The 51,448-nt window shown below is 54.2% G+C and carries 47 protein-coding genes and 1 pseudogene (1 of these 48 cut by a window edge); 42 read left to right on the top strand and 6 right to left on the bottom strand.

Features of this window, described 5'->3' with window-relative positions:
• The 13 genes from AC6ROY_RS10780 to AC6ROY_RS10840 all read left to right on the top strand — a co-directional run.
• Window positions 1–1,080, top strand: the 3' portion of a protein-coding gene (locus AC6ROY_RS10780) for a hypothetical protein (protein WP_500100370.1). It extends 1,065 nt beyond the left edge of the window; the window shows 1,080 of its 2,145 coding nt (coding positions 1,066–2,145); its start codon lies beyond the left edge, outside the window; it ends in the stop codon at window positions 1,078–1,080.
• 243 nt (window positions 1,081–1,323) lie between these two features.
• Window positions 1,324–1,719, top strand: a complete 396-nt coding sequence (locus AC6ROY_RS10785) for a hypothetical protein (protein ID WP_500100372.1) — start codon at window positions 1,324–1,326, stop codon at window positions 1,717–1,719.
• Window positions 1,720–1,852: 133 nt separating this feature from the next.
• A complete protein-coding gene (locus tag AC6ROY_RS10790) occupies window positions 1,853–2,587 on the top strand; it encodes an Rpn family recombination-promoting nuclease/putative transposase (protein ID WP_500100373.1) in 735 nt (244 codons plus the stop codon).
• A gap of 115 nt (window positions 2,588–2,702) precedes the next feature.
• The gene (locus AC6ROY_RS10795) at window positions 2,703–3,872 is read left to right on the top strand and encodes an iron-containing alcohol dehydrogenase (RefSeq protein ID WP_500100374.1); all 1,170 of its coding nucleotides are present in this window, start codon (window positions 2,703–2,705) and stop codon (window positions 3,870–3,872) included.
• A gap of 14 nt (window positions 3,873–3,886) precedes the next feature.
• Window positions 3,887–5,113 (top strand): MFS transporter, encoded by a 1,227-nt coding sequence (locus AC6ROY_RS10800; RefSeq protein ID WP_500100376.1) that lies wholly within the window; start codon window positions 3,887–3,889, stop codon window positions 5,111–5,113.
• 93 nt (window positions 5,114–5,206) lie between these two features.
• Window positions 5,207–5,506: a hypothetical protein gene (locus AC6ROY_RS10805; RefSeq protein ID WP_500100438.1), complete on the top strand. Its 300-nt coding sequence runs from the start codon at window positions 5,207–5,209 to the stop codon at window positions 5,504–5,506.
• Between the two features lie 254 nt (window positions 5,507–5,760).
• Entirely contained in the window at window positions 5,761–6,816 is a 1,056-nt protein-coding gene (locus tag AC6ROY_RS10810; protein WP_500100377.1) for a flavin-containing monooxygenase, read from the top strand.
• A 341-nt stretch (window positions 6,817–7,157) separates the two neighbouring features.
• Entirely contained in the window at window positions 7,158–8,162 is a 1,005-nt protein-coding gene (locus AC6ROY_RS10815) for a 2-oxoacid:acceptor oxidoreductase family protein (protein WP_500100378.1), read from the top strand.
• A 36-nt stretch (window positions 8,163–8,198) separates the two neighbouring features.
• The gene (locus AC6ROY_RS10820; RefSeq protein ID WP_500100380.1) at window positions 8,199–10,502 is read left to right on the top strand and encodes a thiamine pyrophosphate-dependent enzyme; all 2,304 of its coding nucleotides are present in this window, start codon (window positions 8,199–8,201) and stop codon (window positions 10,500–10,502) included.
• 69 nt (window positions 10,503–10,571) lie between these two features.
• On the top strand, window positions 10,572–10,856 hold the full coding sequence (locus AC6ROY_RS10825; RefSeq protein WP_500100382.1) for a hypothetical protein: 285 nt from the start codon (window positions 10,572–10,574) through the stop codon (window positions 10,854–10,856).
• Between the two features lie 208 nt (window positions 10,857–11,064).
• A complete protein-coding gene (locus tag AC6ROY_RS10830; RefSeq protein WP_500100385.1) occupies window positions 11,065–11,385 on the top strand; it encodes a Y-family DNA polymerase in 321 nt (106 codons plus the stop codon).
• A 257-nt stretch (window positions 11,386–11,642) separates the two neighbouring features.
• Window positions 11,643–12,560, top strand: a complete 918-nt coding sequence (locus AC6ROY_RS10835) for a hypothetical protein (protein ID WP_500100387.1) — start codon at window positions 11,643–11,645, stop codon at window positions 12,558–12,560.
• 640 nt (window positions 12,561–13,200) lie between these two features.
• Window positions 13,201–13,455 (top strand): hypothetical protein, encoded by a 255-nt coding sequence (locus tag AC6ROY_RS10840; protein WP_500100389.1) that lies wholly within the window; start codon window positions 13,201–13,203, stop codon window positions 13,453–13,455.
• On the opposite strand, the gene AC6ROY_RS10845 is transcribed toward AC6ROY_RS10840, so the two are convergent.
• On the bottom strand, window positions 13,436–13,789 hold the full coding sequence (locus tag AC6ROY_RS10845; RefSeq protein WP_500100391.1) for a hypothetical protein: 354 nt from the start codon (window positions 13,787–13,789) through the stop codon (window positions 13,436–13,438). The genes AC6ROY_RS10840 and AC6ROY_RS10845 overlap by 20 nt on opposite strands.
• Window positions 13,790–14,592: 803 nt before the next feature.
• On the opposite strand from AC6ROY_RS10845, the gene AC6ROY_RS10850 reads away from it, so the two are divergent.
• From AC6ROY_RS10850 to AC6ROY_RS10880, 7 genes are all read left to right on the top strand, one after another.
• Complete coding sequence (locus AC6ROY_RS10850) at window positions 14,593–15,105, top strand: hypothetical protein (protein ID WP_500100392.1); 513 nt, start codon at window positions 14,593–14,595, stop codon at window positions 15,103–15,105.
• Window positions 15,106–15,244: 139 nt separating this feature from the next.
• Complete coding sequence (locus AC6ROY_RS10855; RefSeq protein ID WP_500100394.1) at window positions 15,245–15,952, top strand: response regulator transcription factor; 708 nt, start codon at window positions 15,245–15,247, stop codon at window positions 15,950–15,952.
• A 50-nt stretch (window positions 15,953–16,002) separates the two neighbouring features.
• Complete coding sequence (locus AC6ROY_RS10860) at window positions 16,003–17,310, top strand: sensor histidine kinase (RefSeq protein WP_500100396.1); 1,308 nt, start codon at window positions 16,003–16,005, stop codon at window positions 17,308–17,310.
• A 136-nt stretch (window positions 17,311–17,446) separates the two neighbouring features.
• Window positions 17,447–17,929 (top strand): C40 family peptidase, encoded by a 483-nt coding sequence (locus AC6ROY_RS10865; protein ID WP_500100398.1) that lies wholly within the window; start codon window positions 17,447–17,449, stop codon window positions 17,927–17,929.
• 391 nt (window positions 17,930–18,320) lie between these two features.
• Complete coding sequence (locus tag AC6ROY_RS10870) at window positions 18,321–18,845, top strand: ADP-heptose synthase (protein WP_500100399.1); 525 nt, start codon at window positions 18,321–18,323, stop codon at window positions 18,843–18,845.
• A 61-nt stretch (window positions 18,846–18,906) separates the two neighbouring features.
• Window positions 18,907–19,674, top strand: coding sequence for an SDR family NAD(P)-dependent oxidoreductase (locus AC6ROY_RS10875; RefSeq protein ID WP_500100400.1), 768 nt, complete (start codon window positions 18,907–18,909; stop codon window positions 19,672–19,674).
• A 122-nt stretch (window positions 19,675–19,796) separates the two neighbouring features.
• Window positions 19,797–20,354: a hypothetical protein gene (locus tag AC6ROY_RS10880; protein ID WP_500100401.1), complete on the top strand. Its 558-nt coding sequence runs from the start codon at window positions 19,797–19,799 to the stop codon at window positions 20,352–20,354.
• 293 nt (window positions 20,355–20,647) lie between these two features.
• Here AC6ROY_RS10880 and AC6ROY_RS10885 read toward each other — a convergent pair whose 3' ends face one another.
• Window positions 20,648–20,902: a DUF2533 family protein gene (locus AC6ROY_RS10885; RefSeq protein WP_500100402.1), complete on the bottom strand. Its 255-nt coding sequence runs from the start codon at window positions 20,900–20,902 to the stop codon at window positions 20,648–20,650.
• A 90-nt stretch (window positions 20,903–20,992) separates the two neighbouring features.
• On the opposite strand from AC6ROY_RS10885, the gene AC6ROY_RS10890 reads away from it, so the two are divergent.
• On the top strand, window positions 20,993–21,928 hold the full coding sequence (locus AC6ROY_RS10890) for a D-2-hydroxyacid dehydrogenase (protein WP_500100403.1): 936 nt from the start codon (window positions 20,993–20,995) through the stop codon (window positions 21,926–21,928).
• Window positions 21,929–21,955: 27 nt separating this feature from the next.
• Window positions 21,956–22,612 (top strand): NUDIX hydrolase, encoded by a 657-nt coding sequence (locus AC6ROY_RS10895; RefSeq protein WP_500100404.1) that lies wholly within the window; start codon window positions 21,956–21,958, stop codon window positions 22,610–22,612.
• 169 nt (window positions 22,613–22,781) lie between these two features.
• On the opposite strand, the gene AC6ROY_RS10900 is transcribed toward AC6ROY_RS10895, so the two are convergent.
• Window positions 22,782–23,654, bottom strand: a complete 873-nt coding sequence (locus tag AC6ROY_RS10900) for an aldose epimerase family protein (RefSeq protein WP_500100406.1) — start codon at window positions 23,652–23,654, stop codon at window positions 22,782–22,784.
• Window positions 23,655–23,737: 83 nt separating this feature from the next.
• On the bottom strand, window positions 23,738–24,139 hold the full coding sequence (locus AC6ROY_RS10905) for a VOC family protein (protein ID WP_500100407.1): 402 nt from the start codon (window positions 24,137–24,139) through the stop codon (window positions 23,738–23,740).
• A gap of 420 nt (window positions 24,140–24,559) precedes the next feature.
• Here AC6ROY_RS10905 and AC6ROY_RS10910 point away from each other — a divergent pair, with 420 nt between their 5' ends.
• A complete protein-coding gene (locus AC6ROY_RS10910; RefSeq protein ID WP_500100408.1) occupies window positions 24,560–25,975 on the top strand; it encodes a PASTA domain-containing protein in 1,416 nt (471 codons plus the stop codon).
• An 81-nt stretch (window positions 25,976–26,056) separates the two neighbouring features.
• Here AC6ROY_RS10910 and xerS read toward each other — a convergent pair whose 3' ends face one another.
• Window positions 26,057–27,139, bottom strand: a complete 1,083-nt coding sequence (xerS, locus tag AC6ROY_RS10915; protein WP_500100409.1) for a tyrosine recombinase XerS — start codon at window positions 27,137–27,139, stop codon at window positions 26,057–26,059.
• Window positions 27,140–27,414: 275 nt separating this feature from the next.
• Here xerS and AC6ROY_RS10920 point away from each other — a divergent pair, with 275 nt between their 5' ends.
• From AC6ROY_RS10920 to AC6ROY_RS10970, 11 genes are all read left to right on the top strand, one after another.
• The gene (locus AC6ROY_RS10920; RefSeq protein ID WP_500100410.1) at window positions 27,415–29,232 is read left to right on the top strand and encodes a sensor histidine kinase; all 1,818 of its coding nucleotides are present in this window, start codon (window positions 27,415–27,417) and stop codon (window positions 29,230–29,232) included.
• Window positions 29,233–29,234: 2 nt separating this feature from the next.
• The gene (locus tag AC6ROY_RS10925; RefSeq protein WP_500100411.1) at window positions 29,235–30,833 is read left to right on the top strand and encodes a response regulator; all 1,599 of its coding nucleotides are present in this window, start codon (window positions 29,235–29,237) and stop codon (window positions 30,831–30,833) included.
• 107 nt (window positions 30,834–30,940) lie between these two features.
• Window positions 30,941–32,242, top strand: coding sequence for an ABC transporter substrate-binding protein (locus tag AC6ROY_RS10930; RefSeq protein ID WP_500100412.1), 1,302 nt, complete (start codon window positions 30,941–30,943; stop codon window positions 32,240–32,242).
• Between the two features lie 72 nt (window positions 32,243–32,314).
• Entirely contained in the window at window positions 32,315–33,196 is an 882-nt protein-coding gene (locus tag AC6ROY_RS10935; protein ID WP_500100413.1) for a carbohydrate ABC transporter permease, read from the top strand.
• Window positions 33,197–33,211: 15 nt separating this feature from the next.
• Window positions 33,212–34,054, top strand: coding sequence for a carbohydrate ABC transporter permease (locus AC6ROY_RS10940; protein WP_500100414.1), 843 nt, complete (start codon window positions 33,212–33,214; stop codon window positions 34,052–34,054).
• A gap of 229 nt (window positions 34,055–34,283) precedes the next feature.
• Entirely contained in the window at window positions 34,284–36,317 is a 2,034-nt protein-coding gene (locus tag AC6ROY_RS10945) for a beta-galactosidase (protein WP_500100415.1), read from the top strand.
• Window positions 36,308–38,440, top strand: coding sequence for an alpha-galactosidase (locus AC6ROY_RS10950; protein ID WP_500100416.1), 2,133 nt, complete (start codon window positions 36,308–36,310; stop codon window positions 38,438–38,440). Before AC6ROY_RS10945 ends, AC6ROY_RS10950 begins: the two co-directional genes overlap by 10 nt.
• 132 nt (window positions 38,441–38,572) lie before the next feature.
• Window positions 38,573–39,325, top strand: a complete 753-nt coding sequence (locus tag AC6ROY_RS10955) for a DUF2087 domain-containing protein (RefSeq protein ID WP_500100417.1) — start codon at window positions 38,573–38,575, stop codon at window positions 39,323–39,325.
• A 58-nt stretch (window positions 39,326–39,383) separates the two neighbouring features.
• Window positions 39,384–39,743 carry a GIY-YIG nuclease family protein gene (locus AC6ROY_RS10960; protein WP_500100418.1) on the top strand — a complete coding sequence of 120 codons (360 nt, stop codon included), beginning with the start codon at window positions 39,384–39,386 and terminating at the stop codon, window positions 39,741–39,743.
• Window positions 39,744–39,802: 59 nt separating this feature from the next.
• Window positions 39,803–40,366, top strand: coding sequence for a GNAT family N-acetyltransferase (locus AC6ROY_RS10965; protein ID WP_500100419.1), 564 nt, complete (start codon window positions 39,803–39,805; stop codon window positions 40,364–40,366).
• A gap of 106 nt (window positions 40,367–40,472) precedes the next feature.
• On the top strand, window positions 40,473–40,853 hold the full coding sequence (locus AC6ROY_RS10970; RefSeq protein WP_500100421.1) for a FixH family protein: 381 nt from the start codon (window positions 40,473–40,475) through the stop codon (window positions 40,851–40,853).
• Between the two features lie 442 nt (window positions 40,854–41,295).
• Here AC6ROY_RS10970 and AC6ROY_RS10975 read toward each other — a convergent pair whose 3' ends face one another.
• Entirely contained in the window at window positions 41,296–42,141 is an 846-nt protein-coding gene (locus AC6ROY_RS10975) for a helix-turn-helix transcriptional regulator (RefSeq protein ID WP_500100422.1), read from the bottom strand.
• A gap of 115 nt (window positions 42,142–42,256) precedes the next feature.
• Here AC6ROY_RS10975 and AC6ROY_RS10980 point away from each other — a divergent pair, with 115 nt between their 5' ends.
• The 8 genes and pseudogenes from AC6ROY_RS10980 to AC6ROY_RS11015 all read left to right on the top strand — a co-directional run.
• The gene (locus AC6ROY_RS10980) at window positions 42,257–43,303 is read left to right on the top strand and encodes an alpha/beta hydrolase family protein (protein ID WP_500100424.1); all 1,047 of its coding nucleotides are present in this window, start codon (window positions 42,257–42,259) and stop codon (window positions 43,301–43,303) included.
• Window positions 43,303–44,238, top strand: coding sequence for a pectinesterase family protein (locus tag AC6ROY_RS10985; RefSeq protein ID WP_500100425.1), 936 nt, complete (start codon window positions 43,303–43,305; stop codon window positions 44,236–44,238). The genes AC6ROY_RS10980 and AC6ROY_RS10985 overlap by 1 nt, the downstream gene beginning before the upstream one ends.
• Before the next feature lie 525 nt (window positions 44,239–44,763).
• Window positions 44,764–45,754 (top strand): annotated as a pseudogene (locus tag AC6ROY_RS10990) (tyrosine-type recombinase/integrase).
• 132 nt (window positions 45,755–45,886) lie between these two features.
• Window positions 45,887–46,525: a hypothetical protein gene (locus AC6ROY_RS10995; RefSeq protein WP_500100427.1), complete on the top strand. Its 639-nt coding sequence runs from the start codon at window positions 45,887–45,889 to the stop codon at window positions 46,523–46,525.
• 333 nt (window positions 46,526–46,858) lie between these two features.
• Window positions 46,859–46,996 (top strand): IS3 family transposase, encoded by a 138-nt coding sequence (locus tag AC6ROY_RS11000; protein ID WP_500100439.1) that lies wholly within the window; start codon window positions 46,859–46,861, stop codon window positions 46,994–46,996.
• A gap of 287 nt (window positions 46,997–47,283) precedes the next feature.
• The gene (locus AC6ROY_RS11005) at window positions 47,284–48,069 is read left to right on the top strand and encodes a thioesterase II family protein (RefSeq protein WP_500100428.1); all 786 of its coding nucleotides are present in this window, start codon (window positions 47,284–47,286) and stop codon (window positions 48,067–48,069) included.
• A gap of 124 nt (window positions 48,070–48,193) precedes the next feature.
• Window positions 48,194–49,480, top strand: coding sequence for a diaminobutyrate--2-oxoglutarate transaminase (gene ectB, locus AC6ROY_RS11010; RefSeq protein ID WP_500100429.1), 1,287 nt, complete (start codon window positions 48,194–48,196; stop codon window positions 49,478–49,480).
• 182 nt (window positions 49,481–49,662) lie between these two features.
• The coding region (locus AC6ROY_RS11015) for a condensation domain-containing protein (protein WP_500100430.1) at window positions 49,663–51,448 on the top strand (1,786 nt) is incomplete at its 3' end.

Here is a 51,448-nt window from a genome sequence, read left to right on the forward strand (position 1 = left end):
CAAAGCTCGCTAACGATGGAGACGATTACCGGTACCGAGAAATATACATCGGCGGGCAAGGATGCGGGCTACCAGTTTGTCGTGGAAATTCCGGACGAGCTGGTGTCAAGCGGCTACGAGGTTTATGTGATGGAAAAAGCGGAGGCGACAGGAGCTACCGGCAGCAGCACGGCATCCGGCTCGACGGGCAACGCAAGCAGCTCCGCGACGGCATCGGCCAGCCTGCCGCTGGTCGCGTGGGATTTAAGCGGCGGACTGCAGGAGGGCGAAGCCGGGGCGCCGGTATCGGAAGCCGGGCTGGGCGTACCGTTTGTCTTCAAAACGGATAACCAGACGGTGGATAAGCATCTGGAAGTAGCGCTTGTTGAGCTGAACGCGCATTCGAATCCGGATACAGGCTATCAATCGGTGATCGCCAAGTACAGCTTCACCAACAAAGGCCAGGAAACGATCAAGCTGCCCGAGCTGGCTACCGAGCTGCAGGACGTATTCGGCAAAACGTATGCCGGCACGAAGCAAACTACGGTGCTGAAGGAGCTGGTGCCAGGCGCAGCCTATGCTTACAGCTACTCCTACCTGCTGCCTCCAGGCGTGACGGGCGGGTTCAAGCTCAGCATTTTGGAGGGAAGCGGCGCCTCGACTGTGAAGCTGCCGATTGCGGTCAAGCAAGTGGCTGTGCAATCCGTTGACGGGGACAAGCCGGTCATTAACGGCACAGTGCTTCGTCTGTACCCTTATGAAGTGAAAATTAACAACTGGCAGCTCAGCGGCAGCTACAGCAACAGTACATGGGCGTACAAGCTTGGTCTGGACTTGAACATTACGAAGAAATCGGAGGTCATGGTCGACGATGCGACCGGCTCGCTGGAATTTGAGCTGGTAGACCCGACTGGCCGCAGCCTTGGCAGCAGCACCTATACGCTGCAAGGCACGAACAAGCTGGTCAACGACTTCCAGACGGTTACGCTGACGAATGTCAACAATAATCAGTTCCAGTATCCGCTCAGTGTTCGCATTTATGAAACGGTTCAGACGTCAAACGGCGCTGCGAAACGGCTGCTTACGACGCTGAAGCAGTAATGGACTGAGGCCGCCTCGTATCGAAGGAGCGCGGCCCACGCCGTCCGATTTCAACGGGACGAGCTGCAACGAAATACCGAAGGCCGTCTGCCGCTGACGCGAGGCAGGCGGCCTTTGTCGCTTGGTCGGAGTCAAGCTCTGGCGAAACCTGGGCGCTTATGATATGCTGAACGGATAAACCTCGGCTGGACGAGAGGGATGGACTGTCCGTCAACCCGTTCGCCGGTTGAAGGAGGAACGCCCTTGAACGAATCGTTTATCCGGATTAAAACGCTGGAGGGCGAGCTGAAGCTGTCCCATAAAAAACGGGATTTCGGCTTGACCGTATCTACCAAGGAATTGGTCTACCAGAAGCCGCATGCCAACTATCATATCCGGCTGGCTGATATTATCAGCATCACGCCGTTCGAGCTGCCGATCGGGGCGAAGCCTATGCGGATTCGCCGCGAGGGCGCCGGTGCAAGCGAGCTGGTCAGCGTCGAGACGGGGATGCAGCATTACCGCATTTACGCGAGGGAGGCCATGCTGCACAATCGCAGCGGAATGTTCAAGCTGACGACGGTGCAATTTATTTTGCCGGTGCTGCACGATCTGCTGCTGGCCATTTCACGGTACGGCGGATTGGATGCGGTGAATTGATTTGTTCGAAGCAGCACGAAGAGGGAGTCTGCAAGTGGAGGAGATCATGTGAAAAATCTGGATAAGTTTAGCATGGATTTCTTTGATCGATTGTTTATACCACCCAAGACGGACATAGCTTTCAATCAGCTATTTGAATTCCTTCATCGGCCATAAGGTGGTTGACTTGGAGTATGCGAATGTTGAGCTAACCAGCGAGAGGCTGGAGGACAAATTAAGTCGATTGGACCTTGTCGTTCGTACGGATACGGGTGTTGTGATCAATATTGTAATTCAGGTGGCTAATGTTCAAACTTACCCGGAACGATCCGTTTATTACGGCTCCAAGCTGTTTTCCTCCCAGTTGGTCAAGGGAGCATCCTATAGCAAGCTTCAACCGATCATTTGTGTCAACATTTTAGACTTCCCCTTGGAGTTAAATGTGGGAGTGAAGCACCCTCACTCCATTTATAAGTTCAGAAGGTCCGGGTCTGATCTGTCCTTAACGGATAAGTTTCAAATCCATTTTATTGAGCTGCCGAAAATTTCTGAAAAAATTTCTCTGGAATTGGACGCTGACTTTTATCGGTGGTCATCCTTTATAAAAGCAGTCAGGGTGGAGGAGCTCGATGAGCTGCGTGGACATAATGACGTCATTGACGAGGCTGTCTCTGCGTACAAGTCACTCCTTTCCAGCGCCCAGTATGACGAATTGTTTCAACGACTGAAGGATTTAAGTGATATCGCCACACTGACCGAGGAAAAGTTTCGGCAAGGGATTGAGGATTCGATTAGAAAGATGCATAACAGCGGTATCGATTCAGTTAAAATTTCCGAAATTCTTTTGCTTGAGCATGAGGATGTCCTGCGGGCTTTGCGCAAGCTCTGAAAGCCAGAACTGCTGCTCTGCTTGAATGTACGTGCTTTGCACATGGGCGTAAATGAACGTCTGCGACTATTGAACGTATCCAACAAATTTTTTTAAAATAAGGGAGGAATTTTCAATGAATTCATTTGCCTTTCAAAACCCGACTCGCATTTTGTTTGGGGAAGGTATGGTCGATAAACTGGGCGAGCAGCTTGCTGCTGCCGGCTATAAAAATGTGCTGCTTGTCTACGGCGGCGGCAGCATCAAGCAAAGCGGGCTGTATGACCGCATCGTGAAGCAGCTGGAGCAGGCGGCTGTGACGTTCGTCGAGCTGTCAGGCATCGAGCCGAACCCGCGGCTTACGACGGTTCGCAAGGGCATCGAGCTGTGCCGCAGCCATCAGGTTGACTTTATTTTGGCCGTCGGCGGCGGCAGCGTCATCGACGCGGCCAAAGCGGTTGCCGTCGGCGTCCCTTATGAAGGCGATGTGTGGGACTTCCTGATGCGCAAAGCGGAAATTAAAGCCGCGCTGCCGCTCGGAACGGTGCTAACGTTGTCCGCGACCGGCTCCGAGATGAATGGCAATTCGGTCATTACGAATTGGGAAGAAAATCTGAAAAAAGGGTTCGGCAGTCTGCATGCATATCCGAGATTTTCGATTTTGGACCCGACGCTGACCTACACGGTGCCCTCCAATCAGACGGTGAACGGGATTGTCGATACGATGTCCCATGTATTTGAGCAATATTTTAGCCTGACGCAGCATACGCCTCTGCAGGAGCGGCTGTGCGAATCTATTTTGCAGACGGTGATCGAAAATGGCGAGAAGGCGCTGGCTGAGCCGGATAACTACGAAGCGCGCGCCAATCTGATGCTGTGCAGCACCTATGCGCTTAATGGCGGCATGATCAGCGTTGGCATGCAGCAGGATTGGGCTACCCACATGATCGAGCATGAAGTGAGTGCGATTTATGATATCGCCCACGGAGCCGGACTGGCGATTTTGTTCCCGAACTGGATGACTTATGTGCATAACGAGCGTCTGGACCGGTTTGTGCAATATGCCGTGCGGGTCTGGAACGTTGATCCGGCTGGAAAGTCCGATGAAGAAGTGGCGCTTGCCGGGATTGAGGCGACCCGCAGCTACTTTACGCGGATCGGCGCTCCGGCGCGGCTTGGCGACCTGAACATCAGCGACGATCAACTGGAGACGATGGCGCAGGAGACGGTCCGCTTCGGCCCTGTCGGCTCGTTCCGCAGGCTGGAGTCCGCCGATGTGCGTGAAATTCTCCGCTCCAGCCTGTAGCAGAGCGCTGTTTGATGAGCAAGAGCGGTGTTGAACCAAACCGGCTGAACCGGATTGTATTTATGATCGTCACCATCTTGTTCTGGTGCTCGCTTTATGTGTACGTGCCTGTGCTGTCGCCTTATCTGGAGCATCTCGGGTTGTCCTACACGATGATGGGCATCGTGCTGGGCGCATACGGGCTGATGCAGATCGTGCTGCGGCTGCCGATAGGCGTCGCTTCCGACCGGATGAAGCAGCGCAAGCCTTACGTCGTGCTGGGCATGCTCAGTGTGGCGTTGAGCTGCGCTTGCTTTGCGATGGGGGAGCGCCTGGAATGGGCGCTGGCGGGACGGATTATGGCCGGGATCGCCGCTTCGGCGTGGGTGGCGTTTACCGTCATGTACGCAGGGATGTATGCTAAAGAGCGGGTCACACAGGCGATGGGCATGATCAGCCTGCTGACGGCGGCAGGCCAGCTGATCGGGATGAGCGTCAGCGGGCTGCTGGTGGAAACAGGCGGCTACACGCTTGCCTTCCAGACAGGCGCTGCGCTCGGGCTGCTCGGCTTTGCCTTGTCCTTTCTGCTTAAGGAGCCAAAGGCCGAGCTGGGAAGACCCGCCATGAGCTATGGCGATCTGTGGCCGGTGATGAAGGATCGGATGCTGTGGAAGGTGTCCACGCTGTCCATCGTGGCGCACGGCATTTTGTTTATTACGATGTTTGGCTTTACGCCGTCTTATGCGCTTGCCTTGGGCGCGGATGAGCGGATGCTGACGCTGCTCGTGCTGGCTTTCATGGTGCCGCATGCGGCGACCGCTTATTTATCCGGGCGGCTGCTCGCTCCGCGCTTCGGTGCATGGCGGGTTGCGCTGGTTGGCTTCGCGGTCAGCGCTGTCTGCTCCGCAGCAACTTCGGTTGTGCCGGGGCTCGGCTTGCTGATCGTAACCCAGGCGCTCAACGGCGCTGCGCAAGGGCTGCATTTGCCGCTGCTGCTTGGGCTGGCGATTCAGCATATCGAGGAGGAGCGGCGGGCGACCGCGATGGGCTTCTACCAGGCGACGTATGCGGTCGGCATGTTTGCCGGGCCGTTCGCAGCAGGCGCGCTGAATGAGTGGGGCGGTCTGAGCAGCGGCTTTTATTTGGCCGGAGGTCTCGGCGTTCTGGCGGCGCTATTGACCTGGCGCTGGTTTCTGCGCAATACAGGCGGAAGCAGGACTCGTCCGCCAGCCGTTCCGGGAGTCGGAGAGGCGAGGCTTTAAACGTATGCTGTGCTGCCGGTCGACAGATTCGGACGCAGCATGTATAGCCGGCTCGCTTTTGCCCGACACTAGGGAGTGAAGGAGTTGGTTGTCGTGCTAGCGCTGCTGATTGCCGGATCGTTGATCGTGCCGCTGCTGCTGTTTGCTTTCCGTTTTTTTTCTCCGACGCTGGCGCTGCTCTTTGATCTGGCCGCGCTGCTGGCGCTGTATAGCTTTGGCTGGATATCGACCAGCATGATCAACCGCATTTTGCGGGACGACATGGTGATGATGACCGAGGTTCACCGGTTATTTTACGATCCGGTCTTCCTTGCAAGCGGAGCGTATTTGGGCGTGTATGCCATCTATAAGGTAGGGTGGTCCAGTTTCCGCGGCTGGCGGGAGCGCTCCTGAAACCGCCCAGATTCGCCCGCCGGACATCGTTCAATAACGAATTACCTCCGTACAAGAAACAGCGGCAGCTATGGACGAGAAAAAAGTCCGGAGCTGCCGCTGTTGCTATGCAGCGGAAGGATTGACTCCGAGCGGACGAAGGCAGGTCGGTTTTTCTCAGGATTGCCAAACAAATGGCTGTCGATTATAATCTAATATATGAATGATTGCTCATATGTTTGTGTTTAAATATTCTGCTACAAGGGTGATGACGGATGTATGACGTCGTGGTTGTTGGAGCTGGGCAAGCGGGCCTAGCGACAGGGTACTATTTAAAGCAAACCGGACTGCGCTTTTTAATGATTGATGCTGCCGCTGCAATCGGTGATTCCTGGCGTAACCGATATGATTCTCTGCAGCTTTTTACTCCAAGGATGTATGATGGGTTGCCGGGGATGCCGCTTGACGGTGATCCGCAGGCTCTGCCGAGTAAAGATGAAATAGCGGACTACCTTGAAGCCTATGCCGAGCGTTGGGAGCTCCCTGTACAAATGGAATGCCTGACCCTACGTCTATGGAAGGAAGGGGAGCTGTTTTATCTGGAAACAACAAAAGGCATCCTTCAAGCGCGTCAGATTATCGTTGCGACAGGACCTTTCCAGATGAAGCATATCCCTGAATTCTCGAAATCCCTTTCGGAGAATGTTCTTCAGCTTCATTCTTCGGCGTATAAAAACCCTTCGCAGCTTGCTGATGGAACGACAATCGTTGTTGGAGGGGGTAATTCGGGGGCGCAAATTGCATCTGAATTAGCATTGGCGCATAAGCAAGCCGTGCACCTGTCCGTAGCTCAGCCGATCACGTTCAAGCCTTTATTTATCTGGAAACGAAGTATATTTTGGTTTTTTGACAAGCTTGGTATGCTCCGGGCAAGGAAAGAAAGTCGGATTGGGAAATGGTTGCGCAAGCAGCCTGAATACGTATATGGGTACGAATTAAGAGAATTAATAAAAAACGGAAAAGTCAATGTCGGTCCTCGCGCTCTAAACGCAATAAATAACCGGATTATTTATGAGGACGGGAGAGAGTTGGAAGTAAGCAACGTTATTTGGGCTACCGGATTTCGGCGAGATGACAGCTGGATTGATATAGCCGGCGCGCTTGATTCAAAAGGCGCAATGTTACACAGCGAAGGGGAATCGCCCGTTAACGGATTATATGCTGTAGGATTGCCTTGGCAAACTTCACGAGGCTCCGCACTGTTGGGCTGGGTCAAATCCGATGCTGAGCGAATCGTAAGTAGTATTATGCGTAATAAGGACATCCGTTAAGGGCATGAGGAACATGAGTTGAAAACAGTTGCAGCGAGGGACTAGATTTTTTGTCCGCCACTGCAGCTGTTTTTTTATTTTCAAGAACAGTCCGCTGCTTGATTTTCTCCCGATGGAAGTGATTTTTGTCACACAATTTATACATTTCTGTATTAGTAGTATTCATTAAAACTACTAAACAGAATGAAGATAGCAGCTAAAATTTGACTAAAAATGGTTCATTTCTGTGATTTTAAGGTGAATTTATGGAAAAAACACTATACGCGTTTCTTATATACTGTTATACTGATGCCAAGGAATTGAACTTCCATTCCATCTTGTTCAGAGGGGGCGTTACTAGCATGACGGTTCTACCGAAAATGAACGAGCTCGGCTTTTTCGAAATCCGGCTTGAGTCGATCGGCGGTCTCGGCGCTAACCTGGCAGGCAAAATGCTTGCTGAAGCCGGCGTTGTCGGAAGCGGTTTCAACGGAGTCAGCTTTTCTTCTTATGGTTCAGAGAAAAAGGGCTCCCCGGTGAAGGCACATATTCGTTTCTGTGATCTGGATACGAACATTCGGGATACGACGCCTGTAGAGCGGCCGCATGTGGTCGGCGTGTTTCATGAGAATTTGTCGAAGACGGTCAATGTGGTCAGTGGAATTTACGAAGACAGTGTGGTATTGGTCAATTCTACCAAAAACCCCGAACAATTGAAAGAGAAAATGAAGCTTACCGGCGGCATTGTGGCCGTTGTTGATGCGACCGGCATTGCACTGGAGGAGAAAAACCGCGCGAATATGGCGATGCTCGGCGGATTGTTCCGGTTGTGTGAATTTCTGGACTTCGAGCATATGAAGGGCATTATCCGCAAAAGCCTGGAGAAAAAATATCCCGGCGCGGTCGAGCCGGCGCTGCGTACGTTTCAGCGCGGTTATGATGAGGTGAGCTTCCAGACGTTTACGCTGCCGGAAGGGATGTCAATGCCTGAGCCCAAGCGCTGGGATATTCCGGTATATGGTTATCTTACGCAGCCGATCGGCGGCATGGTTGTCAATCCGGGCAATAACATCCTGAAGGATCTGAGCATTTCCCGCAACGGGATGATGCCGCATTTCGATGATGAGAAGTGCATTCACTGCGCAGCCTGTGACACCGCTTGTCCCGACTTTTGCTTCGTGTGGGATGAGCAGCCGGATAAGAAGGGCCGTCCGCAGATGTTTCTGCAGGGCATTGATTACCAGTATTGCAAAGGCTGTCTGAAGTGCGTGGTCGCCTGTCCGACGGAGGCGTTGTCCGAGAGCCGCGAGACAGACGGGTACGCCGAGTCGCATCGTGTAGCACACCGCTTTCAACTGGCCGAGTAGGCCGTCACATATACCGGGAGAGGTGAACATTAACTTATGGCTATCGAAATCAACAAAGAAGTCAGCATTGGCACGGTGGAGCAGCGGATGGTGTATGAGTCCGGCAACGAGATGGCCGCTTATGCGGCGCACCAGATCAACTACCATGTGATGGGCTATTTCCCGATTTCCCCTTCAACGGAGGTCGCGCAATTTCTCGATCTGATGAAGGCGAACGGCCAGCATGACATCAAGCTTATTCCTGCGGACGGCGAGCACGGCTCGGCCGGAATTTGCTACGGCGCATCGACGGCTGGCGGACGCGTATTTAACGCGACAAGCGCCAACGGCTACCTGTACATGCTGGAGCAGATGCCGGTGCAATCGGGGACCCGTTTCCCGATGGTGCTGAATCTCGTTTGCCGTTCTGTTTCCGGCCCGTTGAACATTCACGGCGATCACTCCGATTTGTATTACGCGCTGAATACGGGCTGGCCGATCTTGATGAGCCGCGACCCGCAGGCGGTTTATGATATGAATATTATGGCGATCAAGCTGGCGGAGGACCCTGAGGTTCGCTTGCCGGTAATCGTGGCGTCGGACGGTTACTTTACTTCCCATCAGAAGCGCCGCGTGCAGACGTTTGCCCATAAATCGGACGTTCACGCGTTTGTCGGCGAGCAGCCGCAGCAGTTCCCGCACGTGCTGGATCGGAACAATCCGATTACGGTCGGTCCGTACATGAATGAGCCGGATTACATCAACAACTGCTATCAGCAGTCGGAAGCGATGTACCGTGCAGGCGAAGTGTTCGACCGCATACGCCAGGAGTACAAGACGCTGACGGGACGCGACTACCCGGTGCTTGATCTGTACCGGATGGACGATGCCGAGGTGGCGGTGTTCCTGATGAACTCCTCCTCCGAAATTATTAAGGACGTCGTTGACCAGCTCCGCTCGCAAGGGATCAAGGCAGGCTCCATCGCTCCGAACATGATTCGTCCGTTCCCGGCCAAGGAAATTGCGGAGGCGCTGAAAAACGTCAAAGCGGTGACGATCGGCGACCGGGCTGATTCATACGGTGCGCACGGCGGCAACATGTCGCTGGAAATCAAGGCGGCGCTGTTTACGGCGGGCTACACCGATACGCTCGTTGTCAGCCGTGTATACGGTCTGGGCGGTAAAGATTTTTACGCCGAGGACGGCCATGCATTTTTCCAAATGGCGCTTGACGCCGTGCAGGCGGGTAAAGTCGAGAAGCCGTTTGATTACTACGGCCATACGGCAGGCGACCCGAACAAAAAGCCGGAGCGCGTGCTGGAGCCAATGAAATACGAGGACTTGAACTCGGGATTGATCTCGGTCAATAAGGACGAGGCAACCGGCCAGCTCAAGGTGAAGGTGCCGCCGATCCGGCAGCTGACCAAGAAGCCGAAGCGGCTGTCGCCGGGTCATGGCGCCTGTCCGGGGTGCGGGATTTTCTCCGGTCTGGAGCTGTTCTTCAAAGGCATCGAAGGCGATATCGTCGCGCTGTTCCATACCGGCTGCGCAATGGTCGTCACGACCGGCTACCCGTATTCCTCGCACAAGGCGACGTACATTCATAATTTGTTCCAGAGCGGAGCTGCGACCTTATCCGGCGTTGTCGAAATGTTCTGGGAGCGCAAACGCCGCGGCGAGCTGGATCATCTGAACTTGCCGGCCGACTTTACCTTTGTCATGATTACCGGCGACGGCGGGATGGATATCGGCATGGGTCCAGCGATCGGAGCCGCGCTGCGCAATCATAAAATGATTATTCTGGAGTATGATAACGAAGGGTACATGAATACCGGCGCGCAGCTGTCGTATTCCACGCCGCTGGGCCATCGGACCTCGACGTCCAACGTCGGCAAGCACCAGGGCGGCAAGCTGTTCCATCACAAGGACACGCCGCAAATTATGGCCTCTACCAATATTCCGTATGTGTTTACCGGCTCGGAGTCATTGCCGCAGGATTTGTTGAAGAAGGCGGCGAAGGCGCAATATTATGCGCAAAACGAAGGCTTGGTTTACGGTAAAATTTTGATCACCTGTCCGCTGAACTGGCTCTCCGAGGAGCAGATCGGCCAGACGCTGATCGACGAAGCGGTGAACTCGTGTTTCTTCCCGATGTATGAGGTGGAGAACGGCATCACGACGATTACATTTAACCCTGAGGATAAAAACAAACGTATTCCAGTCGGCGACTGGCTGAAAAATATGGGCAAAACGAAGCATCTGACGAAGCCTGAGTATGCGGAGGCGCTTCAATCGTTTGAAAACGAAGTGGACCGCCGCTGGAGCCGCTTGAAGGCGAAGCACGAAAATCCATACTTGTAAAAGCAGGGAGAAGGGCGCAAACTCGTAATCGAGCCTGCGCCTTTCTTGTCCTTGAAGGGAGCGACCGGGATGAATTACGTGCTGAAGCATCTGGTAACCGGTGAAATCGCGGCATGCCTGCAAAAAAACAATTACGATCTCGACTATTACGGAATCCGCCAGTTTGCGGACGAGCAGGAGGCGCAGGAGCAGAAAGCTTTTGTGCTGGAGCAAATCGGCCATGACGATCCGCATTTGTGGCTGGCCATGCCGCTGGATGAGCAGCGGATCAAGCTGGGCAATGTTCGGCTGCGCAACGATCCGTCACGTCGGCTGGTCATGCGTCCGGACGGGACGCTTCTAAGTGAATATTAATTGATATATAAACCGCTCAAAACCTTGATATATAAGGGTTTTGGCGGTTTTTCTTCTGCTGAAGAATGATATGATGTTCAACTAAAGTTTCTTGAGGTCTGGAATGGATTTCCGATTCGAACGTCGAATAGCAACAAGAATTGGAAAAACGGCTCAAGCAGGAGAAAAACCGTCGGATGTATGAACGCTACCAGACGATCTGCTCATCATGATCACCGAAATCTACGAAAGCTTTACCGATCTAGTGGAGCCATTTAGTATTGATGAACAGTTTTTAGATGTGACTGGCTCAATAGGGTATTTTGGCTCCCCTTTCGATATCGGGAAGCAGATACAGGCCCAAATTATGCTCGCAACGGGTGTCTGGAGCCGTGTAGCTGTAGCGGATACGAATGTGCTTGCGAAGACAGCCTGTGATAATTTTGCAATGAAAACAGAAGCGGGTATATTTTTTTACCTCAAGCAGAGGTATCACAGCGTCTTTGGCCGCTGCCGGTGGAACAAATGTACGGTGTTACAGGACGGATGACAAGGCATTTTAACAAAATGGGCATCATACATCATAAGATCGGCGATATCGCGAAGTCGCCGCTTGGTGATTTCAAACGAGCGCTGACTATTTTTGCATAAGCAGCTTTTCATACTATCAGCCAACCCTTGTCTTCCATGAAATAGACAGTTATCGACAAGATTATAGTAAAGTGGACCTATTTAATTTTTTGTTAAAAATGGTTTATAGTTATAAAACCGGCCGGAATTTACCAACTAATAAACGAGGTAATTTGAATGAATAAAGTTAAATTATTTTTTTCTCTGATATTAATCCTTACGTTGCTTGCACCTCAGCAGTTGGATGCATACACGAATGAAAGAAAAGCTAATAATTACAACGCGTCTGTCACGCGGACAAAAGTAACATCGGGTGGCTTCATTGGTATCAAGGCAACCGTAAAAATACCAAAGACTTATTCGTTACACAGTTATCCTGACATTATCGACCCTAATACTAAAAAGGTAACAAAGGTTGGCGATTATTTTGCCTTTTATGTGGGTTTTAACAATTTGAATGGTGGTTCGGTAGCAGAATGCGGCATGTCAAGAGCTTCGTCTAAACCGGGTGGTTTTGAACCCGGGTGCAAAATCGCTGGTGGTCAAAAGTGGGACCCTGACGGCGGCGACGAGGTTAATACATTCGTAACAACTGAAACTAAAATTGGTACCGACAAATTTCAAAGTGGGCAGGAAAGCGTAACATTTACGCTGGAATACAATCCATCTTCAGGAAAGGCGACGTACACAATTGAAAGTCCGAATGCCCCGAAAAGTACTAAAAGTTATACACATACTGTAGATGTAGGTAAAAATAGAACTTTTAATGTTAAATTCTCGAACGATACCTACGACCACAGGTATAATGATGGCTCTGCCTATACCAAGATTTCGTATTCACAAATGGAATGGAGCAATGTCCAAGTGAAGAAATCGAACGGAACATGGGTACCATTCACTGAAGCCAATGGTTTCACGAAAGCGAACTCGGAGAGCGTAGTTGGCTGGAGCAGTGATGGAAACTCCCTGCAGCCGGGTTATAAGAATTTTTATTATATCTATTATTACAATTGCTACAATACTAAACAGGTAACCTTTGAAGAGTCGGAAAACAAAAATGTCCCGAGTGCTTGCGGTACTAAAGAAGTTTCCTAACGATCAGAGTTTCATACGGTTCAGATCTATTTTTTTAAATGATTCTTAAAAAGAAACGATTTGTTCTACAAGTAGGTCGAACAGAGGGATGACAACGATTCATTCCTCTGTTTTGCTGTGCAGTTTGCAGTGACTTCGATACACTTACCCGTTATACCAAAAGAAATATCCTTCATTTAGTATACGTCTGAACAATAGAGTCTCAAAAGCCCGTCAAATAGTTGGTGTTTTTACGAGACATATTCAAATTACACGAACATATGCTTGTGTTTTGTGGTGTTTCAACGTATACTTAAAACATCATGCACAATCAGCTCTCCGTACTACCAACCATGCCTTCTGGAGTACGAGCAAGAATCTGAACTCCCGACTCATCCTCTGGATGAAGGTAGCGCGACTGGAAACACCGCGTAATGCGTAGAATTTATGAATCAAGTCACCGAAACTTCCCATGCTTTCGATCATGAGCAGAAGAAAAGGTAAGCGAAACCGAAAGGCCTCTTGTTTCGGGGATTACAGTAGACTACTACAGGTCTGTTTACAATTTTGATTCCATGTATGAAATGCCGATTTTTACACGTTTCTTTCGTGTAGAAATTGGCTTTTTGCATTCAAAACTAAAAAAATGGAGGAAAACACAATGAAAATTAAATTCCTGGGTATTGAAGTCACTTTTGGTCGTTCCAAAGAGGTACAGGAGGAAACGGCTCAAATTAATTTCGGTGAAGCTGATCGCCGTAAGAAAGCTTTGCGCTCCCTTGAGCATGTGGCAGACAATTTCTCTTTCACGAAGGAAGGTTTTCTGGACGAAAAGAAGGGCGAGGTCAGAATTTCCAATGAGCTGATTTTCATGAAAGACGATCAACTGTTCGTTCTCAGAAGGAAATCGCAGTAGCGGTCACCGAACTTACACCCGGAATGGTTTGAATGAGCGTATGGGCGTCCTTGTACGGTTGCAGATGCGCTTCGATCTCGTCATCGAGTGCCGCGATGGATTGTTCCAGAAACGCAATATGCTCCCAGCAATTGCGAATCATGAGCATTTGATGGGGATTAAGCGTCCCGAACAAGGAGTCGGCAACACGCTTCGCATTTCGCTTGACGTTGCCGTGTACATCGCGGACTTCCGTCTTGCGACCAGGCACATTCTTACTATGTCGAGGTTCGCCAGCGACAATGGTTTCCTTATGAACATCCAGTCCCGCACAACGGGTAAGCAACACTTCCATTTTTCATTCCTCCATTTGAATGAAATGGACGATTGGCGCATTCGTATGGATTATATCAGTTGGTTAGAGCGGTCGGCTCATAACCGATTGGTCGGGGGTTCGAGTCCCTCAGTTTCAAGGACTGCACGCCGCTGCACCAGCCTTGGTGGAAACGAACAGCAACATTCTTCGCCTGATCGGGATCACCTCGATGAACCTTACTAGGCTCATCCAGTGTAGTCTATCCCTAGGGTAAGATTGCCTATTATCGTTGGAACCTTTGCGGATAGTAGTATTAGTCGCAGCTTGCCCAAATCCTCCGCAACCGCCAGTAGGCGATTCGCCCCAACGTCCGTCAGGCTCACTTAAAACCTGTCAGATACCAACTCCGGCCTAAACTATTCAGTATAATCTAACACTTGCAAGTTTATACATGAATTGGTTAAACTATATTCATCAGTAAACATGAAAATCAACTTTTCGAGGAATGACTGGGTTTTGAGCAAAAAGTCGATACTCCAATGCAGGGGATTGAAGCAAGACACCAGCTCCCGACCCACGGCTCCTCGACTGCGGGTGACAGCATGACCGCTTTCCTTAATGCTTCTTACTTGCTCAGGGAAACATGGAAATTGCACACGTTTTTCGTTTTACACATTTTTTACACGTAGGTCGTCAAAAGTCTTGATTTATCAGGCTCTTGACGATGATTTATGCGTCCGGACGGGACGCTGGAGGCGGACGTGCCGAATTGGTTACAATAGGAATTAACGTCCCGTCATCCAAGCTGGCGGTCAACCCCACATATAATAAGGAGCGAATGGATGAACCATCCTTATAAAAGATTCGAAGAAGCGACGACAGAGGAGGAGCTGCTGCAAGTTCAGCAAACGGTTATGGAAGGCGGCTTTACGCCGTTCCGGCTGTTTCTGGACGGCTTCCGCAGCAAGCTCAAGCAATATGAGGATGAGGAGAGCGCCGCAGTTGCCGAGCAGCTTGCTGCAGCGCGGAGGCTGTTTCCGCATCCGGGCCGGTTCAGCCCTTCATGGGCCGCGATCTGGCAGGAATTCGAAGCGATCCTGTTGTACAAACAAACCGTGCTGGAGTCGATCGACCGGAGCTGCCGGGACGGTGAATGGCAAATTTTGATTGATAATCCGTATACGAATGCCGATCTGGTCTGTTACCCGTCGCTGACCTTTCTGGAGGGCGCCTATATGTACGCGTATTTCCGGGCGGAGCTGAAGCAAAATGAATTTATTCGGCTGCAAAAAATTGAGACGGTCATTTTGGCGTTTGGCAGTGAACGGACGAAGGAGCAGGAGAAGAAGTCTTGAATCAGATTTGAAGAAGTTTTGAAGAAGTTTTGAAGTAGTTTTGATTCAGGCTCGACGACGGCAGAGCTACGAAGCGAATAGGCAGCCGGGCAGGCGGGAAAACTAGGCGAACTATCCTGGTTGAATGAAAGAGCTGCCGATGAATCATGCCATTTTAATCGTAGAAGACGAACCGAATATCGCTCGCGTGCTGGAGCTGGAGCTGCGGCACGAAGGTTATGAAACCGCGCTCGCATCGGATGGTCCGGTGGCGCTGACGCTTGCTTTGGCTCGCACGTGGAGCCTCATCATGCTGGATGTGATGCTGCCGGGCTACAGCGGACTTGAGGTGCTTGCTCGTTACCGTGAGGGGGGTGGATTGTCCCCCGTACTGATGCTGACGGCAAAGGACGCTACAAAAGATATTGTGCATGGCTTCGACCTGGGGGCCAACGATTATGTGACCAAGCCGTATGTGATCGAGGAGCTGTTGGTCCGAATCCGCAATCTCATTCAGCTGACCTGCTCGAAAAGTGCGGAGGACCCCTCTGCTTCAGAGGCAAGCACGCTGAGCGTAGCGAATTTGATGCTGGATGTGAAAACCAGGCAGGTGCTGCGGGGCGATCGGCTGATCGAGCTGACACCGACCGAATTCGAATTGCTGCATTACATGATGAAGCGTCCGGGGCAGGTGCTGACCCGCGAGCAGCTGATCAGCGATGTCTGGGGGTACGCGCACACAGGGGATACAAATATCGTGGATGTATATGTGCGGTATTTGCGTTTGAAGGTTGATAAAGGTTTTAGCCCCAAGCTGATCCGCACCGCCCGCGGCGTCGGGTATTCGTTGTCGCCTCCGGCTCCATGAGCTTGCGCACCCGGCTTATTTTGGTATCCTCCGTCTGGGTGATGCTTCTGGTGATTTTATTTAATGTGACGATTTATTTCTACATTTTGGGGAAAATGACTTCGGCAGAAACACGGCTGCTCTGGAACAAGGCGCAGGTCGTGCTGCGTAATCCGGAGACGCTAAATCCGGCCAGCTGGGGCAAGCCGGAGCTGCTGGAGGAATTTAACGAACCGGACATTCTGGTGCGCATTACGGACACGCAGGGCGTCATTCGGGCCAGTGTATCCACGAATGAGCGGCTGGCCCACTATCCGACGGTCTACCGGTCGACGTATAACAGCGCGATGGTGAACGAGTTTGGCGTCCGTATGCTGTTTGTGCAGGTGCCGATCCGCGACCAGGGCGTTGAACTGGGCATGCTGGAGCTGGGCAAAGCGTTGGATGTGTTCAGCGAATGGCTGCAGCTGCTGGGCACCGGCTTGTATATGACGACGGGCGCGGTGCTTGGCGTGGCGCTGGTCAGCGGGTATTTTTACACCCGGGTACTCATCCGTCCGATCAGCGAGCTGCTGGCGACGATGAATGAAATTCGCAGCAAGCGTTATTTTGTCACGCTTAGTCCGCGGCATACGTCCCCGAAGGACGAACTGGGTCAGCTGGGCCAGACGTTTAACGATATGATCGAAACGCTGCGCGAGCAGGATAACCGGCAAAAGCAGTTCGTTGCGGACGCCTCACATGAGCTGCGTACCCCGTTAACCGTCATCGAAAGCTACGCTTCCCTGCTGCGCCGCTGGGGGGGAGAGCTGCCTGAGGTGCGCGAGGAGGCGCTTCAGGCGATTCATTCCGAAACGGTGCGGCTCAAAGGGCTGATTCAATCGCTTCTCAGGCAGGCGGAGCTGGAGCGCGGCGAGGAGCTGGACCGGCAGCCGGTTGCGCTTGTTCCGCTGCTGCGGGAGACGGCTGACCGGCTGGCGCTTGCCTTTGACCGGGAGTTTGCGCTGGATGCGCCGCAGGAAGACTCGCTTGTCTGCCTGGGAGATCCGGAGCAGCTCAAGCAGCTGTTCATTATTGTGCTCGACAACGCCGCCAAGTACAGTGAAGCCTCTGTTGCCATCCACTGCCGGGAGCAGGGAGCGGACGTTATCATCGTTGTCGAGGATCAAGGGATCGGCATTCCCGAGGAGGAGCTGCCGCTGCTGTTCCAGCGCTTCTACCGGGTCGATAAAACGCGGCAGCGATGCAGCGGTGGCACCGGGCTTGGCCTGTCGATCGCGAAGCAGATTATGGACCGGCATGGCGGCAGAATCCAGATTCGCAGCCTGCTCGGGCAGGGGACGCAGGTTGAGCTGGCGCTGCCGCGGGCGGAATTTTAATCGTTTTCTCATAAAAGCTTGCAAGTATGCGTCGCTGCTGGATGTGAGCTGCTCCTTCCAGCTTTATCCTTGATCAGGCTGTGGTATAGTGGCTTCAGGCCATGAGCCGCACCCAACCCAAGGAGGACGACTACTAATGACGAAACGAATTCCGCAACGCCTGACGAAAGCTTTCGTGTCCGTTAGCTTGAGCGCGGCTTTGCTGATGACCGGGACACTTGCGATACCGGCGAGCCACGCCAGCGCCATGAGCAGCTCCAAGGCGAACGATGTGATCTCCACGGCCAAGCAATATTTGCACCGACCTTATAAGTTCGGTGCTGCGCTGGGACAAACCCGCAACTTCGACTGCTCGTCGTTCGTAGCAACCGTATTCCAACGTTATGGCAAATCGTTGCCGCGCACCGCCAAGGAAATGTCCAAGGTCGGCACGTATGTATCCAAAAGCAATCTGAAGCCGGGCGACCTTGTGTTTTTCTACTCGCCGATTCATCATGTGGGGATCTACATTGGCAACGGCAAAATGATTCACACGTATGGGGCGCCGGGCGTTACGATTACTGATATGAACAAAGACTGGTGGAAGCAAAACTATGCGACAGCCCGCCGTGTGATGTAGCAGGGGGACTGAAGGACTCGCCGGCTAGCAGCAAGGTCAGGCGGGACAAATGAGAATGACGCCGGTGATGAGCCAGTCAAGCCGGCTGCGGCTGGCGTCAGCAGTTTATTCGAGAAAGCTCCGATTCGGAGCTTTTTTGTTTTTCATGACGTGACCGGCAAAGGGAGCACTCTTCTTCCCTTCTTTAACCGTGTCAGTATTACATCATGTAAATAGTCGGATTTCAAAAACCGCAGCTCAAAGAGCGCTGCTGAGCCGCCCCGCGAGCTCTTTGCAGCAAGGCGGTTGTCCGGTCGGGTACGATGTCGATGGACATTTTTGTTGTTTTATGTTATGAAATAATGAGGCCGGACAAGATGGACGGACGCATCAGCTGAAGGAGGGACCAGGCATGTCCCGGCGATTCGTAATTGAAGCGGTGCTGGTCGCGATTTATGGAGAGTTAATGGCGCCCAGTCAGCCCGTAGAGTATTTAATTCCATATCATACGATTATGGAGCTATATGAGATGAAGGATAGCTCGGAGCCGGTGATGCCGGAGGCGAGCGATGACGCTCATGTGAAGCAGAAAATTGCTGAGCTGATTGCCTTTTTCGACGATCCATTCAACAAGAAAAAGCTGGAGCGCGCTTTGCAGGCTCCGTGGCGGTCAAGTCCGCCGCTGCCGATCAATCCGCACGTGACCTTTACGGTCATCAACGCGATGGAAAACGCCCAGTACGGGGAGGCCGTTGACCCGATTGAAACGGAAGTGATTTTGACCTCGCTGCGCGAGCAGGCGCCGGTGATTACGGATCAGATCGAATTTATGGATAAAATTATTCAAGCCGAAATCCCGGTGCAAGTATACGATGTGTATGATTTCGAATTTGCGGTGGAGCAGGGAATTACGGCTGACGATTGGATGACTCCCTGAGCAACGCTTGCGCAAATCCCCGGGCTCCGGGGATTATTTTTTTGGAGGGGGAACGGGCTGGATGGACGTCTATGTGATTACGGGGACAACGCGCGGGCTTGGAGCCGCGCTGGCTGCAGGCTGGCTCAGACAGGGCGCTGTCGTCATCGGCTTGGCGCGCTATGCAGACGGTTCGCTGGCCGAAGTGGCGGCGGCCAGCGGCGGACGGTTTATCGCGGTCGCGTGCGAGCTGGCGGACAGCGAAACGTTGCAGGACAAGCTGGAGCAGGCGCTGGAGCTCGTTCCGCTGTCAGCCGCAAGACGGCTGACCTTGGTTCATAATGCCGGTATGCTGGAGCCAATAGGTCGGCTGGAGCAGGCGGACGACCGCCAGCTTGCGCTGCATACGGCGGTTAATTTGACAGCTCCGCTTGTGCTGACTTCTGCCTTTATACGGCTGACGGAACCTTATCGCAGGCAGGCTGCGCGCGCGGTCGTTGCGGTGTCGTCCGGCGCGGCGCGCAAGCCTTACGCGGGCTGGAGCGCCTATTGCGCGACCAAGGCGGCGCTTGATATGATGGTCCGCTGCGGAGCCGCCGAGCAAGGCGAAGCGCCGGGAGCGGTCCGGTTTTTGTCCATTGCGCCCGGCGTCATCGACACGGGGATGCAGGCGAAAATCCGGGCGGCCGACGAGGAATCGTTCCCGGCCAAGGGCCGCTTCGTGGAGCTGAAGGCGAGCGGTCAGCTGCTGTCGGCCGATGAAGCGGCAGCAAAGCTGATCCGGCTGATCGGCTCGGATAGCTGGCGGCAAGGCGATGTGCTGGACGTGCGCGACCTGCCGCTTGGCTAAGGGCTTGTCAAGCCTGAGCATACAGCAGCTGCTGAAACGGACATGGCTTCTGCACCATGTAGGCTTGGTCAGGGAGCAGGAGACGAGTAACGGCAGGCTAAGAAAGGGATGGAGTGGGCGGAATGTTTGATCCGACGATATTCGACAATTTGAAGGTTGTCATGGAAGGCAAGCTGTACGATCTGGATGCTGAAGGGAATGTGCGGCTGACCGGGCGCGAGGATTTGGCGGACCTCGCGGCAATGTCGCGAACGTTTCGGATGAAGCTGCGGCCGGTGGAGGGCCGCTGTCAGGCGGTCGTTACGTTGTCCAGCGGACTGACGGACTTTGCGCTGGAGCGACGGATTGCGCGGGCTGCGGACCAGCGTCCGGGCGCAGAGCTGCAGCTGACGCTGCAATTGCCAGGCGCTTACCGGGCTTACACAGCGGCGCTGCATGAATATTTGATCCGTCTCTGGGGCGAGGACGTAGAGATCCGGCATGAGCTAACTGTTGTGCTGCAGCCTGACGGGAAGGCGGTCGAGCACGACAAAACGGCTGCCGAAGACGAGGGCGGGTACCAGGTGTCGATTCGCTTTGCGCATAAAATCGACGAAAGCCACATCGAGGATTTGGAGCAATGGCTTGATATTGCCGCTATGTGTCTCGTTCAGGTTGAGGAGCGTAAATATTTCGAATAGACGGAGCCATACCCGGGAAATAAACGGAGCCGTTCGGGTATAAAAAACACCCGCCCGTGCGACAGCGATCTTGATCGCAAGGGCACAGGGGCAGGTGTAAAGGCAGGCAAGCAGTCTGCTTGCGGATTTATTGCGGCTTAGTCGATGCTTGGTAACGCGAGACCTCCGTATTTCGCGGTTAAGTGGCTAGCTAGCAACACGAGGTCTCCGCATTTCGCGGTTTAGTTGCTAGCTCAGCAGCGCGGCGCCTCCGCAGGTGCGCGGTATAAGCTCCGATGCCGGAGCAGGTGAGATCAGCCGCGCGCAGCGAATTCGCGGACCATCTGCTCCGTGACCATCACTCTGGTCGGCGAAATGCCCTTCAAGGCGTGCTCGTTGATCCGAGCTGTCCAGGCATTGATATCGCTGACATCGACTGGGCGGCCTTCGGCATGAGCGGTCAGCGCGCGGTCAATCGCTTGCTCGCGCCCGGCCTCCAGCTCCAGAAAGCGCTGCAGATGCGCATGCTGCTTGGACGTATGTGCGGTAATGGCTTCATGAACGTTCATGGGAAAACTCCTTCGCTATATACATGTCAATGACATACATGATACACCATCCGAGATTAAACTGACAATGAGAAGAACGGGTGAGCAACGATGGAGATCAGACGAATCTTAATAACCGGCAGACTGCAGGCTGAGCTGCTGGAGCGGCTCGACGGGTTGATCGCAGCCGAGCTGCGCGGCCGTCCCGAGGACGCTGTGACAGAGGAGGACTTGGCATGGGCCGACGCTTTTGTCGGTTTCCGACCGGTGCCTGGCTTCCGCGCGGAGCAATTCCGCTGGGTGCATGCGCTTGGCGCAGGGGTGGATGCATTTCTTTATCAGAAAAGCTGGCCTGCGCAGACCATACTGACCCGTACGACGGGCGAGCTGGGCCGTAAAATCGCGGAATATTGCCTGGGCTATATGTTGGCCGATACGCAGCAGCATAGCCGCTTCCGCTCCGATCAGCAAGCCCGCAGCTGGCAGCCTCACGCGGCTGTCCCCTTAGCCGGGCGAACTGTTGCCGTGTTCGGCACAGGCGCGGTTGGCCAGGCCATCGCCGGGCTGCTGCGGATGCTAGGGATACGAATCCTTGGCGTGTCGGCAAGCGGTGCGGCCCATCCGGCCTTCGACACCACAGCGTCGCTGGGCGAGGCCGCCGGCTTGCTGCAGCAGGCCGATTGGGTGATCAACACGCTGCCGCTGACGGAGCGGACGGCAGGATTGTTTGATGCACAGCGGCTGGCCGAGCTGAAGCAGGGCTGCGGTTTCATCAATGTAGGCCGGGGCGGCAGCGTCGTCGAGCCGGACCTGCTCCGAGCGCTGGACGAGGGCCAGTTGCGGCTGGCGGTGCTGGATGTAACCGCCGTCGAGCCGCTGCCTGCGTCTTCGCCGCTTTGGGGGCGCGCGGATGTCATCGTAACGCCGCATATCGCGGCTGTCACCGACATCGGGGAGGCGGCGGACACGTTGGCGGCTGTGTGGGAGGCGCTCTGTCAGGGACAAACCGCGCTGCCGAATCGGGTAAATATCGACCGCGGGTATTAATAAGCCAATAGACGGGAGGACTTGAAGATGAGCAAGGCGGAGGAACGATTTGATATCTTTAACGAGCAGCGGCAGTGGATCGGGACCGCAACACGCGGGGAAGCCCATGCGCAAGGCTTATGGCACCAGACCTTTCACTGCTGGCTGTGGACGGAAACGGAGCTGGGCGTGCAGGTGCTGCTGCAGCAGCGCCATCCGGATAAGGATATATTCCCGGATTTGCTGGATGTGTCGAGCGCGGGCCATTTGCTGGCGGGAGAGCAGGCCAGTGACGGCGTGCGGGAGCTGGAGGAAGAGCTGGGCGTGCGGGCAGAGTTCGCGGAGCTGGTTGCATGCGGTATTTTTACCGAGGAGGATATCATTGCCGCCGATTGCATAGACCGGGAGTTTTGCCACATCTACCTGCTGCGCTGCGACCAGCCGCTGGAGGACTACGTGCTGCAGGCCGATGAGGTGACCGGGCTGTACAGGCTGGGGCTGGCTGAGTTTCGCCTGCTGGCGGACGGACGGCTGGATGCCGAAACGATCCATGGCGTGCAGCTGGGCGAGGACGGACGGCTGTCGGCGCATATGCGTACGGTGACGGCTGCGGATTTTGTGCCGCATCCGGCCGCTTATTTCCATCTTGTAGCGGATGCTCTGGCTGTGGAGCAAGCGGGAAATCCGTCGCCGCTGAGGAAATAACAGGCCGCTGCCGATCATTTCCCGGGGAAGCGCAGGAAGCGATGCGTTATCCGATTTTTCAGACATTTTCGACAATGATTCAAGTTTACAGCTTGGAAAAAAGGGCAATCTGTCAGCTGCGCGTCCGCTTGGACGACGCTGCGACAAATTGCCCTTTTGCTGCGGCTATTTATACGCAAGAGGTGCTGTGGATCGACAGCTCGGCGCGAATCGTCTGACCCGGCGGCACGTACGTCAGTTCCTGTTTGCGGTTGATCTCATCCGGCATCGCCATCCATGGCTCCACGCAAATAAACGGCTTGTCCTTCACCGACCAGAGCACCACATAGCGGAAGCTGCCGCTGTACGTCAACGCCACCTGCTGGCGACCGGTAAATTCGACGCTGATCGCCGGCTCCTGAGCATGCTGGAAGACGACGGATTCAGGCAGCTGATCCAGATCAACAGAACCTGTATACGGCTTGGTCTGATGATCGTTGAAATCGTACAGCAGCGTGGCATCCGTCTGGTAGCGCGCTTCCTTCGCATCGGCCAGAAAATACGGATGGAACCCCGGATACATCGGCATCGGCTTAGCCGTATGATTCACGTACTCCTGTTCAATTGTCAAGCGGCCGTCCAGCAGCCGGTAGGTGAAACGCAGCTCGAAATCAAATGGAAACGAAGCCAGCGTCTGTTCATTCGCCCGGAGCGATACGATCATATATACGCCGTGGTCGTCGCCGGTACGTTCAACCGTCCATGCCTCATTACGGGCGACGCCGTGATTTTTGATCGCGTAACGCTCGCCCTCCCACTCATAGACATTATCCGTCACAAAGCCGCTGACGGGGAACAGCACCGGGATGCCGCCGCGAATGTTGGCTGCGGGGTCCAGCAGCGTAGCGCGGTCCAAATACAATCGCTCCTCGCCGGCTGTGCCGTAGCTGGTCACGATCCCGCCGCGCTGCGGCACAATCCGGAACCATGAATCCGTCGCCAGCTCCTTTAACTCATATACCGTGTACGTATCTTCATAAGTACGAATGTCATAAGCGCTCATGGGCTGCCTCCTTGGGTAAGTCTGATCGTAGTTTACCATAGGAAAGGGAACGGTTGCCAATGGCGGCGAATCAGCGTCGCGTATTAGCGCTTCGGCATTTTGCTCTCATCCATGTACAGCAGGTTCCAGCGATGACCGTCCAGGTCGGCAAATCCTGCGCCGTACATCCAGCCGTCCGTTTCACTCGGCCTGCCAAAGATGCTTCCTCCGGCAACCTCTACCTTTTGAATGAAGGCATCTACTTCTTCTCTGCTTTTAGCGCCGATGGAAAAAATCACCTCTGCGCTATGGGAAGTATCTGCGATTTTTGAACCTGTAAATTGCTCAAACGTCGCATCCGGGAACAGCAGAATCGTTGTTTGGCCGATGGCAAGCTTGGCTCTTTCGTCACCAACGCTCACCGCATGGAATCCGATCTCATTGAAAAAGGCAGTGGACCTCTCCACATCCTTGACCGGCAGGTTAATCCAAATATCCTGTGACATGGCTATAGCCTCCTGTAATTAATTTTCAGCAATTCCTACTATACGCTACATCTGGCAGCAGAAGCGAATCTTACGAAAGAAACCGCAAGGTATGACATTTCCGTCATGTACATTATTTTCAATGAATAGCGGATTTTTCTTCGGCTGCGCACATAAATTTGAAGTCGGCTGACATTTAAGCTAGAATAGAAAGACCTATACTCGGATGTTCCGATCTGCCTGTCCGGCAAGACGCGTGGTTGATAATTTCGAATATAAATCATAAATAACGTGAAAGATTTGCCGCTGAATGGTACTTAAAATGACGCTTGCCTGCGAATGGTATGAAGGTGGTTGTTTACCGAATAGGGTTGACGTGCGTTTGAACGTATACAAGATGGGTTAATCCCTGAAGTAAGTACAAGGTTTGGAGGGGGTCGCATGGAAAAGACGCTCCGTGACCGATATGTGCTGCATAAGCCGATTTTGCCGTCCCGGAATGGCATGCTGTTTGCGGGAACGGATTTGTCGCTGCGCCGGGATATTGCTGTGTTTGTGTCCGAGCAGCCGAGCCGTATGGAGCAGCAGGCGTATTTGCGTTTATTGCAGGCGGTTGCTCCTTATACAGATAACCGGTTTTTGCATTTGCTGGATGTCGGAGTCGAGGACTTGTCCATCTATGCCGTGTTAAAATCACAAGGCGGAGAGCCGCTGTCGTTCCGGCTCAAGGAAGCCGGGTGGTCGCCGCTGGAAGCAGCGGCAGCCGTTGCCGAGCTGGGCCGGGGTTTGCTCGACGCTGCGGATAAACGGATCTCCGGTTTTTCCGCGCTTGTGGATAATATTTGGGTGGGCTTAGACGGCCAGCTGAAAATTATTAATTACTGGGAGCAAGCGCCGCGTCATACGCAGGAGGCTTGCGGGCTGGCTCTGCTGATCTTTCAGCTCGTTTGCGGCACGGAAGCTGCTCCCGATGCGGAAAGCGAGCGTCTGCGCCAGCTTGATACGGCGCTGGGTACAGCCGAATCCGACGTTTGGCGCAGGCTGCTGCTGGAGCTGCTCCGGCAGGCATGGCAAGGTGAAACGGCGCTGCGCGGCTTTGTCACGCGGCTGGCCGCGCTCGCCGGGCCGGCGCTCACCGAGGAGCGGCCGAACCCGCTGCTGAACCCGCCGACGCAGGAGCGTCAGGGCGAGCTTCCGCTTGCGGCATCGGCGTCGGCCGCGTTGTCTTCGCTGCGCGGCGAGCTGGCTGCAAGCGGTCAGCAGCTTGGCATGGAAACGCGTCGCTTTACCGAAGCGACCACGCTGCGGATGGATCAGCCGTCGGCTGCCGAGGAGGACGAGGAGTCGGAAGCCGGGCCGCTGGGCCGCCGAGTCATGCGCAAGACATTGCTGGGCTTTACGCTGGCAGGTGTAGCGCTGGTTAGCGCAGTAGGGGTGTTTTTCCTCTTCCTGGAGGTAGGCGCTCGTCTGGGCACCAAGTCGTCGGTGGAGTCCTTCGAGGATAGCAGACCGCTGCCTGTGGACAGCGCCTCCGGCAAAACGCCGCTGGTCAGCAGCAAGGTCACCGAGAAAAAGCCGGACAATGGGGGAAAGGCCCCGGCAGCCGGCACGTCTGCGGCAGGCGCCGAGGATGAGCCGCCCGTGGATGCCGAAGCCGAATCGGTCGCCGCTCCGCAGCTGATCGGCCTGAACCGGCAGGATGCCGAGAAACGCGCGCTTGCTTACGGCTTGCGGTATGAATTTTATTTGGAGAAAAATCCGAACTCCGAAAACACGGTGTTTCGCCAAAGTCCAGCCCCCGGCACGGTGCTGGCGAAGGGCGAAAGCGTGTCATTTTGGATTAGCAAAGGCCAATAGCAGCCGGGAATCAAGCAAAAAGGCTGCAAGCAAAAGGACGGCACCGAAGGGTGACCGTCCTTTTGCTTGCAGCATCTTCGATTACAAGCTTTTTTTGTCTATGGCCTGGGACATCGTCTTGTCCGTCAGATGGGCATAAATTTGGGTCGTTTCAGGGGAGGCGTGCCCGAGCTGCTCCTGCGTGCGGTACAAATCATTGCGCAAATAGTAGTCGGTGGCAAACGAATGCCGCAGCTTATGAACGGATAAATACGGCTTGCCGAACCGTTTGGCGTACTTGTTCACCATTTCCTGCATCGCGCGCTTCGTCATGCGTTCACCTTCTTTTTTGCCGTTGGCGATGGCAAGAAACAGCGCTTTTTCCCGCTTTGGCGCTTTATAGGCGGAGCTGCGCAGCTCCAGGTAACGGGACAGGTCGTCCACCGCATCCTGACGGAAGTAGACGGGCGACTTGAAGGTTTCGTCGTTTTTCCCTTTGCGGAAGACGTAGAGCAGCTTTTTTTTCAACTCCACATCCTCGACGTTCAGGTTCACGACCTCCGAGACACGCAGCCCGGAATGCAAAATCAGGCTGACGATACAAGTATCGCGGATTTTGTTCAGCTCATGGGCATAGGCCGCCTGCTTGTTGCTTGCGACATCGTGTCCATAGCCGATACGTACATAATGGACAAATTCTGTAATTTCTTCCTCCTGCAGCAGCTTGCCCTCCAGCTTGGCGGCCGTATCCTTGGGGCGATGCGTTCGCTTGATTTCCACCTTGGCCATCACGTTGCGCTTCAGCAGCGGATAAAACTCCTCATCCTCCGCGATCTGGCTCAAGTAATGGAACAGCGACCGGAGGGACGACAGCTTGCGCGAAATCGTCGTGCGCGTGTTTGTATTTGTTTTGCGCAGCGCGAGATGCATCTTGAAGTTGTCGATGCTGTCCATATGCAGCTTCTCCAGCGCAACGAGAGGAACATCCTGAACGCGCTGCGCCTCGCCGGCCAGTCCTTCCGCAAGCAGCCAGGAGAAGAAAGCCTCGTAATCGCGTGTATATTCCAGCAGGGAGGAAGGGGACAAGTCCGGCAGCTTGTAGTTGATAAATTTCTCGACGTACCAGGGCATGGTCGGTATTTTTTTCTCCAGCTCCAGGCGGTCCTTCGCTTTGATGACGTTCATCAGGCTCACTCCAGTCGGCTTCAGCCTATAAGTTTACATAATATAAATTATGGTGTATGTATAATGACGGATTCCATCAATCGCCAGTCGTCTGTTTCAGTATAGCTGATGCGAAGCGGAAGTTGAAGGCCCTCAGACTGTATAGACGCTGCGCTGTAACGCATATCATTGGCATAGCTCCTCCTTTGATTAACGTTTTGTTTTCCTTCTGCCATTCTGCCGCGAGCGATGTATAATGGATAAATCGAAATTTCATGGAAAGCCGGTGAACCGTCATGAGCATCAACCAGCGAGGCAGCCTGTCGCAATGGTTTCGCAACCAGCGCATTCGAACGAAAATATTCGCGGTGTACGTGCCTTTAATTTTAGTCCCGCTCTTCGTGCTGGGTTATGCTTCCAACCTCATCTATTCGGAGGCGATCATCGAGAAAACGAAGAAAAACGTGTCGGACAATTCTTCGCTTATTATTACACGGCTAAGCAGTATGCTGACCAATGCGGAAAGCTGCGCTAATATGCTGACGCTGAACTTAAACAAGCTGCTGGCCCCGGAGCTGGCCATACCCTCGGAGTCGACAAGCCTGCAGCGCTACACGGCCATTACAAATCAGCTGAGCTTTGGCTTGCTGGTGTTTCCCGAGGTTGATTCGGCGGCTCTGATCGACGAGCAGGGAGTCGTGTACGGATCGAGCGCGCGCGTGGAGGAAAAGTCCGCCGCGGCTCTCCACAGCATGCTGTACCGGCAGGTGATGGAAACAAACGGTCTGAATGTATGGCTGCCGATGCAGCGCCGAGACTATCTGGTATCGGATTCCACCGTACCGGTGCTGACGCTCGGAAAAAAAATCGTCAACATCAATACCGGCCAGACGCTGGGCGTGCTCATTTTAAATATCAAGGAATCCTCGCTGTCAGCCGTGTACCGGAATATGGGGGCTCTGCCGTCGAGCAATTATATGATCGCCGACCGCGAAGGCAGCATCGTTTCCTCTGCGCAGCCGTCCGAGCTGCTGGAGCCGATCGCCAACCTCAGTTTGCAGCGGTGGGTACAACATGCGGAGGATGCGACCGCTATTTTCCCGATGGAAGGGATGGAACGGCTCGTCACAAGCCATAGCTTCCCCCAGCTCGGCTGGAAGCTGGTCAGTATCATTCCGCTGCGCGAGCTGACGGCTGATTTGGACCAGATAACGCTTGTGATTTTGACCATCGGCGCGTTATGCCTGATGTTTGCGCTCGGCGGCTCCGCGCTGCTCTCGAAGCTGATTGCAGGTCCGATCATTAAGCTGGCCAAGGGAATGAAGGGCTTCCATGAAGGCAATCTGGACGTCCGGATCGAGATCAATTCCACGGATGAAATGGGGCTGTTCTCGCTGGGCTTCAATACGATGACCCGGCGCATTAAGGAGCTGGTGGAAAACATTACGGAGGAGCAGAAGAAAAAGCGGGGCTACGAGCTGGCGCTCATTCAGGCGCAGATCAAGCCGCATTTCCTGTACAATACGCTGGATGTTATCTATGCATTGGCCGAAATGGGCCGGGTCAAGGACGTTTCCCGGACGACGAAGGCGCTTGCCGACTTCTACCGGGTGGCCCTCAGCAAAGGGCGGGAGCGAATCCGCATCGAGGAGGAGCTGCGCAATGTGAAGGACTATCTCGCCATTCAGCATATCCGTTATTCGGACGTGTTCACGTACCGGTTCGATGTAGAAGGAGACATCATGCAGCAGGAAATACTCAAGCTGACGATCCAGCCGCTGGTGGAAAACGCCATCTACCACGGGCTCAAGGAAAAAGGGGACATGGGGCTGCTGGTGATCCGCGGCTACCGGGCGGCCGATGCCATCGTGCTTGAGGTGCAGGACGACGGCGTCGGCATGACGGCGGAGAAGCTGGAGGAGCTGAGGCGCACAATGATCGCTCCGGATAGCGGCGGACAAACCGGCTTCGGCTTGCCTAATGTGGACGACCGGATCAAGCTGTTTTACGGAGAGGAATACGGCCTGCAGCTCGAAAGCTCTCCCGGCGCAGGAACCGTTGTCACAATTACGCTGCCGGCGCAGCAGGTTAACGCGGAAGGACAGGTGGAGTAAGGATGCTTAAAGTGATGATTGTCGATGATGAAGTGATTTTCCGGGATTATTTGCGGACAACGATCTCCTGGGGCGAGTACCAGCTGGAAATATGCTGCGAGGCGAAAAACGGCGTGGAGGCGCTGGAGCTTGCCCGCGAGCATAGGCCGGCGATTGCGCTGATTGATATCAATATGCCGTTTATGGACGGCCTGGAGCTGACCGAACGGCTGAAGCAGGAGCTGCCGGACACCGGCATCGTGCTGGTAACCGGGTATAGCGAGTTCGAATATGCGCGGCGCGCGCTGAAGCTGGGGGTCGAGGACTACATTCTCAAGCCGTTTTCCAAGGAGGAGCTGATCCTTACGCTGTTGCGGCTGCAAACGAACATCGTCCGCGCCCAGGAGGAGCGGATGACGCTGCAGGCCAATCAAGTGCTGCTGAAGGAAGGCTTCCTGAACCATCTCGTCAGCCGGGACTACAACCTGACGCAGGAGGAGACGAAGCAGCGGCTGGACATGCTGGGCATTAAATCGCTATCCGGCCCGCTGCAGGTCGCCTGCATCGAAATTGACAGTATGGACCAGAAGTGGAATCGGGTCAGCGACAAGCTGCTGTGGCGCTTCGCCGTCACGAATATTTTGGAGGAAACGATGGTGACAGGGGAGCCGCCGCTTGTCTTCAACGGTGCGGAGGGCCGCATTCTCTGCATTCGGGAGGGGAAGCCCGGACAAGGACCGCCGCAGGAGCAGGAGGGCTATGAGAAGCTGTGCTTTCTGATCAAGAAATATTTGAAATTCACCATCACGATCGGCATCGGCGGGTGGCATGAAGGCTACGCGGGAATTCGCGCTTCGTATGAGGAAGCGCTGAGCGCCCTCCAGCGGAAGTTTCTGCTCGGCAACGACCGGGTCATCCGGTACGAGCAGCAGGGGAGCGGCGGAGCTGTGACCGACACGAGCGCTTTTATTACGCCGGAGACCAATGAGGAGCTGCTGATCCGGCTGCGCATGAACGACTGGAATGCCGTGAAAAGCGGGCTTGAAGCGATTTTTACCAGCATCCATGAGCAGCGGCTGTCCATCGAATACACCTATGTCATCTGCATGGGCCTTGTCTCGTTATGCCTTTCGTACGTATCGGAAAGCGGGCATCCGATTGAGGATTGCTTCGGCGAGGATTTTTTCCCGTACAGCGAGATTACCCGGATGGAAGCGATAGATGCAGCCGGACAATGGATCGAAGGGCTGTTCCACAAGGCGCTGCAATACGGGCAGCTGCATAAGCAAACGAAGTCGCGCAAAATTGCGGAGGCGGCCAAAAAATATGTGGAGGAGCACTACCGGGATTCGGAGTTGAATCTGGAGCAAATCGCGCAGCATGTGTTCATTAATTCGAGCTACCTGCGGGCGGTGTTCAAGAAGGAGCTGGGCATGACCGTCACCGACTATTTGACCCATACGCGCATGCAGCGGGCCAAGGAGCTGATCGGCCGCGGCGGAAGCAAGCTGTCGGACATTGCCGAGCGGATCGGCTACAACGACCCGGCGTATTTCAGCAGAGCGTTTAAGAAATACTACGGCTATTCGCCGAGCGACTACGAAAATCAGCGCAGCCACTAGCCGATATGCGCGAATAGTGCAAGAATGCATCGTTTAATCCATTAACGGCAGCCGTGTTTCCCAGTAAACTCATATCTTGTAGGGAACATTAGAGGGAGGTTATTACCATGAAGAAGGCGCTTTCGTTAGTGCTTGTTACAAGTTTGATGACGACCCTGGCGGCATGCGGTGCAGGCGAGCAAAAGCAGACAGAGCAAGCCGGCAGCAAGGATACGGCGGCCGCTGGCGGCGTAACCAAGCTGCGCATCTACGCGCAGTATGCCGATGACGATACGAAGCTTCCGTACGACTACGCGGTTGCGGAGCTGAAAAAGGAAATGCCGAATGTAGAGCTGGAGCTTGAGGTTCAGGCGCAGGACGACGGCCAGAAGCTGAAGACGTATGCCGCGACAGGCAATTTGCCGGATATTTTCCAGGCCGGTCTGGATCAGATCAATACGTTCAAAAAATCCAACAACATTCTGGTGCTGGACGAATACGTCGAGAAATTCAAATTTAAAGACAAGATGCACGCGAGCGCTATGAACACGCTGTACGCAGCCGACGGCAAGGTATATGCATTCCCGTATGCGGGCAATGAGCTGGTGCTGCTGTTTTATAACAAGGAGCTGTTCGAGAAAAACGGCGTGAAGGTGCCGACGACCTTCGACGAGATGATGACAGCTGTGAAGGCGTTCCAGGAGAAAGGCATTACGCCGATGTCGCTGTTCGCAAAAGAAAAATGGCCGACGGTGGCTTTGGTCGACATGTTTGCAACCCGTTACAACCCTGCCGGCATTACAGCGCTTGATCAAGGCAAGGCGAAGCCTTCCGACGATGCGTACAAGAAGGCCGCTCAGCAGGTTGTGGATCTCGTGAAAGCGGGCATGCTGCCTAAGGGCGCTACGAACCTGAACTATGACCAGGCGGCTGCGATGTTCCACGAAGGCAAGGCAGCGATGTTCCTGAACGGCCAGTGGGAAATTGAGGCGGCTACGAAATCGCTTGGCGATAAGGCGGCTTACATGTACTACCCGGCTCCGGACTCGGCTTCGTACGAGAAGAGCAAGCTGGCATTCAGCGGCTCCGGCGGCCCTTCCGGCTACGCCGTATCGGCGAACACGAAGGATAAAGAGCTGGCGGCGAAGGTGGCAAGCTTCATCTCCCTGAAATATGCCGAATACAAGTATACGCAACGCGCCAACCCGATCGTAGCGACGAAGGTAGACAAGCCGATCGAGAAGAAATACCCGCCAATGATGGAGCAGCTGTCCAAAGACATTCCGAACATTACAAGCACGACCGCTTTCGCATGGGGCTTGTCGAATCCTAAGTTCAAAGCCGCTGTTGAGGATGCATCGCAAAACTTGATGACAGGCACGTACACGGTAGATCAGTTTGTAAAAGATTTGGAAAATGCATTGAAGTAAACGGTTCTTCCTCGCACCGGTCATGCACTGCTGTGGCCGGTGTGAGCATTTTCCAGGCAGGAGAGAACGATTATGAAAAAGTTTATGGGCAATAAGCTGGCGATTGCGCTGTTTACGCTGCCGACGCTGCTGCTGTTTACGGTGATGGTGTTTTGGCCGATTGTACAGGTTTTTTTCCGCAGCTTGTACGAATGGGACGGACTGACTCCGGGCATATTTATTGGGTTCGACAATTACACGCGGCTCTTTGAGGACCGCATTTTCTATACGTCGCTTTATAACGGCCTTGTTTTCGCGCTTGTGCTGGTCGTGCTGCAGATCGGGATCGGCACGCTGCTGGCGCTGTCGGTATCCAATGCGCTGCTCAAGGGGCGCAAGCTGCTGCGGATCAGCTACTTTATTCCGGTTGTTTTGTCCATCACGGTCGTTTGTCAGCTGTGGCTGGCGATGTACAATGGGGAGAACGGTCTGATCAACAAGTTGTTCGAGCTGCTTGGCCTGGAGTATCGCCAGGATTGGCTGACCAATGAAAAGACGTCGATTTTCGCGATTGCGGCCGTTAACGCCTGGCAATATATGGGCTACCATTTTGCGCTGCTGCTGGCGGCTGTGCGCTCCATCCCCGAGCAGTATCTGGAAGCGGCCCGCATTGACGGAGCCGAGCGCTGGAAGGCGCATTGGCATATTACCATTCCGCTGATGTCGGAAACGTACAAGTTCTGCCTGGTGCTTGCGGTGACGGGCGGTTTGAACGCCTTTGCCAATATGTTCATTATGACGGGCGGCGGTCCCGGTACGACGACATACACGCTCACCTACCTGATGTATCGTTCGGCGTTCCGCATTAACGAATTCGGTTACGGCAGCGCGGCGGCGGCATTCCTGGTCATTGAATGTCTCGTGGTTACGCTTGTCATTAACCGTCTGGTGGCTCGCGAACGGATCGTATACTAGAGGAGGAGAGGGAACATGATCAGAGCCGCCAGAATGCGAAAAAAGTTACCGATTTTGCAGCTATTTTTATGGCTATATGCAATCATTTCGGTATATCCGCTTATTTGGATGGTTTTTTATTCCTTAAAATCAAATAACGAAATTTTCGTTACCAATCCGTTTGGCCCGCCGACCAGCTTCCGCTGGGAAAACTATGTGCAGGCCTGGACGAAATTCAACGTCCCGATGTACTTTATGAACAGCTTGTTCGTATCCGTGGTAACGGTGGTCGGAACGATTGCGTTGGCCGTCATGTTTGCTTATGCGGTATCCCGTATGCAGTGGCGGTTCCGGGAGGTCGCAAATACGTACGTCATTATCGGCATGTTCGTGCCTGTACAGGTGATTATGATTCCGCTGGCTATTTTGGTGCGTGATTTCCATCTGGCCAATACGTATCTGGCGTTGATCGTGCCGTATATCGCGTTTAACCTGTCGTTTTCCGCGATGGTGTTCTACGGCTTCTTTCGCAGCATTCCGAATGAGCTGGAGGAGTCGGCCTGCATTGACGGAGCGACGATTTACCAAACCTTCTGGCGCGTCATGCTGCCGATTGTGAAGCCGGCGATTGCGACGATGGTGATCTTCGTCTTCCTCGCCGCATGGAACGAGTTTCCGATGGCGTTGATGCTGATTACGAAAGAAAACTTAAAGACGCTGCCGCTGGGCCTGCTGTTTTTCCAAGGCCAGTTCACGACGGAGTGGGGCGCCATGGGGGCCGCGATGACAATTGCGAGCTTGCCGACGGTGCTCGTCTACATGCTGTTCAGCGAACAGGTGGAGAAGGCCCTTACCGTTGGCTCGGCTGTAAAAGGGTAATCGCTGCGCTGCAAGCGTGCGTACCGGGCAGGCCCGGAGCGTCATCGCCGGGTACGCCGAGGACTTAGGCGCGCTGATCCGTCGACAGATTGAGGCGGAGCCAGCGCACGCATGCGGCTGACGCCAGCAAAAAAGGAGCAAGGAGGCTGTTCTCCGAGGCACTCAAGAGCTGCCTGGGGACAGCCTTTTTGTAGGTTTTAGTTCAGATCAAGCGAATAAGGAGTGAGTCATGATGCATATTGGGGTGGACTATTACCCGGAGCAGTGGCCCAAGGCGCGCTGGGATGAGGATTTCAAGCTGATGAAGGAGCTGGGCGTCAACACGGTGCGGATCGCCGAATTCGGCTGGCAGCTTATGGAGCCCGAGGAAGGGCGCTATGACTGGAGCTTCTTCGACGAGGTGCTGGAGCGGCTGACGGAGCAGGGGTTATCCGTGGTGCTGGGTACGCCGACCGCGACGCCTCCCGCCTGGATGGCGCACAGCTATCCGGATATACTGCCTGTCGATGCGAACGGCGTCACGATCAGCTTCGGGGCAAGGCGGCACTATACGGTGAACAGCCACAGGTTCCGGGAGTTCTCGTCCGCCATCGTCGAGGCGATGGCCCGGCGGTACGGGCAGCATCCGCAGGTGATCGGCTGGCAGACGGACAACGAATACGGACATGAGAAGTCTGACCGCAGCTATGGAGACGAGGACCGGCTTGCTTTTCAGGCGTGGCTGCAGGCTAAATACGGAACGCTGGATAACCTGAATGAACGGTGGGGAACCGTGTTCTGGAGCCAAACCTACACCGCGTGGGAGCAAATTCCGACGCCGCGCAAAGTTTACCAGGAGCATAATCCGAGCATGCTGCTCGACTTCGACCGCTTCTGCGCAGACAGCTACACAAGCTACAACCGGATGCAAGTAGAAGCGCTTCGCAAGCATATCAAGCCGGAGCAGTTTATTACGCATAATTTCGTCTACACCGACCAGGCGGTTCATCAAAAGGACATGGCCAAGGATCTCGATTTCGTTTCCTTCGACAACTACCCGGTATGGGGCGGCTTGGCCGAGCCGATTACTCCGTCGTCGATCGCGCATCATATGGATTTATGCCGCGGCGCCAAAGGGGGCAAAGGTTTCTGGGTTATGGAGCAGCTGATCGGCGCACAAGGCTGGAGCCGGATCGGCTATCTGCCGCGGCCGGGTCAGGCCAAGCTGTGGACGTACCAGGCGATCTCCCGAGGAGCCGAGGCGATTATTTATTTCCGCTGGCGGGCGGCCCATTTCGGCACCGAGGAGTTTTGCCATGGCATTCTTGACCATGACGGCGTGCCGCGCCGGAAGTTCCGCGAGGTGAAGGAAGTGATCGACGCGCTGCGGGTGTTCGGCGACGAATGGACAGCGGCCGAGTATCGCGGCGAGGTGGCGGCCTATTACGATGTGGAAAATGCGTGGGCGTGGAACATTCAGCCGCACAGCGATCTGTTCAGCCACAAGCAGGAGTTTTTGCGCTTTTATTCGCCGGCGCACCGGCTGAACGCGATGACCGACATCGTATCGCCCGGCGATTCGATCATGTCGTACAAGGTGGTCATCGTCCCGGTCTACTTCCTGACGAATCCGGCGTTTACCGAGCAGCTGAAGCAGTATGCGGCAGCCGGGGGAACGGTCATTCTTACGTACCGCGCAGGCGTGAAAACGCCGGACAATTTTGTCATCGAAAGCGTGCTGCCGGGCGAGCTTCGTGAGCTGGCAGGCGTCGACATTCACGAATATGAGGCGCTGCAGTCCAGCCAGCACTATACGGTGCGCGGCACAGCCGGGCCGCTGCGCGGCGTCCGCTCCTCCGCGCGCATTTGGTGCGATCTGCTGTACCCGACGACAGCCGAGGTGCTGGCCGAATATGAAGGCTCGTTTTATGACGGCACGCCCGCAATTACGCGCAACCGCTTCGGTCAAGGAACGGTGTACACGATCGGCTCCGCGATTGAAGAAAGCATGCTGGAGACGCTGTACGCCGCGATCTTCGCGGAAGCAGGCGCAGCCACGCTGTCCGCGCCGGAGGGCGTCGAGCTGGTCAGCCGCCGCGGCGCGGACGGCAAAGTCTTTCTTGGCTGCATGAATCACAGCACGGAGCGGCCTGCTGTCGTGACTTTGCCGGAGGGACAGTGGATCGACCCCGTTACCGGGACGGCCTATGAGGGTGAGCTTGCTCTGCCGGTTCTGGGAAGCATCGTACTGACGCAGAAAGCGGGGAATGAAGCATGCGTGTGATCGTGATCGAGGAGAAGCAGCGCTTTGTGCTGGAAAGTAAAGCGATGGCTTACGTGTTCGACGTAGCGGAGCGGGGGCATTTGATCCAGGTTCATTGGGGACCGCGTCTGGGCGCTGACGACTATGCGCAGCTGCAGCCGGTGATCATTCCTCATTCTTCGTTTGAATCGCCCAGAGGCGTGATGGGCTATGAATATATTCCATGGGGCGAGCTGGTGTACAGCGAGCCCACGTTAAAAGTAACGGCGGCGGACGGCGGACGCGGCCTAGCGCTCAGCTATGCGGGCCATACCGTCGTGCGCGAAGCAGGCCGCGAGCAGCTTGTCGTGAAGCTGCAGGATGATCGCGGCCTGCTGCAGGTGGAGCTGAACTATATCGTCTTCGACGGGCATGATGTGATCGGCCGCAGTCAGACGATTACAAGCCTTGGCGGGGCCTTGACGCTTGAAGCGGCGAGATCGTTTCAAACGTCCGTGCCATGGGGCGAGGACTACCGTCTGACGCACGTAACCGGGATGTGGACCGGGGAATTTCAGCTTGTGCAGCAGCCGGTCGTTCCCGGACGCAAAACGATGGAAAGCCGCCGCGGCGGTACAAGCCATCAGGCCAATCCGTGGTTTGCCGTCGACAACGGCGCAACGGAGGATACCGGCGAGGTGTGGTACGGGCATCTGGCTTATTCCGGCAGCTGGGAGCTGACGGTAGAGCAGGATGCCTTCGGCTTCGTACAGCTAGCGGGCGGCGTGCAAAGCTTCGACTTCGCGTGGGCGCTTGACGCAGGCCAATCGTTCGCAACGCCCTTGGCGTATCTGGGCTATTCGGCGGCGGGCTTCGGCGGCATGAGCCGGAGCGCCCACGATTTCCAGCGCCAGGTTATCCTGCCGCTGCCGCATCGCGACAAGCCGCGGCGCGTGCTGTACAACTCCTGGGAGGCGACGTACTTCGACGTCAGCGAGGAAGGCCAGAAGGCGCTTGCGGCCAAAGCGGCCGACATCGGAATCGAGCTGTTTGTCGTCGATGACGGCTGGTTTGGCGAACGTCATTCCGATCAAGCGGGGCTGGGCGACTGGACGGTGAATCCGCGCAAGTTCCCGAACGGGCTGCAGCCGCTGATCGACCATGTGAACGGGCTGGGCATGTCGTTCGGGCTCTGGGTCGAGCCGGAGATGACGAATCCGGACAGCGAGCTGTACCGGCAGCACCCGGAATGGATTTACCATTTCGAGGGCGTGCCCTCCACAACCTCCCGCAACCAGTATGTGCTTAATCTGGGCCGCGAGGACGTGCAGCAATTTTTGATCGGGTTTATGCGGCGGCTGCTGTCGGAGCATCGGATCGAGTTTATCAAATGGGACATGAACCGGGCGTTTTCCGAGCCAGGCTGGGCGGCGGCAGGCAGCAGGCAGAAAGAGCTTTGGGTCCGCCATGTGCAGGGGCTGTACCGGGTTATTGACGAGCTGCGGGCAAGCTTCCCGCACGTGGAGTTTGAATCCTGCTCCGGCGGCGGCGCGCGGATCGACCTCGGTATTATGAGCCGTACCGATCAAGTATGGACCAGCGACAATACGGATGCGCTCGACCGGCTGCTTATTCAGGAGGGCTATTCGTACGCCTACAACCCGAAGGCGATGATGTGCTGGGTGACGGACGAGCTGAACTGGCTCAACAAGCGGGAGCTGCCGCTATCGTTCCGCTTTCACTCGGCGATGATGGGCTCGCTCGGCATCGGGGGCAATCTGAACGAGTGGTCGGACGGCGAGCTGGCCGAAGCAGGCCAGTGGATTGCCGCCTACAAGGCGCTGCGCCACGTTGTCCAGGATGGACGGCAATACCGGCTTGCGTCGCTGCGCCAAAAGCCGTATGCCGCTGTGCAGTACGTATCGGCGGATGGTCTCGAATCGGCGGTATTTGCCTTCTACGGCGAGCGTCATTACGGAAGCAAGCATGTGCGGCTGCTGGCGAAAGGGCTGGAGCCGGGGGCGACCTACCATGTGGTGGACGGAGCGTCGCATCTGTTCGCAAAAGGTGTCACCGGCGCGTTCCTGATGACGCATGGCTGGCAATGGGAAGCGGTACGGAGCTATGACAGCCGGCTATTCCGCATTGAGCGTATTAAGGATTAATAAGTTTGAATTGACCGACCTTCGAGCTGGGGGTCGGTTTTTTTGCATTCCACCCGAAAACATTGACTAATTAGCAAACATAACTATATAATGTCTATAAAATGATAAACATTTATAGGATGTGTTTGGTTTATGGAGTTATCTGAGCTGTTTTGGAATGCATCGCTGGAGGAGTTGAAGCAAGGGTATGTGGAGCAGGCTGGACAGTTCCAATGTCTGCTCTGCGGAAGCGCCTGCGAGAAGGGCATTATTTACCCCGTGGAGGGGGTTTTATATGAAGCGGAACGGTATATGCGTCTGCATATCCGGATGGCGCATCAATCGGTCTTCGACTACTTGATCTCGCTGGATAAGCGGCTGACCGGGCTGACCGAGCATCAGAACGGCCTGCTGCGGCTGTTTTACCAGGAGCGCAGCGACGCGGACATTCAGAAGGAGCTGGGCATCGGCAGCGCGTCGACCATTCGGAATCACCGCTTTGCGCTCAAGGAAAAGGAGCGGCAGGCCAAAGTATTTCTGGCGCTGATGGAGCTGCTGAAAAGCAAGGATCAGCATGCGCCGCAGTTCGTCGAGGTGCATCAGACGGCCAAAATGGTCGATGAGCGTTACAATGTAACGGTCGATGAGCAGGCGGCCATCCTGGCGAAATATTTTCCCGATGGCGCTGCAGGGCGTCTGAGCTCCTTTCCGAAAAAGCAAAAACAAAAGCTGGTCATCCTGCGTGAAATTGCGTCCCGGTTTGCACGCGAGCGCACGTACCACGAACGAGAGGTCAACGAGCTGCTGAAGCCGATGTATGATGATCATGTCACGCTGCGGCGCTATTTGATCGAATACGGGTTTTTGAACCGCAAGCCGGACGGCAGTGCATATTGGATGGCCTGAACCCGGCCGCACCAAGCGGGTTACCCTTTAAACGAAGAAAGCGAGGCGCATGACAACTATGGAAACGAGAAACCGCAGAAAAGAGCTGCAGCAGCACTATAAGGAAATCAAGGTGGAGGCGGGCATTTACCAGATCGTGAATACGGTCAATCAGAAAGTATTTATTGACAGCAGTCCGAACTTCCGCAATCTGAACGGGCGGCGATTCGAGCTGAATGCGGGCGGCCATAGGAACAAGCAGCTGCAGCAGGACTGGAAGACGTATGGCGAAGCAGCCTTTCGCATCGAGGTGCTGGAGGTGCTTGAGATCAAGGACAGCCCGTTTTTCAGTGTGAAGGATGAGCTGAAAAAGCTGGAGGAGCGCTGGCTCGACAGGCTTCAGCCGTATGGGGAGCGCGGGTATAATTCGCAGTCTTAATCATTTATAATAGAAAGGATTAACCTGACGAAGAGCTGTGGAAGCTGTGGAAAGGAGCCATGATGATTAGACCTGCGCGAGAAGCAGACAGCAAGGAAGTGGCGCAGCTGCTGGCCGTGATCGTCCGCGATGTAGGGCTGCCCTTTGTCGGACAGCTGACGGAGGACGGGCTGCTGGACTTGATTGAGCACGCCTTCCTGACCGAGGACACCCGGTTCAGCCGCCGCCATGTGACGGTGAAGGAGCTGGACGGCCGGGTGGCAGGCATGATTCTGGTGTACCCCGGCGCCGATGCCGCGCGGATGGACGGCCGCCTGTGGGAGCTGTTTCTCCAGCGGCGTCCGGACGCATCCGGAGCGCTGGACCTCGAAGCGGGGGAGGACGAGATGTACATCGACTCGTTGTGCGTATTCGCCGAATTTCGCGGTCAAGGCGTGGCTACGGCGTTACTTGATTTCATTGTGAAACAAAGTGAAGAGGCGGGCTGGAGCAGACTGTCGCTCAATGTCGAACCTGACAACAGACCGGCGCGCAAGCTTTACGAGCGGAAGGGCTTCGTCACGGAGCGGAGCATCCGGATTGCCGGTCATCCTTACGACCATATGATCTACAAAAAGTCATAAACCGTTCACAGGTCTGCCATGAAACTGGCCTGATCGAGCCATCCGGTTTTCGTGTAAAACAGGTACAATACGAGGGAAGGGCTTGTGCAGGAAAGGGGAATGCGGATTGAAGCGACTAGGAAGGCTACTGCTGTTAGGCTGTCTGCTGCTGACGGCTGCAGCTTGCTCCACGGAAAATCAGGGACAGGACCCTGCGAAGGTCAAGGTTGAGCTGGTAACCGTTCCGGCGACCGCGGCGGCTGGACAGCCGGTTACGCTGACGGCGCAGGTAACCGGACTTATTAGTGAGGACGGGGCCAGAGTCCAGTTGGACATTCGCAGCAGCGACCGCAACGCGCTGCCGGATGTCGTGACCGCCGACGCCGCAGGCGCAGGCGCCTATTCGACCGTAAAAACGTTCGAGAAGCCGGATACGTATACGATTTACGTTCATGTATACCAAGGTGATCTTCACGTCACCAAAAAGAAGCAGCTCGCCGTCTCCTGACGGATGAACAGACAGAGCCGTTAACGGCGGCTGTTCGTTCGTCATCGGTTCTTTCTAGCTCGGGCTGGCGGCCTTTGGCGGTTCGGTTAAACAGGTAACAGCCCGTTCAGGCGTCTGGAGGACGCTCAGGACGGGCTGTTGCCTGTTTAGACTGTTAGGACTGTAAGAATGGTTAAGGCTATTAAGTCTGGTAAAGGCTGCTAAGGCTGTTGAGAAAGTTAAGGCTGTTGAGACTGTTAAGACGTGTTGCCCTGTTGAGCTGGGCTTGCTCGCTGCCCTCTTGTTCCCTAGGGGCAAGAGATGCAGAGAGGCAAGCTCGCCAACGCGGAGCCGCAGAGCAAAAATATACAAGTTTTAGCCAAGCTGACAAGCGCGAGACAAGATTCGGCTGGCATTCCTGATTTATAATGGAAGCGTTGCCGTTCGTTCACCCTGCCGCAGCTTAATTCAACGCGCGGGCTTGACGGTAGCGCAGCGGCGACATGCCGGTGACGGCTTTAAACGTTTTATTAAAATGCGAAATATGCTCGAAGCCGACCTGTTCGGCAATCGCCTGCACCTTGTCCCGCGTCGTCTCCAGCAGCCGCTCGGCTTGACGAATGCGAACGCTGCGCACATAATCGCTGAAGTGGAAGCCGGTCAGCTTCAGGAAAACGCGGCTTAAATAAGCCGGGCTAATATAAAACTTCCGGGCCGTCCCCTCCAGAGTGATCGGCTCATGGTATTGACTGTGGATATACGAGGCAATCTCGCTGACCTTCTGGTGCATCGGGTGCTCCACATCCGCCGGCTGCTGGACGGTCTGGCTGGCCCGGTGGATACGGATCAGCAGGTTGACGAGCAGATGGCGCACGGAGGCTGTATACAGCTCCGGCTGCTCGCGGCATTCACTGAGCAGCTGATGCAGCAATTGCTCGACCAGCGGCTGCTCCTTCATCGTAAACCGGATAAGCGCCGACGTTCGGAAGGCAGGCAGCTCCAGCAGCCGCGGCTCCGCCTCCCGGACAAAAAGGGGCGAAAATTCGATCAGCAGCCGGTCGAATTTCTCCAGACTGGTGCTGGCGGTGGCGTGCAGGTCGCCCGGGACGACGATAATCATATCGCCCTTGCGGGCGGTAAATACTTTACCTTCAATAAAAAAGACACGTTCGCCGTCCAGCAAGTAATACAGCTCATAAAACGGATGCAGATGCGGACGCGGCATCGCGGAATAGCCTTGGCGCTGCAGGTGCTGGACGGAAAATGAAAGCTCCCCGATCTGGTATTTGGGACTGAACGGCTCGCGCATGAGAACCTCCCTTGGACTTCGCTGACGTGGTCCGGATCAATCAGACTGCTTGCCCAATTTTAGCACAGCATCGCTCAGTGTCACAAACATTATGACAAACAGGAGTTGAACCGAGATGTGGAGTCCCGACCAATATTTAGCCAAGCTTGTCCAGGATACGCTGGCAGCAAGCCTGGACGCGCGTGTACATACGATTCCTTACGCCGCCAAGCAGCAGGAGCTGCGGCGGCAGCTCGCCGCAGCGCTCGGCGATTTTCCGGAGCCTGCGCCGCTTGCGCCTGAGCTGCTGGAGCAATTCGAGCATGACGGCCTCGTCATCGAGAAGCTGGCGTATACGACCTGCGACGGGCTGCGGGTGCCTGCCTATGCCGTGTACCCGCAGCAGCGGACAGGCAAGCTGCCGGCTGTGCTGGCTTGTCACGGCCATGGACCCGGCCAGCGGGCGGCGCTTGGGCTGAAGGCGGACGGCGCCTTCCAGGAGGAAACAGATATTCATAACCGCTTCGCGCTGGAGCTGGCCCGCCGGGGGATGTTTGTGCTGGTGCCGGAAATTATCGGCTTCGGCGACCGCCGTCTGCAGGCCAGCGTGGACGCGAAGCCGGACAGCTCGGAATCGAGCTGCCTGCCGATCTCCCAGCTGCTGCTGATGTGCGGGATGACGATTGGCGGACTGCGTGTATTCGAGGCGAAGCGCGCGCTCGACTATATCGCTACCCGGCCGGAAGCCGACAGCTCGGCGATCGGCACGTTAGGCTTCTCCGGCGGCGGCTTGGTCGCATCGTTGACCGCTGCGCTCGACGAGCGGCTGCGGGCGGTCGTGTTATGCGGCTATGCAAATACGTATGCAGGCAGCATTTTGGACCGTCCGCATTGTATGGACAATTATGTGCCCGGCATTTTGCGGGTGGCCGAGCAGCCGGAGCTGCTCGGGCTGATCGCCCCGCGGCCGCTGTTTATCGAATCCGGCGTGCATGACCGCGTATTCCCGGTTGAGACGACGGAGGAGGCGATCCGGCGGCTGGGCGTCATTTACCGCGGCAGCGGGGCGGGGGAACGGCTTGCTTCGGATATTTTCCCGGGCAAGCATGAAATTTCCGGACGCCAGTCGTGGGACTGGCTGTATGAGCAGCTGACAGAAGCGGTAAAAGGGGGAGCCAACTAATGCAAAGCAAAGAGCAAGCACAGCGTCCGGCGCGGATCATTACCGTGCAGCAGGACGGCGGCGGCGATTTCAGCCGTGTTCAAGACGCGATTGACGCAGTGCGCGTATTGCCGCTGGAGCCGGCGATCATTGAAATTGGACCCGGACAATACCGGGAGCGCATACTTGTGCCGGACAACAAGCCGCATATTACGCTGCGCGGCGCGGGTGCGGAGCAGACGATACTGATCTACGGCGACTACGCCAAAATGAAGGACGCAAACGGCAAGGAATTAACGACATTCCGCACCGCGACGGTCAAGGTGGAAGCCGACGATTTCCGAATGGAGCAGCTGACGGTATGCAATGACGCCGGGTATGGCGACGACATTGCGCAGGCGGTTGCGCTGTATACGGCCGGGGATCGTCAGGTGTACCACGAGGTCCGGCTGCTCGGCAACCAGGACACCTTGTACACGAGCCGGGGCCGACAGCTTTTCGACCGCTGTTATATCGAAGGGCATGTGGATTTCATTTTCGGCTCGGCGACCGCGCTGTTTGAGCATTGTCACATCCACAGCTTGCGTTCCGGCTACATCACGGCCGCATCGACAGCAGCCGGGCAGCCGATCGGATATGTATTCCGCAGCTGCCGCCTGACGGGGGCGGAGGAGACGCCGTCCGTTTATTTGGGCAGACCGTGGCGCGGCTGGGCGCATACCGTGTTTCTGGATACGTGGATGGGGCCGCATATCCATGCCGCCGGCTGGGATCATTGGGGCGATCCGGCCAATCAGGAGACCGCTCGTTACGCCGAATTCGGCAGCACTGGTCCTGGAGTGGGCCAACGTGTGCCGTGGGTGCGGCAGCTATCGGTAGACGAAGCGGACGCGTTCAGGGGCGAGGCGGTGCTGGCCGGGGCGGATGGCTGGAACCCGGTGGCGGCAGGGAGCTGACGTGCGTTCTGGCTTGGGTTTAGAGTGTTAAGCTTTAAGGATACGTTAACATGGGGCAATGTTAACAGCGTTGAACATGTGGGCTGTAAAACATAATGTACATGAAGTGACGGGAATCCACGAGGATACGGCGGATGTGACACTCCGGTTTTATCCTCTTCTCGAATCATTTGGACGAAAATCAGGAGTTTTGCAAAAGGTGGAAAATGGTGTACGATCATACCTGTAGTAGTTTGGTATTGGTGTTGATCTGAATAACGGAATTGTATCCAAAAGAATTGGAGATTCTTCGTTTGCTGGGAAGCAGACGGAGGGTCTCTTTTTTTATGTTATCTATTGATAATTTTGGTATACTGAGGGGAGATAGGATAATATGCATGTTTTATAGGCAAAAAGAATGAATTTTCATTATGCATCAGAATGGAAGGCTTTAATGCCGAGGATGTGCAAAGAATAAAGCTGCTTAAACATCGGCAGTGGCTTCCCGCGGAGCGAATGTGGGCAGTGCCTTATACGATAGCATCCATGGAGGAACTGTGGGAGGCATTTGTGGCCGAAGCCCAATCCTTTGAGATTCAAGGGGAGCTGCTGGCTGAATGTCCTTACTGGAGGGACAAGGTGGAGGAACGGGAGAGGGCGACGTGTAGGGAGGCTGATCAAAGCGGTTCGATACATGGCAAAAAATCGACTCTGGACGTTTTGATCAAGCAATTGAAGCTTCGAGGATATAGTCATCGCACAATTAAGGCTTATTGCAGACATGTGCGGCGTTTTGAGGAATTTAGTGAAGGAATGGAAGGTATACAAGCAGGTCGAGAGGTTGAAGCCTACTCTCTTGCCTTGCTTGGCAAGGGCAGGTCGCATTCTTTTGTGAATCAGGCGATAAGCGCACTGAAGTTTTATATGGAGCATGTGCGAGGGGAGCGCCAAGGCGTACAATTTGTTCGGCCAAAGAAGGAAAAGAAGCTTCCCAATGTGTTGTCCACCAACGATGTGCTTTCTTTGCTGAAGGTTGTGAACAATACGAAGCATCTGTCGCTTTTATACCTGTTATATTCGGCGGGGCTTCGGGTCGGCGAGGTGGTCAGACTTCGAACGCGAGATCTGGACTTTGAGAGGAAAACCATTACCGTTCGGCAGGGCAAAGGACGCAAGGATCGTGGTCACGCTGCTATCCGATGCGGCAAGCCTGGTGGTGCAGGAATATGCCCAAGGGCTGGGTGCGGAGCAGTGGCTGTTTCCGGGCCAGGATTCCAGAAAACACTTGACGGAGCGGAGCGTGCAAAAGCTTTTTGAGAAATGCAAGGGCGAGGCTGGCATTAAAAAGCCAGTTAGTGTCCATTCGCTTCGGAATTCCTTCGCTACTCACTTGCTGGAGGGCGGAACAGACCTAAGGTATATTCAGGAGCTTCTTGGTCATCAGAGCAGCAAAACAACAGAACGGTATACCCATGTGAGTGTAAAAATTATTCGGAGGATTAGAAGTCCACTGGATGGTTTAATGCAGGGTGAGTAGGCTGGAGGGGCGGGAATCGTCTTTGTTGGGCGGCATTCACGAACAAGTTCAGGAATACCCCGAATTATAAGGTTTTACCGAAATACGCAGATAAAGACGTTATCGGAAATTCAGTTGAAAGGAATAAAAACATTGAAAACACTATATCGCCCAGTAGGTTTAACTGAAATGAAATTAATCCTCGACTTAAATCTGAAAGGCTTCCCTCCAAGACTTCCAGAACAACCTATTTTTTACCCAGTACTTAATAAAGAATATGCGGACCAGATAGCTTATGAATGGAATACTAGGGATAAATTCTCAGGATTTGTGGGATTCGTTACAGAATTTGATGTAGATAGTCCGTTTATTGATAAATACGAAGAACAGATAGTTGGAAGTACGAGACATAATGAACTTTGGATTCCTGCTGAAGAATTAGATGAACTTAATAATAATATTCTTGGTCATATCAGAACTGTTGATGTTTTTTATGGGGCTTATTACGAGGGATTTACACCAGAGTTGAGTATTTTTGGAGGAAAGAATATAGTTGAACAATTCAAGATATGGAAAGAAATATTAGATTATAATTCAATGGATTTTTATTGCGAGCTTAAGGAATATTGGAAATACATTTTTTTGAATTATAAGCTTTGGCAAGATATTGATTTTAATGATTTTGGAATTAATGAAATAGAAAAGAAAGAAGTATTAACAACAATGAATGAATTTTGGAAAGAACATTTTCCAGAGATCAAACTTTTTGCGGGTATTTCGGAGAAGAACTGAACATCCGATAACACCGTATTATGAGAACCATTATTCGACTCATCAGGAATGCCTAAAATCCCTTATCCCATAAGGCCTTTTGCCAATCTATTACTTCGCTTTTCTCGCTTCGTCTTCGCATAACTGGTGCTGCAGGTGCTCAGGCAGGCTCATGGTCGTCATCGACCCGAAGGCGAGGTGCTGCATCACTCGGATGGCGGCAGCCAGTACGCCTCGCATGATGACCACAAGCAGCTATGTGCTTAAGGCCTACTCCATGAAAGACAGCATGAGCCACCAAGGAAACTGCTACGATAATGCTTACATCGAGTCCTTCCACAACAAAAAGAACTGATCTACTTGAACAAGTACGCGACCGGTGCCGAAGCCGAGAAAGGCATCTTTGAGTACATCGAAATCTTTTACAACAACGAGCGTATCCATCCATCAGTTGGGCAAGTCCAGTCATGGGCTGGCCGAAATATGTTGTAGCCGAAACCTCCCAAGCTGGAGGTTTTTTTGTGTGCCTGAACGTCGAAGGAAGCGATGGGCAGGTGCCGTTCCCCGCCTCCGGTTTGGTTTTTCAAAAAACCAAACCGGAGGCGAAAAGAATGAAGATAAAAAGCAACCTGCGGAAGCACCTCTGCGGAGGATGGCCCCTGCGGCGGTCATTTAATGTTTAATTTGGTCGTTTTTACTCACTTTAACAATTTTAATTGTATATCTTTTACTTTTTTGTTATAGTAACCATATAATACTATAATGTGGGTGATTAAGATATGATTGGTCGAGAGAGTTCCTGGTTCTTGAATACGCACGCCGGCTCTTCTGCAAAGCTCCGCTTATTTTGTTTCCCTTACGCCGGCGGCGGAGCCTCTGTATTTAGTCGCTGGAAGCGAGAATTGCCGGCTCACATTCATGTTTGTCCCGTTCAGCTTCCCGGCCGAGAGAGCAGGATGTTGGAGGACCCGATGGATTCCGTCGAGGCGATCGTGCATTCGCTTGTTTCGGAAATCAAACCGTTTTTACATACGCCCTTCGCTTTTTTTGGACACAGCATGGGGGCGCTAATAGCCTTTGAAACGGCTCGTCAATTATATGTCAAGCATCAGGTGGCTCCAATCCACTTATTCGTATCAGGTAAAACTGCGCCACACTTGCCTTATCCAAGAAAACCCATGCACAAGCTGCCGGATGATCAGTTTAAGAAGGCGCTTCGGCTCATGCAAGGCACACCTGAAGAGGTTTTACAGAATGATGAATTGATGGAAATCGTAATGCCTCATTTACGAGCTGACTTTACCGCTGTTGAAACCTATGTATACAGACCGGGAGAAGTGCTTCCTTGCCCGATTGCGGTTTTTGGCGGATTGCAGGACCATGACGTAAGCATAGAATCGCTTCACGCTTGGCAAGGGCATACAACTGGTTCATTCCAAGTGCAGATGCTGGAGGGCAACCATTTTTTTCTCCACAAGCAGGAACAAGCGGTCATCGGCAGTGTGCTGCGTGAATTGTCGCCTCAGATGGTGAGGTTTGCCGCAAGCGGTCCGGTTGCACGTTAACCAACTGCCACCTAAAAATGATGAAATCACGCTCATAACAGTCCATCTCCGCCTAGCAACGAAGAACCAGACTGCGCGAGCGTTATTTATTATGCACATTTTCAGACTATGGAGGGATTTGTTTATGACAAACACATTCGAAATGCTGGAATCCAATGTAAGATCGTATTGCCGTTCTTTTCCCGATGTCTTTGTGCGTGCGAAAGGCTCGGTATTGTACGCCCAGTCCGGCAAAACGTTTATCGATTTCTTCGCCGGAGCCGGAGCGCTAAATTACGGACACAATAATGATTTTATCAAGCAACGGCTCATCCAATATTTGCAATCGGACGGCCTTAGTCACGGACTGGATATGTATACTTCGGCCAAGCAGACCTTTCTGCAGACGTTCTCAGAAAAGATTCTGAAGCCGCGCGGTCTCGACTATAAGCTTCAGTTTTGCGGTCCAACCGGAACCAATGCGGTAGAGGCGGCGCTGAAATTGGCAAGAAAAGTGAAGGGAAGGACGGGCGTGTTTGCTTTCATCGGCGCGTTTCATGGGATGTCGCTTGGAAGCTTGTCCGCCACAAGCAGTCTGTACCATCGCGAAGCGGGAGGATTGCCGCTGCATGATGTTACGTTTATGCCATTCCCAACGGGGTTTATCGACAAATTGGATACGATCGGCTACATGGAAGCGATTTTAACGGACGATCATTCGGGCATAGCCAAGCCAGCAGCGATCATCCTTGAAACCATGCAAGCCGAGGGCGGTTTAAATGCGGCGCCTACCCAGTGGCTTCAGGAGCTTCGGGACCTTTGCGACCGTCACGATATTTTGCTGATCGTCGACGATATCCAGGTGGGCTGCGGACGAACAGGTTCATTTTTCTCCTTTGAACGGGCGGGGATTGTTCCCGATCTGGTCGTGCTCTCCAAATCGATCAGCGGTTACGGTCTGCCGATGTCGTTGCTGCTGCTAAAGCCCGAGCTGGATGTTTGGCAGCCGGCTGAACATAATGGCACCTTCAGGGGAAATCAGCTTGCGTTCGTTGGCGCGACGGCGGCTCTTGAACTCCGGGAATCGGAGCAGTTGGATGCGGAGACGGAACGTAAAGCGAAGTTTGTTGAACAATACTTGAAGGAGCATATTTTGCCGATCAACCCGCTCATCTCGATGCGCGGTATGGGATTGATTTGGGGCATTGACGTATCGGCTTGCCAGGATGAACCTCTCTCCAAAGCCATCGTGTCTCGATGCTATGAGCTTGGACTTATTGTCGAGCGGGCCGGACGTCAGGATATGGTGGTCAAGCTGATGCCTGCGCTTACGATTTCGATGGACGAGCTAGCCGCCGGCTGCGAAATATTTAAGCAGGCCGTATCGGAATGCTGCGCCTTGATCCCTTCACTTCAGCCTCAGCTGGCATAAGCACCTTCTGAAAGAACGGGCGGCGTTGAAGCCTGCCAAGCGATCCGGCTGGTAGCCATCATTCTGGTCCTGCACCCCAAGCAGGGGTTGTCAGGTAAGCCAAAGGCGCACACCGCCGGAGCGTCTGGCTAGGCTGCGCGTAGCTCGGAGGTTCAATCAAGAATTTGTCAAGGGGAGAGACGATGAAAAACAACAATGTTCCATTATTTCCGCTAACGCAACCCCAGCAGCGGATTTGGTATACCGAATTGCTATATCCAAATCGAACTGCCACGACGATCATTGCGATAGTGAAAATAACAGGCCGCATCGATGTGAAGGTTTTGAAGCAAGCCATAAACAAAGTCATTGAGCAAAGCGATTCTTTTCGCATCCGACTGACGACGGAAAACGGAGTTCCTTTTCAATACGTTCGGGACTATGAGGAGAAGGATTTCGAATGTATTGATTTGAGCAAGGAGCGGGCGGAGCAGAGGATGCTTGAGCTTCGGTCCATTCCGCTTGAACTGCTGGACTCCGAGCTGCACCGGTTCGTTATGGTACGGATCGGGGACGAGGAAACGTGGATCAATTTCAAGATGCATCACATCGTATCCGATGGCATTTCCATGAATTTGGCTATAAACGAAATCATGCAGCATTATTTGACTATCATAAGCGGCAACAGCTCTCCTCGCAAGAACAGCTCTTATATTGATTTCATTCAGGTCGAGCATGACTACGAGCAATCCGAGCGCTATCAGAAGGACAAGGACTATTGGCTCACAAAATTCGGCACGATGCCCGAAGTCATTAGTTTGAAGTCATCCAATCCGCTAACGGTGGGCACGGACGCAAGAGTCGATAGATTGATGCTGGACGACGAACTGCATCATGGCGTAAAAGCCTTTTGCGAGGAGTATCAGATCAGCATCTTCACCTTTGTTCTGAGCGCTTTATATATTTACATGCATAAGGTAACCAACGAGCAGGACGTGGCGATCGGCACTTTGTATGCGAACCGGACGACAAAGAAAGAAAAAGAAATGGTCGGCATGTTCGTCAGTACGGTCGCAACGAGGATGCTGGTGGAGCCTGAGCAGGAATTGCTTTCGTTTCTGAAAAATGTCGCCAAAGAACAAGCTTCTATCCTGCGCCATCAGCGATATCCGTACAATAAAATCGTTCAGGACTTGCGAGAGGCTCACCGCAATCAGGATGTCCAGCGGTTGTTTGGCGTTTCGATACAATACCGATCATTGAGCTTCTTTCGTACGGATGAGGCTGTTGTGCATGCGGATCAAGATTATACCTTGGATTCCGTTAACGATTTTGATATTCATGTCCTGGATTTTGTAGATGACGGGAAGCTCTTTGTTGATCTGTATTACCGCACGCAGCTATTTGGCGAGCATGAAGCGAAGGAGATCATCCGTAAGTTCGTTTGCATCTTGGAGCATATGATTCGCAGCCCGTATCAGAAAATATCCGAGCTTTCGCTTATCAGCGAAGAGGAGCAGCGCAGGCTGATCACCGCCTTCAACGATACGGATGCGGATTACCCGAGAGAGAAGACGATTCACGGCTTGTTCGAGGAGCAGGCAGAGCGGCATCCGGATGCGGTCGCGGTCGAATACGAGGACGAGCGGCTGACGTACCGCGAGCTGAACGAGCGGGCGAACCGCCTGGCGCGCACCCTGAGGGACCAAGGCGTCGGGGCGGACCAACTGGTGGCCATTATGGCCGAACGTTCCCCTTCTATGGTGGTCGGGATTCTCGCCATTCTGAAGGCGGGCGGGGCGTATGTGCCGATTGATCCGGACTACCCGCAGGAGCGCATCCGCTACATGCTGGACGATTCGGGGGCCGGGGTGCTGCTGCTGCAGGCGCATTTGCGGGACAAAGCGGCCTTTGCGGGCGTCTGCCTGCTCCTGGATGACGAGAAGAGCTACACCGTGGACAGCGCGAACCTCGTCTCGGTCAACCAGC

Source organism: Paenibacillus sp. sg306046, from assembly GCF_059821225.1.

Excerpts from the sequence above, each read along its gene's own strand:
- AC6ROY_RS10795 (WP_500100374.1), top strand. The coding sequence starts at position 2,703 with ATGAATTCATTTGCCTTTCAAAACCCGACTCGCATTTTGTTTGGGGAA.
- AC6ROY_RS10800 (WP_500100376.1), top strand. The coding sequence starts at position 3,887 with ATGAGCAAGAGCGGTGTTGAACCAAACCGGCTGAACCGGATTGTATTT.
- AC6ROY_RS10810 (WP_500100377.1), top strand. The coding sequence starts at position 5,761 with ATGTATGACGTCGTGGTTGTTGGAGCTGGGCAAGCGGGCCTAGCGACA.
- AC6ROY_RS10815 (WP_500100378.1), top strand. The coding sequence starts at position 7,158 with ATGACGGTTCTACCGAAAATGAACGAGCTCGGCTTTTTCGAAATCCGG.
- AC6ROY_RS10820 (WP_500100380.1), top strand. The coding sequence starts at position 8,199 with ATGGCTATCGAAATCAACAAAGAAGTCAGCATTGGCACGGTGGAGCAG.
- AC6ROY_RS10825 (WP_500100382.1), top strand. The coding sequence starts at position 10,572 with ATGAATTACGTGCTGAAGCATCTGGTAACCGGTGAAATCGCGGCATGC.
- AC6ROY_RS10830 (WP_500100385.1), top strand. The coding sequence starts at position 11,065 with ATGATCACCGAAATCTACGAAAGCTTTACCGATCTAGTGGAGCCATTT.
- AC6ROY_RS10835 (WP_500100387.1), top strand. The coding sequence starts at position 11,643 with ATGAATAAAGTTAAATTATTTTTTTCTCTGATATTAATCCTTACGTTG.
- AC6ROY_RS10840 (WP_500100389.1), top strand. The coding sequence starts at position 13,201 with ATGAAAATTAAATTCCTGGGTATTGAAGTCACTTTTGGTCGTTCCAAA.
- AC6ROY_RS10845 (WP_500100391.1), bottom strand. The coding sequence starts at position 13,789 with ATGGAAGTGTTGCTTACCCGTTGTGCGGGACTGGATGTTCATAAGGAA.
- AC6ROY_RS10850 (WP_500100392.1), top strand. The coding sequence starts at position 14,593 with ATGAACCATCCTTATAAAAGATTCGAAGAAGCGACGACAGAGGAGGAG.
- AC6ROY_RS10855 (WP_500100394.1), top strand. The coding sequence starts at position 15,245 with ATGAATCATGCCATTTTAATCGTAGAAGACGAACCGAATATCGCTCGC.
- AC6ROY_RS10865 (WP_500100398.1), top strand. The coding sequence starts at position 17,447 with ATGACGAAACGAATTCCGCAACGCCTGACGAAAGCTTTCGTGTCCGTT.
- AC6ROY_RS10870 (WP_500100399.1), top strand. The coding sequence starts at position 18,321 with ATGTCCCGGCGATTCGTAATTGAAGCGGTGCTGGTCGCGATTTATGGA.
- AC6ROY_RS10875 (WP_500100400.1), top strand. The coding sequence starts at position 18,907 with ATGGACGTCTATGTGATTACGGGGACAACGCGCGGGCTTGGAGCCGCG.
- AC6ROY_RS10880 (WP_500100401.1), top strand. The coding sequence starts at position 19,797 with ATGTTTGATCCGACGATATTCGACAATTTGAAGGTTGTCATGGAAGGC.
- AC6ROY_RS10885 (WP_500100402.1), bottom strand. The coding sequence starts at position 20,902 with ATGAACGTTCATGAAGCCATTACCGCACATACGTCCAAGCAGCATGCG.
- AC6ROY_RS10890 (WP_500100403.1), top strand. The coding sequence starts at position 20,993 with ATGGAGATCAGACGAATCTTAATAACCGGCAGACTGCAGGCTGAGCTG.
- AC6ROY_RS10895 (WP_500100404.1), top strand. The coding sequence starts at position 21,956 with ATGAGCAAGGCGGAGGAACGATTTGATATCTTTAACGAGCAGCGGCAG.
- AC6ROY_RS10900 (WP_500100406.1), bottom strand. The coding sequence starts at position 23,654 with ATGAGCGCTTATGACATTCGTACTTATGAAGATACGTACACGGTATAT.
- AC6ROY_RS10905 (WP_500100407.1), bottom strand. The coding sequence starts at position 24,139 with ATGTCACAGGATATTTGGATTAACCTGCCGGTCAAGGATGTGGAGAGG.
- AC6ROY_RS10910 (WP_500100408.1), top strand. The coding sequence starts at position 24,560 with ATGGAAAAGACGCTCCGTGACCGATATGTGCTGCATAAGCCGATTTTG.
- xerS (WP_500100409.1), bottom strand. The coding sequence starts at position 27,139 with ATGAACGTCATCAAAGCGAAGGACCGCCTGGAGCTGGAGAAAAAAATA.
- AC6ROY_RS10920 (WP_500100410.1), top strand. The coding sequence starts at position 27,415 with ATGAGCATCAACCAGCGAGGCAGCCTGTCGCAATGGTTTCGCAACCAG.
- AC6ROY_RS10925 (WP_500100411.1), top strand. The coding sequence starts at position 29,235 with ATGCTTAAAGTGATGATTGTCGATGATGAAGTGATTTTCCGGGATTAT.
- AC6ROY_RS10930 (WP_500100412.1), top strand. The coding sequence starts at position 30,941 with ATGAAGAAGGCGCTTTCGTTAGTGCTTGTTACAAGTTTGATGACGACC.
- AC6ROY_RS10935 (WP_500100413.1), top strand. The coding sequence starts at position 32,315 with ATGAAAAAGTTTATGGGCAATAAGCTGGCGATTGCGCTGTTTACGCTG.
- AC6ROY_RS10940 (WP_500100414.1), top strand. The coding sequence starts at position 33,212 with ATGATCAGAGCCGCCAGAATGCGAAAAAAGTTACCGATTTTGCAGCTA.
- AC6ROY_RS10945 (WP_500100415.1), top strand. The coding sequence starts at position 34,284 with ATGATGCATATTGGGGTGGACTATTACCCGGAGCAGTGGCCCAAGGCG.
- AC6ROY_RS10950 (WP_500100416.1), top strand. The coding sequence starts at position 36,308 with ATGCGTGTGATCGTGATCGAGGAGAAGCAGCGCTTTGTGCTGGAAAGT.
- AC6ROY_RS10955 (WP_500100417.1), top strand. The coding sequence starts at position 38,573 with ATGGAGTTATCTGAGCTGTTTTGGAATGCATCGCTGGAGGAGTTGAAG.
- AC6ROY_RS10960 (WP_500100418.1), top strand. The coding sequence starts at position 39,384 with ATGGAAACGAGAAACCGCAGAAAAGAGCTGCAGCAGCACTATAAGGAA.
- AC6ROY_RS10965 (WP_500100419.1), top strand. The coding sequence starts at position 39,803 with ATGATGATTAGACCTGCGCGAGAAGCAGACAGCAAGGAAGTGGCGCAG.
- AC6ROY_RS10975 (WP_500100422.1), bottom strand. The coding sequence starts at position 42,141 with ATGCGCGAGCCGTTCAGTCCCAAATACCAGATCGGGGAGCTTTCATTT.
- AC6ROY_RS10980 (WP_500100424.1), top strand. The coding sequence starts at position 42,257 with ATGTGGAGTCCCGACCAATATTTAGCCAAGCTTGTCCAGGATACGCTG.
- AC6ROY_RS10985 (WP_500100425.1), top strand. The coding sequence starts at position 43,303 with ATGCAAAGCAAAGAGCAAGCACAGCGTCCGGCGCGGATCATTACCGTG.
- AC6ROY_RS11005 (WP_500100428.1), top strand. The coding sequence starts at position 47,284 with ATGATTGGTCGAGAGAGTTCCTGGTTCTTGAATACGCACGCCGGCTCT.
- ectB (WP_500100429.1), top strand. The coding sequence starts at position 48,194 with ATGACAAACACATTCGAAATGCTGGAATCCAATGTAAGATCGTATTGC.